This window comes from Micromonospora sp. NPDC049497 (assembly GCF_044465805.1).
In the GTDB taxonomy this organism is placed as follows: Bacteria; Actinomycetota; Actinomycetes; order Mycobacteriales; family Micromonosporaceae; genus Micromonospora.
The window spans coordinates 1-57,058 of the sequence record NZ_JBITMC010000028.1; the positions used below are offsets into that span (position 1 = coordinate 1).

Below are 57,058 nucleotides of genomic sequence, written 5' to 3' on the forward strand. Positions count from 1 at the left end.
CAGCTCGCGCAGCGCGTGGCGCAAGGGGTCGTCGGCGGTCAGGATCAGCGCTTTGACCAGGTTGACCGCGGCGGTGCGGGCGTCGCTGTGGTGGCCTTGTGGTTCGTCCGGTTCTCGCCGCCCCCTTTAGCGCCGGCAGCGTGCTGGTGGACTCGCACGATCGTCGAATCCACCGACACCAGCCAGTCGATGTCCCCGGCCGCGTCCGCGTCGCCCTGGACCCCGGCGAGCATCCGCTCGAACGTGCCATCGAGGGCCCACCTGCGGAAACGGGTGTAGATCGACTGCCAGGATCCGTATCGAGCGGGCACGTCCCGCCACGCCGCACCGGCCCGGATCTTCCACACGATCTCGTTGAGCACCCGCCGGTCATCGACCCGCGGCCGACCACCGGTCACGGCCGACGGCAGGTATCTCGACAGCGCTTCCCACTCGACGTCAGACAACTCATAGCGACGACCCACGCGCTACATCATCCGACACCAAGATCCTTTGAAGACACCGCCTAGCGGCTACCGGCTGACTCCGGCAGCGACACGTCGGCCTGGTGGAGCGACGGTGTACCAGTCCCTTCCTCGGCATCGCTGCTGGAGGCTCGGGCGTCGGCCAGCACTTCTGCGGGGACGTGCCGCTCGAGGAATCGTCGAGCCAGCCGAGTCGACGGATGGATGGCGATCGTGGCCACCAGGATGATGCCGGCGATCACCAGCCAGCCGGCAGCACCCCAGTTCAACGCGAGGAACGTGTACACCGCCGGCGCCCAAACCTTGCCCAGTGTGCCGCTCAGCTCGGCCGCGCCCTGGTAGGCGCCGCGCTGGCGCGGGTCCATCAGCTCGGCTTCGAAGGACCAGCTCGCCGCCGAGAGGTAGAGCTCAGCACCCGTCACAGTGACGTGGCCCAGCCAGACCAGAAAGATCGTCACCCAGCCGACGGTGTCGTGCGTCGCGAGCGTGATCAGGCAGGAGAGGACGAAGAAGGTTGAGGACAGCCGAATCGCCTTGAGCGCGGTCGGCAAGTCCCTGACGCCGCGGGAGGTGACCATCGGCAGGAAAATGCACATCACCGTGTTCGTGGCGAACAGGAAAGCTAGCACCACCCGCGGAGCGTCGGTCTGCTCGACCAGCCAGAGTGGAATGACGAGGTTCAGCAACACCTGGTTCGTCCAGAACACCCCACCGAAGAACGTGGTGAGCAGCCAACCGGGGTTACGCAGGGGACCCGGCCCGGGTATGCGCACCTTGCGGTCCTCTGGGCTGCGTTCATCGTGCGAAGCCCGCGGCAGCCGCGTGACCGCGGCCGCGTTGACCAGGAAGACCGCGGCGGTGAACCAGGGCAGTGCGTGCAGCACGTCGTTGGAGTGGAATGCGAGCGCGATTCCACCCATGACGGAGCCGAGGGTGAAGCCGAGGTTGAGCGCGGAGTACATGTAAGCGCGTGACTTCACCCGCTCGTCTGGTGGCAGCACATCGATCGTGTATGCCCCGAACGCGGCGCCGCCGAGCGCACCGATCACCTCCATGCAGACGGCCATGGTGACGTAGCCCTCGAAATCAGTGATGAACGGCCAGACGGCGAACATCGCCGCCTGCCCGGCGGCGCTGACCGCCCACATCTTCTTCGGTCCGTAGCGGTCGACCAGCTTGCCCATCGGTACGGCGGCAAGGAAGGCGGCGATGCCGGCGATCGTCAGGCCGAGACCGACCTGAGCAGCGGACAGCCCGACGATCTTGGTGAAGAACACCGCGGATCCGGTCATGAACGTGCCTTGGCCGAGCGCGAAGAGCAGCGACTGCACCGAGAGGCGGCCAGCCAGCGGCGACGGTGGGCGGGCACGGCTAAGGAGGGCTGAGAGCGTCACCTCGGGATTTTCTAGGGGCGGTACGACAGTTGTCGCGCCATTTACACGCCCCGACGGACCACCGCCGGCGACGGATCCCGCAACAGCGGAAGCACCTCCTGCGCAACAACCGCCTCGATTAGGCGCAGGCCCCGTACCGCCTGGGCACGGACCCGCCTCAACCAGGGTGCGCAAAGCCGCTTCAGCTTCGTCGGCACGCCCACCACGCTCCTGCGGAAAGCTCTGGGTCGGCTACTTCGACGAAGGTGTGTACGGCAACTTCGGTTGGGGTGGACCGGGGCCCGCACCGATCGGCGCGACCGGCATCGCCCGGTTCACCGAGACCCTGCACCCCGAGTGGCACTTCCCCACCGACGACCTCAGCCCGATCGACGACTGCTACGCGCTCAACGTCGGGCTGCCCGGCTGCACTGACGACGACAGTGTCGAGGGGCGTGCCCGCCAGTAGCTTGACCGTGATCTCGGCGTACCGCTCCCCCTGGCGTTTTCCACGTCCTGGTCGACCTGGAATCGGGGGCCGTCGGCCTCGTCGCGGGCCTTCTGCTCGCTCTGATACTGCTGAGCGCGAGCTGGTTCTCGGCCGCCCGCGCCTGCCTCTCCGCCGGGTCGGCCGACACCGGGCGCTCTCGGCCTGGCTCTTGGCGATCACCGCCCGCCATACCGCCACCCCAGCAGCCGCGACCGCGGCCCCTGCCGGTACCCAAGTCGACCGGTCTATGTTCATCGCCCAGCCCCACGCCGTGTCGCTACGGTCGTGCGGGCTACGCGACCGGCACAGCGGCTTTGTACCCTCGTAGGGGCCAAGGGTCAGGGCGTACCCCGCCGTCGGTAATGCGGTCGGTCAGATGGCCGATCAGGGTGCGACGACCGTGGCGGGCCATCCGTACTCTCACAGTCGTGTTGGCGCCCCCTCTTTGGCTCGCCGGGTGGCTGGCCACGGCCGAACTCGGAGACGTCGCGACGTGGATCTCCGCGATCGCGAACGTGGCAACTGTCGTTCTCGCCCTGGTCGCGTCCCTGGTCGGCCTCCGGATCTATCGCATTGAGTCCGGTCGCGACCAACGGGCCGAGGATGAGCGACGGGAGCGCGCCGCCGAGCAGAGGCGCCACCAAGCGGCCTCTGTGTCCGTCTGGTACGCGTTCGTCGTGGCGCCAGTACCCCCCAACATCATCAGGCAACGACCCCTGATGGCCTGGGCTGCCCAGATCCTCAATGCCTCCACCCTCCCCGTGTACGACGTGCGTCTCGTTTTTCACGGCACCGGCACGACGAAGGCATCCGAACTCGCAGCGGCGGCGGACCCAATCCGGGTCGTGCCTCCACACCAAGAGCCGGTCACTGTCGCAATGCCCCGCGCCCTGAGGACCAAAGTCCCGTACAGCGAGTCGGACAGCATCGAGGTGAGTTTGGAGTTCCGCGACGCGGCTGGAAGACGTTGGCTGCGCGACCGGAATGGTTTCCTGCTCGACGTGACGCCGATGGCGGCTACGCACCTATCTGCCGTCAAACAGTGACCCGACCGGCCCCACAAGCGCTCAAGGCGCTGGGCTGAGCCTCGCCGAAGTAGCCTTCCTCTCACCGAGCAGCAGCGGCACGTCGTACACCGGCATGTCCGGACGGGCCCGGGCGTAGCGGACCCTATGACGCCATCGCTGATGCTCGAACGCTGTGTCTGCCTCGATCCATCACCACGTGGGCTTGGCCTGCACGTACCGCGGCGGCTCCGGGCGGTCCAGGTGCCCCGACCAGGACGCGGGCAGGCAGCTTCGGCCACGGTGCACCACCGGGGCGCTGTGCCGCTGCACAGCCCGTGGCGGAGAAAGCATCCCGCCGAGATCTTCCCGATGGCTGGCGCTCAGCGGGTGGGTGCGGCCGGTGTACCGCAGCTTCCCGCGCCGGTCGAACCGGCCGAGCGGCACCGTGTCCGGGTTGCGGAGGACGACTTGCCGATATTCCGGTACGAGCGGCCCCTCCCCCACGGCCACGACTTCCCCAAGGGCGGGCACCAGGACGGGGTGAAGGTTTCTCGAAGCGCCCACCGCCGCCCACAGGCCCAGCCCGGCAAACTGGCCACCCCAGACGCTTCGGTGATCGAACATTTGTACGATGCGCTGGTGGAGAACGTGGCGGGACGCTGGTGGAACGGCATCTGGGGGCGCTTGGGCCGCCGGGATGTGTGGCTGACCCGTGAGGTCCGGTGGAAGGTCGTCGCCCGCGCTGGCGACAGCGAGAACGGCCGGGTGCTGCGCTGGGCGTTTGACACCGAGGCGGATGCCCTGGCGATGGTCAAGCGCCTTCTCGCCGCCGACGCGGGGGGCATCTGGCGCAAGCAAGACGGCGATGCCGCATCGTCCCCACCGCAGTAGCGGCGTGCGCCCGGCCGGCGGCACGTCCGGCGAACGCCGCCGGCCGGTCGGGGATGCAGGGGGTCAGGAGCTGCAGGTGTTGAGCATGCTTTGCAGCGCGGACTTTTCCGACGACTGCAGCCTCAGGCCCCAGCTGTACTTCACGGTGATCCACATCTTGCTGTAGGTGCACCGGTACGACGACAGCGGCGGCTGCCAGGTCGACGGGTCCTGGTCGCCCTTGGCCTGGTTGACGTTGTCGGTCACCGCGATCAGCTGGGGGCGGGTGAGGTCGTTGGCGAAGCTCTGTCGCCGGCTGGTGGTCCAGGAGTTGGCGCCGGAGCGCCAGGCTTCGGCCAGGGGTACGACGTGGTCGATGTCGACGTCGGAGGCGGCGTACCAGGTGGCCCCGTCGTACGGGCTGTACCAGCGGCCGGAGGTGGCCGCGCAGGAGCTGTCGACCACGACGGAGGTGCCGTCGCGCTTGAGGACCTGCTCGCGGGTGTTGCAGCTGCCGCTGATGGTGATCCAGTGCGGGAACAGGTCCCGTGAGTAGCCGGTGGTGGAGCCTTGGGTCGCGACGGTCAGGGCGTTGAGCTGGGACTGTGCTGTGGCCTTCGACGGGATGCCCGGCGGTGTGGCTGACGCCGGCTGCGCGCTGACGCCGAGCAACGACGCGCTGGCGGCGATGGCGAGGACGACTGCGGCGGTGTGACGTGTGGCGCGTGGGAAACGGGCAGAGAGTCGCGTCATCCGCATGGGGTGCCTCCTCGGCTTTGGTGGTGGACGGAAACCGTCTCTGACGATCATGTCCATCGAGGGGCATGTTTGTGAAGAGGTGAGGAAGCGGCTACGAAGATTCGAGCAGGCGCGGCTTCTCCGGGATGAACCCGGCGCCGAGACCCTCCCAGACGCGGGCCCTTCCGAGGCATTCGCATCGGCCGGCGAGGCGCCGGCACTGCCGAGGCAAGCTGTGGAGGGTCCTTGGCGCCTCTTCGTCGCGGTGGGGCATCGAGCATCTGGCATCTTCCAGCGGCCGCCCTGGCGGTTCCCTGACGATCAGGAAGGGAGGTGAGGGTCGTTCGCGCTTACTGTCCAGGGCGTGCGCTGCGGTGATCCCGGCGCGCCGGCGCGCCGGCACGGCCGTCACCGACTCGGTGCACCCGCCTTTCGCGCCGATGCTGGCGAAGTCCGTTGATACCGCGCCCGAAGCACCGGGCGTTGCCTACGAACCGAAGTGGGACGGCTGGCGAGCGTTAGCGTTCCGCCGCCCGAACGGGGTGTACCTGCAATCGAGGGCGGGCCGTGACCTCAGCTCCTACTTCCCGGACATCACCGAAGCGGTGAGCGAAGCCGTGCCAGCAGGGGCGGCCCTCGACGGTGAGCTCGTTGTGTGGGAAGGCGAGCGGACCAACTTCTCCCTGCTGCAACGACGGGTCACCGCCGGCGCACAGCTACCGGCACTGATCGGGCGTCATCCCGCGCACTACGTCGTCTTCGACCTCCTGCGCGCCCCGTCCGGCCGGCCGCTGCTGGACACGCCCCTGATGGAGCGACGTGCCCTGCTGGAGCAGCTGCTCGCTGACGCGCCGGCCCCGCTCACTCTGTCGCCACAGACCACCGACCTTGAGCGAGCCGTCGAGTGGTTGCACACCTGGACAGCCGCCGGCATCGAAGGACTCATGATCAAACGGCTCGACGGGCGGTACGAGCCCGGCCGACGCGGCTGGCAGAAACTCCGGGCCTACCGCACCACCGAAGCGATCATCGGCGGCGTCACCCCCACCATCGACAACCCGCAAACCCTCCTGCTCGGCCGCGTCGACCAGCACGGACGCCTCCGATACACCGGCCGCACCAGCCCCCTACGACCAGCGCAGCGCACCGGACTAGCCGCCCTTCTCACAGCCGACGACCCGACGTCAGAGGTGAAACACCCCTGGCCGCAACCCCTGCCCGCTGCCTGGTCCGGGCAACTCGAGCAGCCACAGCCACTCCCCTACGCCCGGGTCACCCCAACGGTCGTAGCCGAAATCGACGTCGACACCGCCTACGAGCAGCACCGGTGGCGACACCACGTCCGATACCTGCGCCCCCGGCTCGACCTCTCTGCCACCGACGTGCCCCCACTCGAGGATCACGGCTGACGGCACGCACCACCGCCGCAGCGCGCTGAGGCACTGCCGCCCGTACCGCCGGCGGCCTTTCTCGGACAGTCCCCAAACCCAAGCTGCCGACCCGCTCGGCAACGGATCATGACGTTGTCTTCCCGGCCGCCTCGGCCGCCGCCCGGCGGCGTGCCCGTGTTGACTGGCCCTCGGCCGGCGGCGCCTCGATCTCCCTCTCCGGCTTCGTCACCAGTAGCCCGGCCCGGCGCGCGTTGAGGCCCATCCCGGTATCCATGGTCACCAGCCGGACCGGTTGGCCGGCGAGGGTCTGCACCGCGACAGTCCGATCGATGATCTCTACGTCCGGGTCCGGAAGCGGCCGGTGCGCGGGATCGTCGTAGAACATCCGCAGCTGGACCGCGCCGCGGGGCATCTCCCCGCGCTCGGCCATCTCATTCCAGTTGTTGTCATTGGGGCGGATTATCACGGTGCCGTACGGGTCAGGCAGCAGCTTGTCGACAACGGCTAGCGTCACTGAGGCCCGATAGCGGGACTTCTGGTTCCCTGACTCCTTGAGCCGGTCGAACTCCCGGATCACCACCTCGGGAAGCACGAGCAGGACATCCTTGAACCCAACGCCGAGTTCTTCCGCCCACGGGATGCTCGCGATGACCGCCGCCGGGTCGTCGTCTTGAGCCCATGCGGGGTGGGACAGGAACACACTGCTGTCCACAACCGCCAGGGCCTTGCCCGTTACGGCCGTCCACGTTCCGATCTGCTCCCGCAGCGTCTCAAAAGCCGAGGTGAGCGCAGCCTGGCGTTCGGACATCTCGGCCTCGAGCAGCTGGAAGCCCTGCGGTGTACCCATCAGCACCGGATCGACAAGCCGGTAGAAGGCTGGCGTGAACAGGAGCTGGTCCAGGTCGGAACGGGCGATCTGACCACGCAACATCCGGCCGACGTCCAACGCCCACCGCACGTAGCCATCCTGCTTGCCGTAGTTGTTGCTGATCTCGATGGAGGCGGATCGGAGCAGTTCAAGGACGCGATCGCGGTCGACGCCAGGGGTGAGAGTGACGAGCATGCGGCAATCCTGGCAGGGCGGACCGGTCACGGACATCCGTTAACGGCCGCGGCGCACCTGCTGGGCGGCACGGCCGAGCATGATCGACCGAGGTTCCGTGTCGCACCGACTGAAGAACGGTGGCGTCGCTACTGAACCTCAGTGGCGGTAGCCAGTGATGGGCGGCCGCTGCTCAACAAGGACAGGTTGGGCCGCGGCGCAACCGCCAACCCGGCTGCCAGGTCCAACGGCCAAAAATGACGATTACGGGCGCAGTTGCTCGGGCCGGCGGAGGACCTGGTGCCCGTCAGGCCCGTCTACTGGGTCTGCTGGAGAGCGCCATCATGACCGCCGCGCGGGAGCACGGCGTGTGTCGGCCGGGTGGGTGCCGCACATGCCAGCAGGTCTGGTGCGGAATGGCGGCGCTCGTCGCCGACGCCGAGGTCACCCAGGCGCGGATCAACCGGGCGGGAGCGGCGGCGTGAGCGCCCCGGCCGCGCCGCTGGCGCTGCACAGCATGTCCACCGCCGAGTGGAACGACGCCCGAACCGTCCACGAGATCGCGGTGCGGCAGAGCTCGACGCTGCCGTGCTTCCACTGCCACAAGCAGCTACTCCAGCACCGCGGCGGCGCGGTCGTATCTGAGGTGCGGCTATCGGCCCCCTCCAGCCAAGATGTTCTGATGCCCGATCCTCACGCCCGGGTCGCCGCCGCCGTAACGGTCGTCGGCCGCCTCCACCAGCTCATGTTCGACGACCTCGACAACACCCGAGGCGGGTTCGGCTGGTGGCACGGTCACCTGGGCCAGGCGCACACCATCTTCGCGAGCGACTACCTGCTCCAGATCACCGGACAGATCGGGTCCTGCCTACGCACGGCCGCGTGGCACGAGCTGGAGTTCCGCGAGCAGGTGTTCGCCGACACCGAGTGGTACCGGCGCAACGCCACGTCAGGACCGAGCCCGATTGCGGAACGAGGCCCGGCGGAGCGACGGCGAGAACACCGCATCGACGCAGCGGTAGCCGGCTTCTTCACCTCCTGCGGTAGTGCGCTGGACGCGATCGCCGGCGCGGCGATCGGCGTACTCAGCCTGCGCACCGACCTGGTGACCGCGTCGTGGGGGTCGATGAAGAAGGCGTGTTCCGGAACGGACAAGGAGCGGGACAAGCTGCTCGCGCCCGCCGGCACCGAGGCCCAGGAAATGCAGGAGAAGGCGCTGAGGGCGATCCTCGACGTTGCCGAGCAGGACCCGCACGGGTGGCTGCCGTGGACGCTCAGCATGCGCAACACGCTGGTACATCGGGCGCACCGCTTCACCGTGCACCATCTCCACTGGACCGATCGGCGCCGGAACCAACTCGCGCACACGGTGCACCTGCCGAGGGACCCGCAGCTCACCGACATCGAGGCTTTCGCGATCGGCACCAAGGTCCACGACATGCTACTGCCGGAGCACGCCGGCGACACGATGGCCGGAGTTCTGGACCAGCTGGTGGCACTCGCCTCCACCGCTGGCGCCGAGCTTGAGGCCGTGTGGCAGCGGCGGCGCGGACAACCCGACCTGCTTCGGCAGGCGACCGAGCAGTGGCCGGAGCTGTACCCGAGGAAGCGCGACCTGTCCGGGTTCGCTGGCTTCGGTGGAACCACCGAGCTCGGGAAGGGTCCAAGCGCAAGCGAAGACAGCATGCACGTCAGCCCGCAGGCCGGGCGCCGGTTCGCGGCTGCACGGATCTTAGACGGGAACCAGGCGTTCTGGCAGGCTCAGTTCACGAAGGGGACGTGACCTGTCACCCGTCCTCGTCCAGCAGCAGGGGTACGTCGTACACCGCGACCGTCTACCGCCCCTGGAGCGGCCAGCGGCGCGAACGGATGCCGTCGGTGATTGTGACCGGCGGGGGGGGGTGTCCCTATGGGTTTGGTCAAGCAGGGACGGGGTTGGTTGGGCGTGGTTGGTAGGGCATCTTGTCGCGGAGCATGGCGAACAGGACGTCGCAGCGGCGGCGGGCGAGGCAGATGAGGGCGGCGTTGTGGCGTTTACCTTCGGCTCGTTTGCGGTCGTAGTAGGCGCGGCTGACAGGGTCTGCGAGGGCGGCGAACGCGGCGAGGAAGAAGGCGCGTTTGAGGTTCTTGTTGCCGCCGCGGGGTGGATGTTCGCCGCGGATGCTGCTGCCGGAGCGCCGGGTGACGGGGGCCAGTCCGGCGTAGGCGGCAAGGTGGCCAGGGGTGGGGAAGGCGGTGCCGTCGCCGACTTCGAGCAGGATCCGGGCTGCGGTCCTGACGCCGATGCCGGGCATCGAGGTCAGGACCTGGGCAAGAGGGTGAGCATCAAGGATCCTCTCGACCTCGCCAGCGACCTGGTCACGTTGTCGCAGGACATCGCGGAGGCTGTCAGCCAGGCGGGGCAGGATCGTCTCGGCTGCCTGGGTGCCCGGGACGGTGACGGTCTGCTCGTCGAGGGCGGTCATGATCTGCTCGACCAGGCGTTCGCCCATGCGTGGTGCATGGACGGCGGCGATCGAGACCAGCTTGCGGCGGCCGGCCTTGCGCAGCCCGACTGGGCCGCCGCAGCGGGACAGCAGCTCCAGGACCGCCTTGTGGTGGATCTTGGGGCCGAGGACTCGTTCCAGGGCGGGATGGATCTGCGTCAGCAAGCCACGGATCCGGTTGGACACGCGGGTGGCTTCGCCAGCGAGGTCGTCGTCGAAGCCGACGAGGACCTCCAGTTCGGCCAGGGTCTCGTCACCGACGTCGACCCGGCGCAGCGTGTGGGGCAGGGTGCGGGCGGCGTCAGCGATGACATAGGCATCCCGGGCGTCGGTCTTCGCGCTACCGGGGTGCAGGTCAGCGATGCGCCGCATCGCCAGGCCGGGCAGATAGGCCACCTGATGCCCGGCCGCCCGGGCGACCGCGACTGGCAGGGCGCCGATCGAGGCTGGCTGATCGACCACCACCAGGACCCGACCATGGCGGGCGAGTTTGTCGAACAGCTGCCGCAGCCGGGCCTCGGTGTTCGGCAACGCCGCGTCGTGCAGCCGCTTGCCGTCCGGGCTCAACCCGACCGCGTGGTGATCACCTTTGCCGACGTCCAAGCCGAGGTAGACGCCGTATCCGTCGTGCACCAGACCCGCCTCCACGCATCGCTTCGTGGCCCCGGCCGCTGGTCCAGGCGTCGGACTGCCGGCAGCCACGTTACGAAGAGACCTACCCCAACACGGGTGGCCGTGTCCCTATCAGCGGTCCACCGACGCCACCCGACCCGGCGACAACACCCCCCGGATCATCCGAACGACAGGGGCAGGAAGTCATACCGGGCCGGGCGACCGAGGGTCCCCGGCTGGGGACGATCAAAAAGGTAACGGGGGGGGGGACGTCGATCTTGGAGGAGTACGACCGAGGCCAGGTCCGCGTGCTGCCCGCGCCCTCGTGGCAGTCGAGGTGGAAGAGGCACCCACCTGCTCTCTCAGGTCGCGATGCGCTACTGCGGCTGGTCGGTCCAGGACCTGGATGCCTTCTGTGACGCCCTGCGCTACATCGACTTCGCGGGGGTTACGGGCTGGGCTCTGGTCATCCGCCAGTCTGACGAACCGTTCATAGCCGATCCGGCATGGGCGCAGGAGGTCGCCGACATCATCGCCCAGGTCTCGTACGAGCACCTGCTCATCGGCAACAGGTTCCTCGCTCTGTTGCACGCCACAGACCGCACCGTCAAGCTCGGCCGACTCGGTGGCCACGAACACCGGTGGCGCGAACCCCTCGGCAGGGATTCGTAGAAGTCCGGCACGAGACGGCGGACTTGAACCCTGAACCCCTCCGACCGTCTGTGGATCATCTCAGATCGTGCGGATCGGCGTCCTGGCCCCGGCGAGGTTGCTCGTTGCCTTACAGCGGTTGACGGCCCTTGTCGGCGTCAGTTGTGCCCGGCTTGTGCCCGATGATCTCGTCGAGCCCAGCCTGAAACAGGTTGGTACGGCGGCCCGACCGGGTGGGATGCTTGCTGCCGGCAGACCGGGGTCTGGAAGCGCCTGCCGAAGAAGGTTGGAGCATCAGGTGATACGTGACGATGTGAATCCCGAGACGGTCATACTCGCCGTTGCGAAGGCCATCGAGGCGACATTCGACCGTAGTTCCTGGCTCGAGCTGGCACTGTTGACCGATACCCGGGACGTTGTTCTGAGCCACCACCGGCTGCTCCGCAGCATGGACTGGGGTGACCCCGACTACTTCGGGAACATTGCCGAAGTAGTCCCTCAGGTGTTGGGCGAGGGTCGGCAACGACGAAGCCGAACAAGTGCTCGAACCAGCTTTCCGAACTTCAAGATCGTGGAGGACTTCCTCGACCTACCCAACTGGCTCCGTCGTTCCGTGCCAGACCTGTACGCGAAGCTGTATGGCGGTCCAGTGCCCGTGGATGCCCTCCAAGCCGCCGCCACCGAGCTAGGCATCACTGACGTGGATGAACATGCCGCCCGCATCCGGCGCGGCCTCCACGACGACCCGGCACAAGCGATCGGGTCGGCGAAGGAACTGTTGGAGACGGTGCTCAAGTCAATCCTCGGCCTGCACGGCACCGGCAGAGAGACCAGGCTCGATATTCCCGAGTTGCTGAAGAAGGCGAATGTCCAGCTGGGGCTGGATCCTGCGGGGGTCCGAGCTCGTGACCCCGGCGCCGAGCAGCGGCGGAAGGCGTTGGGAGCACTCAGTCAGTTAGTGGTCTCGACTGCTGAGCTGCGTAATGCTGGCTTCGGCACGGGCCATGGCGTCAGCCAGCGGCCGGAGCTGGACGTGGCAACCGCCCGGCTCGTGGTCGCCGCGGCCACTGCAGCAGCCACCTTCTACCTAGAAGCACACGCCGCAGACGACGACTAAAACGGGTAGCACTACCAGCTCTAAAACCTCCCTGGCTATCGGTGTGGATGAGCGCGGCGGCCGAGTCTCGATGATCCTGCCTCAGCGGCACGCCCTGCGCGCCCTCGTGACGCCTCGCTTACAAGCTCTGTGCGTCGCGTCCGCACACGTCCGGCAACGGCTGCACGCTCAGGGTTTCGTCTGTGCCAGCGCTCGTCAGTGCGCTGCGGGCTGAATTGATCAAAAGTTGGCTTGCCTCAACCTTACGGTCCTTCTAGCGGCGGTCGATTGCGGGAGACGGGAAGCCCCTCGCTCGAGGATGTTTCCGACGGGACACACTCGTGTCTGTTGGACCTGGTCCGACCGCACAAAGGGCACGTCGTTCTCAACTCGCCCCGCCGGGCCAATAAAAGAGAGAGCTTGTATTTGAACCATGCCTCGCAGCGTGCTGGCTCCCCGAACGGCTGAACCACGACCCAGCCAGTCCGCGTAGGCTGGTGCAGGTAAGAGACCCTGAACTCGGATGGCTTTACGCCGGCTGCAGCAGACAGTTTTTTCGCATGACGCAACAGGGGGTCAAGTTCGCTGTCGGGCGGGCCTACCTCGTTAGTCGACGAGGCATTGGCGCTCTCGACGACGTTGAACCTGTCCAGCTGCCCATTTGTGGACACATAGTCGAACCCTAGGTCTGCGGGCAGTCCGGGGGGAATGTCTGTCGCAAAGGCCCGGAGCCTGAGGCTTGCGGAGAAGTCGCGTCCAGGGAGGTCAAGGAGCGGGAGGTTGACGAGAAGGCCCTGGCCTTCCTCGTAAGTCTTCACAGCCCCACGAAACTCGGAAATAATTTTGGTGACCCTGACCAACGCGCCCGTGCCCGGTGCAACTGTGTCAACGGCAAGCGCAGCCGACTTCCATAGAATCGCCTGCACGGCGCTTACCATCGCAGATTCAATCAGGTGATCGGCGCGGTTTAAGTCGGAAAACCGAGGGACCTCCGAGGGGCTTGTTTCCTCGCGGGGCCGCCAACGTTCGACAGATTCCGGAAACACCACTTTGGGTTCCGGGATCAAGTTGCGGTGGCGAGTTTCCGACGGTTCCTCCGGCCCGATGTGGAGCGACGGGATTTCTTGGGGGACATCGGGGGATCCTGTTCGCTCTCGGGGTTTGTCTTCCCCGGCATCAGAAACTTCTCTCATGAGGAGATAGTCCTCTCTCGAGGGGCAGACATCTGTCGTGTTCCTGTCCCAACCCTTCAGCCTTCCGTCTCCGAGGCGGACACCGGTACTGGTAGGCCCGGGGTCGTCGAGTTCGCCGGCCATGTCAACCTGCTGGGTATCGTCCGCAGCATGACGTCGTGGTCCCCGACCGTCCGGTCAGGCTGGCCGTTGTCTGCTCGCTTGGCTGCTGGGAAAGCCGCGGATGCCTCACTCGCACGTCCTCCGATGCCAGGCCCCGCAAACCGCCATTGCCTGCCAGTCCACCAAGGGGCGCGATGATCTCGCCCAAGGGGGGTGAAGACGACGCACCCGAAGGGGGTCAGGGGCCAGGCGAGCAGATCACCGACGTCCGGGTGCAGAAGGCCCGTGCCGATCTCGAAGCGGCCCGCGTCCTGGTTTGACGCCCGCCGCCAGCGAAGTCATAGAAGACGGCCTACCACCTCACACGCTTTCGAGGTCTGCGACCTACCGTTCAGCCACTGCCGCCCGAATGCTCGACCGAGGTTAGAAACCTCCGGCCAGCAGCGGCGAACCATGACACACGCCGGTGAACGAGACCACGAATGAGACCACGGCATCGACCGAATCAGCCCCGGCCGCCTTACTCACTTCAGGTTGACGGCTGCGTCGCCGATCATTGCGGTGGTGAGCTTGACGCCGGTCGCCACCGGGAAGACCAACTGGTTCTTGTCGCTCATGCCCGGGTTGACCGTGCCCTGCGCCCAGGTCCATCCCTCGTAGAGACGGCCCTGTGCATCGGTCCCAGTCAGGTTGGCGTTGGTCTCCCCGAAGAACTCCGCGGCGGCCCTGCCGACGTTGGTATACGTAAGCTCAACGACGCAGGCGTCCTCGCTGCCCGCGATGTCCTGCTGGTCGCCGAGGCTCGTTCCGCTGGGCGAGGTCAGCTTCTCAACGGCGGCGCAGCGGAAGCCGATCACCTTGATGCGCCAGCCGTTCGTCTCGAACGCTTGGCCGACGCGGTAGGTCGGCATCCCCTGCTCACCCTCCTCGGGTGCCGCTGACGACAGCGACGGCGACTGACTCTCGACGGTCACGCTGGGAGTCCCACTGGGAGTCGCCGTCGGCTGCGACGCCGCGTCGTTCGTACCGTCGCACCCAACGAGCGCAACGAGACCGACGAACGCGATCATGCCGGCTCTCTTCATCAGAGGCTCCTTCTCGTCGCTGCCGACAAGAGCTGCGGACATCTGGATGCATTAATTGGTTGCCTGCACATTGGCAGGGTAAGGCCGACGGGCTTGAGTCCGAACCCCTCTGGCGGGCTGTGCATCGTCTCAAAACGGGCGGATCGCGTCCTGACCTGAGCGAGGCCTCTCGTTGCCTTACAAGCTGCCAGCCCTTATCAGTGCCAGATGCGCCCGGCCTGTGCCCGACGATCTTGCTATGCCATGGAGTGGTGCGAGCATCTTCGTCGTTACGTGATCGTTCCGTACGGCATCGGGTCGATATCCCTCGATGTCGATACCGCCGCTTGCTGCCTCGCCGCTGCCTCCAGCCTCGTCCTCGCCCTTGGCTGACGTCGTCCATCGTCGGTTGGCATCGCACGAGCAAACGGGCAAGATCGGCCCGTGCCTCACGAAGAACCCTTTCTCCGCTGCGAGGTGGTCGCATGGGTCAGCCAGGTTTCCCAGGCTGGGTGCGCGTCCGCATGGTCGACGCTGACGGGAAGTCGTGGTTCTTCGTCGACAAGATCCCCGTCTTCACCGGTGGTCAGCTAAACGCCGACACTCGTCTGCCAGCACCAGTTCGCGTGCGATGCAGCATCGTCGGCCAGGAAGAAGACGGTGCCCTAGTCATCTCCACCCAGCCGGATGGGGTCGAAGCAGAGGTTGGGCAGACGCTGTTCCGGGTGCGCGGGGACCAGCTGGACCGACACACTGTCTAGAGGGATGGCGGTTCACCGCCGACTGCGCCTACTAGCAGCGGAAATGGCGCTCTGCGACCAACGCTCGCCATGATCATTCCGCGAATAGTCCGGATTTCGTACTGACTCCTCGGCTACTGACTCCTCGGCGCCGACCCCGACCTATCCGTCCGCAACCGCCCCTTGGCAGTGACCTGCTGGTCGGTAGCTCGCGCCAAGAGGCACTTGGTGGCCGGCCGACGGAGTTGACATCGACTGCTACGACTGAACCAGTAACCTGGACCTTGAGCGCTAGGAAACTCGGGATGATCGTGCTCATCACCGCAATCGCCGGCGTCTTGGGCGTGATCGGATCGTTGCTCTTCAGTGGCTGGCAGACGCGACAGCTAATCGAGCAGAGCAAGCTACAGAATGCGGTAGCCGGCACTACGGGTGTTCAACAGCCCATGGAACTGCTGCACGGAGTACTACGCATGTTGTTCGAAGAGCCATCGCTCCGCCCGTACCTGTACGAACGCAAAGCTTGCCCGACGGCGGGGGACAAGCGGGCGCGGGTCCTGACCGTTGCGGAGATGTTCGGCGATGTCCTAGAGGTTGGCTTGCACAGCACGACAACCATCGCTTCAACCGACGCGCAGGAAGACTGGTTGGACTATGCGCGCTTCTTGCTCGGGCACAGCCCTGCGCTCGTTGAGGTCGTCGGTACACACCCCAAGTGGTATCCGGCTCTAGCCGCCATGCTGATGGAACCTGCGCTTCTCGGCTCCGCCGCCGCATCCTTGCCCTCGCAGGGCCGACCGGGTACCTGATTCAAGCCCACCAAAACACTCCGCCTTCCGTTTACAAGCTGCGTGCGGGACGCCCGTTCCCGTCTGGGAGCGGCCGTCAGCTCGAAGCAGCGTCCATCCCTGGTCCCGCTGGTGCGTCGGCGTCCGGTGCGGTTGCTGCCAGCGTTGCTGTCGGCAGCGGTCCCGCGGCCTACTCCCTGCGCGGGGCCTCTCCCTCACGCACACGTGGCATCGGCGCGATAGCCATCCCACCGGCAACACGCTTTCCAAGTCTGCTCGTCCCCGTACGCGCTTGACCGGGTCGGTTCGCTACCAATGCAACTCGACCAGTGGTTCGTCTACGGTCGCCCCCGCACGGTCACGAACGAGACGACAAGTGAGACGAAGAGCGAGGGTGGCGTCGCTGCTTGGCCTCGACGCTCATGGGAGGTCAGTTACCGCTGCCATCGATCCGCGACCGGCGCGAGCAAGTGCGACCCCCGTCGGGAGACCGGCTGGACCTGTCCGCCGGCTGCGCTCACAACTTTGCGACTGCGTCCTCGAACTTCTTCGCCTGCGACGGTTTCACCTTCCCGGTCAGCCGCACCAGGATCCGCCTGTCCGCCGGTCGATAGTGGTACTCGGTGCCGAGGATCTGAGCGCCCTTCAGGGCGTCCTGGATGTACGTCGATCGGGCGTCGGCGTCCCCTGCCGTCGCGAACACCTCGACCACCAGGCCGCGATCGATGCCGTACTTCTCGGCGTCCTTGTCACCTCCCGGCACGTCCGCTGAGGCACGGGAGGTGTACTGCCCAGGGCGACCGAGCTTGTCATTGGGATCAGTGTTCTCGTCCTGTTCGACGGTATTCGACAGCGGAAGCCCAGCAGCGGTGAGAGCCCCAACCACGTCCTTGGCGCCCATCGCCGGCTTCTCGCTGGGGCTCACGGGGGCGGCCGGCGTCGTGGCACTCGCAACCGCCGCCGGTCCTGCAGCGGCTTGAGGCTGGCTGTTGCCACAGCCTGCAGAGCGAGGGCCAGAGCAGCGACGGCGCTGGTTGTGGCGAGCTGGGAACGATACAACAGGACTCCTTACGTGACTTGCCACGCAGAAGCCGCGCGGCCTCGCCATGGTCCACAAATCGCGTTGGTCACGCCATCGTCCGCGCGGTCGATCATCTTTCGGCTAGTCGACCGACAATCGGTCCGGCTGATTTCCTGTCACAAGCGCAGATCGAGGAGTCCCTTGATGCTGAGGATTCTTTCCCAGCCGACTCCCCCACCCCGCCAAGCGGGCGCGTTAGAGGAGGCAGTATGCGGACACGAATCACCGACAATCTGCGCCTCAGCAACCTCGAACCCGCTCTTCTCGTGAGATTCCTCCGGCAGAGCCCTGACACCGCGCTCCAAGATTCAACGTGCGAAGGAGAACTGGCCGAGGCTCTCTCGAATTTGGCGGAGGCGGTGTTAATCCGCAGCGTAGTCGCTGACCGCTCTTGGGTTCTCTCTTTGGAAGAGTTTCGCGCGCTAGTGTGTTTAGCTACCGAGGCACAGGTAAAACACGAGTTGGAAGGGCAAGAGCTGATCGGATATCTCGTCGATGTTGTCATGGTCGGCAGCCTCTGAGACGGCACATCAAGTCATGCCGGCAAGATCCTCGGGCACAAGGCGGGCACAACTGACGCCGACAAGGGCTGTCAACCGCTGTAAGGCAACGCAAGAATTCGCGCAGGTCAGCGCGCCGATCTGCCCGCTTCGGCATGATCCCATGCAGCACGAGAGGGGTTCAGGGTTCCAGTCCCTAGCGACGCCACGTCGTGGTTTGGCGCAGCCGACCCCGTGACCGGGCCAGGAGTATCGAGATGACGAAGCCAGCTGGGCCAAACTGATGCCAACCGACTACCGTCGACCCGTGCTCGATCGCGCAACTGTCTTCGACGGATCCGGCCCGTTGGAGGACCCACTCAGCGACGAGGTGCTGCGGGCGGTGGAGGCGCAGCTTGGGCATCAGCTGCCCACCGCGTACGTCGACGTGTCCCGTCGACACAACGGTGGCTCGTTCGCCCGTGACGCCCATCCTGCACCCAGCCGAACATCCTGGGCCGAGGACCCCATTGGCGTGTACACACTCGCGGCGATCGGTCGAACTGCTCGGTTTAGCCTCTGCGGCGAGCTGGGCAGCGCGTTTTGGGTAGCGGAGTGGGGCTACCCCGACATCGGCGTCTACATCGCCGACTGCCCGTCGGCGGGTCACGACATGGTCGCCCTCGACTACCGCTCGCCTGGTGAGCCGGCCGTCGTGCACGTCGATCAAGAGTGGAACTACCAGATCACCGTCCTCGCCCCCGACTTCGAGACCTTCGTGGCAGGCCTCGTCGACGAATCCGAGTACGACGCGAACGCTTGACTCGCGCATTGCGAGTCAGTACCCCGGCGCTGGTCCACCGCCTGGTCCTCCTGCTCACCATCGTGTCCAGGTGCGCGGTCGTTCGCTGCTGCTCGCGGGCTTCGTTGCTCGGCGAACTTAACGATCTTCCGTCGCGGGTGCTTTTCCCTGCGGCCGTCCGTGTTCGTCCCGGACGACAGCGACCCGATGAGCGACCACAGGGCGTCGGTCAGCTCGCAGGGATAGCCACGGGGAGCAGACCGTCCCCGGCCCGCGTATCCGGTCCGCGAGGACCTGCTGTGGGCGGGGCCGGGGCCGGCCGGGCCCGCAGCGGGTGACCCGGATGCGGTCGAGGACCGTGGTGAACTGCCGGCTGTCGCCCCGGTGCCCCTGCCGGCGGGTTCGTGACAGGTGAACATCGCGGAGGCGACGATGTCAGCGCACCATGGGCGGGTGCCGGCGTGCGAGCTGACCACCTCGATGCCCTCCTCGGCGCGCCAAAAGGTGCACCACCTTAGTCAGTTCCTCAGAAGAGGTCCTGGTCGCCGCGCATCCTGCGGGCGAACAGCAGAGCTGGGCGCCGCAGCCACCGCCGCTGACCGGCGCCCCGCCAGGCCTGCCGGTACAGCCGGTTCAGGTAGGGCCCCGACCCTTCCACGTCCGGGGTGCACCGCTCCCACCGCTGGCCGGTCGCGTCCCAGCGGACGTGCCAGCCGAGCTCCTTACTCCCGCTGGGCCGGCCACTTCCCCGTCCAGAACGCGGGCCGCACTCGTGGCCAGCGGAGTTGACCAGCGCCAACAACGTGATGGTCATGCGCCGCAAGTCGATCGGCATCCGCCCCTCATGGCGGCCGCGGATTCGGGCGGCACGGGCTGGTCGGATCCGCCGGCGGCGCTGGGTCGAGTAGCTGTGTTCGGTCGCTTGTGTCGGCGACGCGTGAAAACTGACCCTCAGGCGGCGGGCGAATCTGGACCCCTCTTCCAGTATCGGGAGGGTGTTGAGCGTGGAGGACTGGGCGGAGATTCGTCGCCTGCATCGGTCTGAGGGGATGCCGATCAAGGCGATCGCTCGCAAGTTGGGTGTCGGCCGGAACACGGTGCGGCGGGCGTTGGCGGCGGAGGGGCCGCCTCGGTATTCGCGGCCGGTGAAGCCGTCGATCGTGGATGCGGTGGAGCCGCAGATCCGGGCGTTGTTGCAGCAGTGGCCGACGATGCCGGCGACGGTGATCGCCGAGCGGATCGGCTGGACGCGGTCGTTGACGGTGCTCAAGGACCGCGTGCGTCAGTTGCGGCCGTTGTTCACGCCGCCGGACCCGGCGCAGCGGACGGACTATCTGCCCGGTGAGCTGGCGCAGTGTGATCTGTGGTTCCCGCCGGCGGACGTGCCGTTGGGGTTCGGGCAGACCGGCCAACCGCCGGTGCTGGTCATGGTCTGCGGGTATTCGCGGTGGCTGTCGGCGGTCATGATCCCGTCCCGTCAGGCGCCGGATCTGCTGGTCGGGCAGTGGACGCTGATCTCCGGGTGGGGTCGGGTGCCGAAGGCTCTGGTGTGGGACAACGAACCCGCGGTCGGGCAGTGGCGGGCTGGGCGGCCGCAGCTGACCGAGGCGATGAACGCTTTCCGCGGCACTCTCGGGATCAAGGTGGTGCAGTGCCGGCCGGCGGACCCGGAGGCCAAGGGCCTCGTCGAGCGAGCCAACGGCTATCTGGAGACATCGTTTCTGCCCGGGCGCCAGTTCAGCTCACCAGCGGACTTCAACGCTCAGTTGACCGACTGGTTGGCCCGCGCCAACAACCGCCAGCATCGCAGGCTGGGATGCCGGCCTGCCGACCGGTGGGAGGCTGACCGGACAGCGATGCTGGCGCTGCCTCCGGTCGCCCCGGTGGTCGGCTGGCGGTTGGCAACCCGGCTGCCCCGCGACCATTACGTCCGGGTGGACGCCAACGACTACTCCGTGCATCCATCCGTCGTCGGCCGCCGCGTCGAGGTCACCGCCGACTGCAACCAGGTGCAGGTGTTCTGCGACGGCCGCCTGGTCGCCCGGCATGACCGCTGCTGGGCAGCGCACCAAACGATCACGGACCCGGCCCATCGCCAAGCCGCCGCTGACCTGCGCATCGCCGCCCAACGAACCCCGACGACCGCAGCCGACGCCCAAGTCGAACGCCGGGCCTTGAGCGACTACGACCGCCTGTTCGGCCTCGACGTCGAGGTGGCCGCCTGATGGCCACCAAAACCAGCCGCAACGTCGCCTCGGAGATCGCGTTCCTCACCCGCGCACTGAAGGCACCGTCCCTGGCCGCGTCGGTGGAACGCCTGGCGGAGCGGGCCCGGGCGGAGTCGTGGACGCATGAGGAGTTCCTGGCTGCCTGCCTGCAACGCGAAGTCGCCGCCCGGGAAGCCCACGGCGGTGAAGGACGCATCCGGGCAGCCCGCTTCCCGGCCCGCAAGAGCCTAGAGGAGTTCGACTTCGACCACCAACGCTCCCTGAAGCGGGAGACGATCGCCCACCTTGGCACCCTCGACTTCGTCGCGTCGAAAGAGAACGTCGTCTTCTTGGGCCCGCCCGGCACCGGGAAAACCCACCTGTCCATCGGCCTCGGCATCCGGGCCTGCCAGGCCGGGCACCGGGTCGCGTTCGCCACCGCCGCCCAATGGGTGTCCCGCCTCGCCGACGCCCACCACGCCGGCCGCCTCCAAGACGAACTGGTCAAGCTCGGCCGGATCCCACTGCTGATCGTCGACGAGGTCGGCTACATCCCCTTCGAAGCCGAAGCCGCGAACCTGTTCTTCCAACTCGTCTCCAACCGCTACGAACGAGCATCGCTGATCGTCACCAGCAACAAGCCCTTCGGCCGGTGGGGCGAAGTCTTCGGCGACGACGTCGTCGCCGCCGCCATGATCGACCGACTCGTCCACCACGCCGAGGTCATCTCCATGAAGGGCGACAGCTACCGACTCAAGGACCGCGACCTCGGCCGCGTTCCCGCAGCCACCAAGACCAACGACTAACAAGATCGAACCAGCAGAGGGGGTCCATTTTCAGCCGTCGAGCAGGGGTCCATTTTCGGGCGTCGTTGACAGCTTGGAGCCGCGTGCCCCCGGGGTTCCTCGCAAACGAGGACCGCATCCGGTCTTGCCCGACATCACCGTCCTGAATATCGTCCGTCCGATTGAGAGCGTTGCTAGTTTGCTGGTTTGCTCGGCGACGGCGGGGCGGTCACGATTGAGCACATGCCATTGCTGCGGAACCGCCGGCTCGAACAGCTCCTCGGTGGGCCGATCGACGAGACGCTGACCTATGCACAGGTCAAGGGGCTCAGTCCGGACACCACGGAAGGCCCCGACCTGGATTTCAAGCGCGACACCTACACAGGCAGCGACCGGGATCGGAAGGCGCTTTGCGGCGACGTCGCCGCGCTGGCCAACGCCAACGGCGGGCTCCTGATCCTCGGCATGGACGAGGACGACCAAGGCCGCGCCACCACCGACACTGGCGTCACCATCACCGACGACGAGCGGCGCCGGCTCCGCCAGACCGTCGTCGGCAACGTCCACCCGACGCCGACCTTCGACATCATCCCGGTCGAGGATCCCGACCGGCGCGGCACCGGCTTCCTGGTCATCTGGGTCGCTCGGTCGGCGACAGCACCGCATGCCTACGTCGCACAGAACAAGTCGCTGCTCTATCCCAAGCGGATCGGCACCGAGACCGTCTGGCTGTCCGAGGCAGAGGTGGCCGAGGCATACCGGGCGCGGTTCGCCGGACTCAAGGACCGCATCGATGAGGCTGTCCGCATCGAAGTCGACCTCCTCCAACGTCTCGCGACCGACGAGATGTTCCTGGTCGTCACCCTGGTCCCAGACCTGCCAGGCCGCTTCACCGTCGACAGCGCCGCTCTGAGCGCCTTTCAGCTGAGCAATGCCCGACAGCCGCCAGCCGCATTCGGGATGCGGGTACGTAGCTTCGTGCGGTCCACAGTGCGGCATCGCCGCCTGGTCGGTGCCGCCACCTCTGAAGCAAACAAGCCGTACTCGCGTGGGGCGTGCGAGCTGCACGAGAACGGGAGTGGCGTCTTCGCTACGGCAGTCGGTCCCCGGATGTCGGGACACCCGAACGGGCGTCACAACCTCGTGGACGGCCCGGCGCTCACCGTCGGCATCTGCGCGGCACTGCGATTTCTTGCCCGCCACGCACGCGACCGCGCGGCAGCTGGTGGCCTCGCCACCCTCCGAGCCACCCTCTGGCCGGTCACGTCCGCCTTCCCGGGCGGCCCGGTCCTCCCGGTCAAACTGGTCTCCAGCGTTGGGGACCCAAACGAGGAACTCGGAACCGACGCCCTGACCGAGCCGCCGGTGGCTGACATGGTCGCCGACATCGACGATCTATGCAACGACGGTCCGGCGCTGGTCGCGACGACGTACCGGCTCGCCAGCGAGCTGTTCCAGGCGTTCGGTGCCCCCGAGGTGCCTGCGATCACGCCGGACGGAGCCGTCCGCCTCAGCTTCTGGTACCGGGACCAGCAGCCCTATATCGCCGAGTGGGCCAAGGAAGCCGACGTCGAGCTGCGCAGGTAGTAGCTCAGCTGATCTCCACCTCATCTCGGGCCCGCATTCGGTCGGAGTCGTTGGCTGATAGGTGACGCCACCACAGCACGCCGGGACTCCTTCGACCGCAGGTACGTCACCCCGTGCACCAGGGCGTCCAGCCGGTCCGGGGAGTCCCCCGACTCCGGCGTCCAGGTCGTCAGCTGGTCCTCCAGCGCCGGGAACGTGCCGACGTGGTGCACCCGGGGCGGGTCGACCTCGTACCGGGCCGCGACTAGCTCGGCGCGCACCCGTTTTGACTACGGGCATGCACCACGTCAATCGGCGGGTCATCGCCGCCGATTAGGCCCTCCTTCTGCATGGCCATCCGGGCGTCGACCAGGATGCCCTGCAGCCAAGCCGACGAGCCCTCGTACACCGAAAGGTCAGCGTCGACGTCCAGGTAGCACTGCCAGATCCGGCGCGCGACCGCCAAGCCGCCGATCTTGCTCCGGTCCGCTAGCACGTAGTGCTCGCCGCCCTCGCCCCGCCCAACCGCGACGATGCCCGTCTCGTCGCTCGTCCTCGACAGCATGTCCGCCGGGCCAACCACACCACCGTTCGGACGAGCGGCGGCACGTCGTCCTTCTCCACCCGGCCGGCCTCAATCCACGCCGACCTCCACAGCGCGCGGTCGACGTCGGACACTGGAGCCACGGTTCCCCGCCACGCCCGGGTAACCAGCACCCGCCATTACCACCGAATGTGAGACAGAGCCGTTCGCTTTACAGCGCCGGACGACGGCGGTCTCGCCGGCCGGTCGCCAGCGCACTGGCGCGGCCAGCGGCGGGGCTGGGTCATCCGGGCCGGCGTAAGTGCCTTGGCGTGGCTGAAGTTACCCCTATCGACCGGACAACTTGGTCTACCCAGGCTGCAAATGCCGCTTGGCGGAGATCAACTACTGTCCGTGTCAAGCTGAATCCGGTAAGTTCCGCTCCATGAGTGGGGGCACCGAACGTAGCGCCGTCGCGCGCATCATCAGGGCGATACCTCCCGATCAGGAAAGCTCCGTGCCGGTTGACGGGTTGCCAGAGCCGGCGGCCGCGGGCGCGGTGGTGACCCTCTTAAGTGCCTTTGGCGCGCTGGCCATCACCACCGACCCGGCCACCGGCGCACTTCGGGTGAGGGCAGCCACCACGACGGCGGCGCTCTTTCTCAAAAGCCTCGCTGAGTACGTCGAGCAGAATTCCGCCGTCCTGCACAACTGGTCGCGGATCGGCACGTCCGAGCCACCGTACGACGAGCAGGAAATTCTTTCGGGTCCCCAATTCCTTTACTTCATGGAGCGGCGCCGGATGAGCGCCTTCTCCGACGCGGCACCATTGCGCTCCGTTCGCGTTTCTCAGGTGGTTGTGAAACGCGTCGGCCAGCTCAGCGGGCCGGAATATCTCGTGATGCACGACCCCGCCGCCCGGCAGTTTCAGCTGCCCGGCGGCCATGCGCGCGACGGCGATCAGGACGCGAGCGACGTCGCGGTCCGTGAACTTCAAGAGGAGCTGCCAGGGTTTGTCTTTGATTCCTCCATCGATCAGCTGATCGGACTCGGCATCATCGACATCACTGCGGTTTCCCGCAGCTACGGGGTCAGCACCCGATACCAGATCAGCTTCTTCCACTTGCAAAGTGGGCGCCGCTCGCTTCTGGCCGGGCCAGGCGGCCGCTGGCTGGCGGAGCGTGACCTACTCGACGCCGACGCGCGGGTTGAGGGCATGACGCTGAACCTGGCCGGGCTCCGGAAGCTAGACCAAACCGTCGCCGGGGGGATTGCTTGCCTGCCAGCCAGCCTGCCGCGCACGACCCGCAGCGCCCTGCCCGAGCTCGCCCGCCGCAAGCCGCTTGAGTTCTGGAGTTTCGTGGTTGGCGTCGTCGGCATAGTGCTCACCGTCGTCATCTACTTCATACAGGACTGACCGCGATGGGTTCACGTGACCAGGGGAGGCTGTGGGACCAGCTAGGAGATGGCCTCACAGACTTCGACCGTTGGCTGAAGACCCACGACGGCCACTACGAGCTGCGGCGCTGGATCTTCACCGGACGCAGCGGCTCCCTGGTGGGCGTCGTGATCCGGCACGAGAACCCCGACCCACCGCAGCAGCTCATCATGCGCGTCGGCGCGGGCGGCCCTGACGAGGTACGGCGCCTGCGAAACTCGTGGCGCCTTTCACCAACGCCGTACCGGGACGCGCACCTTGCCCAGTTAGAAGGGGAACCTATTGACCTCAGACACCGGCTGCTCGTCTTTCAGCAGATCGCAGGCGGCGACCTGACCACCAACCGGGCGCTGGCCGACGACATTGAAAGTGACGAGTTCGCGGAGACCTGTACAGGCATCACGAGGTCGATCGTCGCCGACTGGAACCCCGACTTCCCGCACCGTCCGGAGCCGAAAACCGCTGGGGCCTACCTGCGCGATCTGCTGGGCGATCGGCTCGAGGTAGGCAGCGAGCTGATGGAGTCGGCAGCGCGGGCGGGCATAGATCCCGACACGGAGTGGATTCTGAGCAGTCGCGGCAAGCGACAGCTGCCCAATCCGCTGCGCCTGGCCCTCGACGACGACCTGGCCGGCCCCCGGCAAGCGATGATCGTGCTCGGCCGGGCACATGGCGACCTCAACGTGAACAACGTCCTGCTACCCGCGGACCCGGCTGCTTATCGGCTGGTCGACCTCGGTGAATTCGACACCGCAGCGCCGCTCGCCCGCGATCCGATGCACCTCCTACTCTCGATCGCCGCAAAGTGGATCGCTACGGTCGACTGGTCGCTGGTGGGCCACGACCTCGCGCAGGCGATCGTTCCAATCCGGAATCATCAGCCACCGAGGGGAGTCGGCCGCTTCGCGAAGGTCAGCCGCGAGATGCACGGCGCTCTTCAGCGGTGGGCGGCCAGCAGCGGGATCGGAGATATTTGGGCCGAGCAGAGCTTGCTATCGCTGATCGCCGCAGCCCTGCGGTTCGCCGGGCGCAAGGTACCTGGCACCGATCATGAAGCAGCGCGACGGTGGTTCTTCTACCTGGCCGCCGTCGCCACGTCGGAGTTCCTCGACCTGTGGCTCGACGAGGGGGAGGCGCCCGCGAACGTCGTCCCGATCCGGCCGGGCCTGATTACGACGCCACCCGTAAGGGCAGTACCGGACAACGACGCCACCACCTTCCTTCGGGCGCTGCGGGACGAGGTCACCATGCACAAGCCCGACCCTGACACGGAGCTGAGCATGGTGAGCAGCACATCAATGCTGCGCGCCATACTCGGGCAAATCCCGGCAGCACGGCCGCCCCTGACGGGCGAAATCGTCACGATGGCCGAAGACTTGCGGCGCGAACTGACGGCGGCGACACGGACGGGGGCCACCTATGCCGATCGCGAGCACGCCCTGAAGGTTCACGGCTGGCTGAGGGAGTTGCTGGCGACGCCACTCTGACCGGCCAAGAGGAGGCACGGTGACCGCGTTCGCGACCGCGCTCGCCGCGCTGGACTCTTTGAGGAACGCGGCCTCAGGTCCCGGGGCTCTCGCCGGATTATCCAAGCCCAAGTTCAAGTCGATTTTCGGTGCCGTCGACCGAGCGCTGGAATCGGCAGTCAAGGCAGCCGACGGGAGCGACAAGCGCACACTGGTCGGACTCCGGCGCCAGTTCAAAAGGGCCGGCGGGCAGGTGGAGATGCACATGGACGTGCGATACGAGAACCACCGGGACCGCATTGAGGGGTGGGGACAGTACTGGGCCGATCTCGACGGGCAGATGTACGACCTCGGCATTCTGCTGGAGCGACTGCACCAATCGGCATCGGCAATCGGCGCCCGGGCAACCCCACGTCCGATCGTTGTTCGAATCACCCTGCCCGAGGACGAGCCGGGAGAGCAAACGGCCGACGGCGCTTGAGGCGCGGTCGGGAACAACGAAACCAAATCAGGCTTAAGGGCGCGTGGATGTCGCCCCTGATCTCGGTCGAGCCGCAACTACGACGTCGGAGGCGATGCGGTTGTGATCTCGGCTTGTATGGTCTGCAACTTCGTAGACCAAGGCTCACCCGTGTGCCGCATGGACGAGAGCCGAGCCTGGAGGTGGCGCCGAGTACGACGATGACTCCGTCGACGAAGCCATACGGCCTGCTTAGAGCTCCTAACTCTTTGAGCGTTGGAGTCGGCGCCAGCAGATGATGGCGCAGGCAAGGGTGAGGAACGCTTCGTGGATGTCGTCGCGGATCTCCCAGCGGATGCGGAGGCGGCGGAACCAGCGCAGCAGTGCGATGGTCTGCTCGACGACCCAGCGTCGGGTGCCGAGTCCGGAGCCGCGGCCGACGCCGCGTCGGGCGATGACCGGGGTGATCCCCCTGGCCCGCAGGTCCCGGCGGTAGCAGTCGTAGTCGTAGCCCCGGTCGGCGTAGAGCCGCTGTGGTCGTTGCCGTGGTCTGCCTCGGGTGCCCTTGATCCGGGGGATCTTGTCGACCAGGGGCAGTAGCTGGGTGACGTCATGGCGGTTGCCGCCGGTCAGACTCGCGGCGAGGGGGATGCCGCCCGCGTCGGTGATGACGTGGTGCTTCGAGCCTGGCTTGCGGCGGTCGACCGGGCTCGGACCGGTTTTGGGCCGCCCTTGAGCGCCCGGATGTGCGAGCCGTCGATCACCGCCCGAGACATGTCGAGTTGGTCGGCGGCTCGCAGTCTGCCCAGGAGCACCTCATGCAGTCGTTGCCAGACGCCGGCGTCGTTCCAATCCCGCAACCGGCGCCAGCAGGTCATTCCTGACCCGAAGCCGAGCTCTTGGGGCAGGTACTCCCAGGGATCGCGGTGTAGAGCACGAACAGGATCGCGCACAACACCTTGCGGTCATCCAGCGGCTTACGGCCCGGGAACCGGTGCCTGCGTGGTGGTCGGGGTGGCAGCAGCGGTGCGATCTCGGCCCAGAGCTCGTCCGAGACGATCCACGGCGGCTGCTCACCCCTCCTCACGTTCAGACAGAACGATCCTCACGTCCCAAGGACACGCCCAACATCATTTCGTTAGGAGCTCTAAGGACGGCTACCTCAGCCCCGACGAGTACCACACCGCCTGGTACGAATCCCTCGGATAGAGCAGACCCGGCTCACACCACCCCGACGCCAACCGACGCCTGGTAACCACCGCTCCCGACAAGTGAGGGGAACTCAACCCGTGCCCAGAACGGGTCGACCCCGAGCATTCGAGCCTCCGGTAGCCAGCTGACGGTATGCAGCCGGAGTGGCGACGCCCGGAGTCGCGTCTGCCGGGATGTCGGGCCACCACGCCAACTCGACTGGACGGCCAAAGAACAGCTGTTGGAGCGATGAAGCATCTCGCTAAACGGCACCCTCGACCGAGACCGCGCAGGGCCCTGCGCGTGTTCGAGTAGGTATCGCCGCACCGGTTCGGTGACGACTTGGGCGAAGGTCGCGTCCTGCAGGGCTCGCACTACAGCCCGCAGCACCGGTAGGACTACTAGCAAGAACAGCCCCACGGCGGCCGCGAGCGACAACCATGGCAGCGGCCAGCGCGGGCTGCGGCGATCACGCGCCTCGTCCCACATGCAAGCCAGCACGACGCGGACCATGATGGGCCCAGTTGGCATGTTGGTCCACACCGAACACCGCATGTCAATCGCCTAAAGCGCGGCGGCTTCCAACCGACATGACGAAGAACTGTCGATGCCTGGCGGTACAAGTAGCGGCACCCTCACGAGCGACAATAAAGGCGGTGAGGAACTGGGGTTCCGTACCGACTGAACGGGGTGGTTTTACGAGCAAGGCAGGTACGCGCGAGCTGCAGCTTCAGCAGCTACTGAAGCAGATCGGCCCGTGCAACAGCGGCATCCTGGTGTCCGCTGCCCAGCAGCGGTGGCCCGGCGCGCCGGCTTCCCGCGTTCAGACCGTCGTGTCCAAGGCCATCTCCGCCGGTCTGATCCACGACCACGGTGGTGTGCTCTCGGCTGCCAATGACTCCACGCCCGCCGACCAGCCGACGACGGCGAGACGACGGCCCGGTCCGCTACGCGCCGTGATCGTTGACGTGGAGGCCGTCGTCCGGGCCAGTGCAGACCACCCACACGGTGACCGCCGGATCTTCCAGATTGGCGCGGTACGCCTATCCGCTGACCCGAAATGGTGCGCTGACCAACCGGCGTTCGCCTCCTGGGTCAGGCTCTCGGACCCACAGTGGGAGCAGCAGCTACGGTCGGCTCACGTCCGTGAGCAATACGCGCAGAACGCGGTCGACCCAGAACAAGCGCTGGATGGGCTGCGCCGGTACATCGACGACTCTGACGTCCTGGTCGCCTACAACGGCGCCGGTGCCGACTTCCCGATGCTGGACGAAGCGGCGACCCTGGCTGGGCAGCCGCTGTTGCACGGCCCCCGGCGGGTAGACGCGCTTTACCTGGCGTACACGGTTTGGCCGCACGCCGGTTCCCATCGTCTCGCCGAGCTTGCCGACGAAGTCGGCGTCGACCGGTCCGGGCTCAGTTGGCATGACGCTTCCGACGATGCCGAGCTGACCGCACGGCTGCTGCGGCAGGCGGCTGTGGCGGTGCAGGGCTGGGACGCCGACGTCCGTGAACTGCTGTGCGCGGTCGGTGCCGGCAGCGTGGCCTGGGAGCTGCTCACGTCGCTACTGCCCGGTCCGATACCGCGCCCGTCCGTCGATGACGTGACGGTGGCGCAGGTCCTCGCTGATGCCCTGGCCGACCTCGATGCGACGGGGGGATATCAGCCGGTGCGGCGTGGCCGGCTCCGGCCGGTACTGCGGCTGCCGGACACCGTCCGCGGGCCAGGCGGGGACGTCGACCCGCACGCGCTGGCGCAGGCGGCGACGACCGGAACGGTGGAGCGGCGGGCAGCGCAGCAGCAGATGGCGGCGTTGCTGACCGGGCAGATCCGCGCCAGCCGGGATGCGTTGTGTGAAGCACCGACCGGCACCGGAAAAAGCTTCGCGGTGCTGGCGGTCGCTTTGCAGTGGCTGGACGGCGACCCACGGCGCCGCGCTGTAATCGCGACGTACACCAAGGCGTTGCAGACGCAATTGGGTGCCGACATCGACCGGCTCGCTGGCGTAATCGAGGGTTTGGAACAGGCAGCGGACCTGGTCAAGGGTGCCGCGAACCGGTTGTCGTTGCGTGCCCTGGTCGCTTCGCTCACCGACGCTGCCGCCGCTGCGCAGACCCGGCCGGGCCGGGGCCGGGCCGGGCGACCCCGGTTCGCCGCACAGACCGGGTTCCGTGAGCTGCTGGTCTACCTGACCCGGCGGCTGATCACCGCGGCCACCGCACCGCAGGGGTGGCTGGCGCGTAGCGCGGACCCGGTGGACGCGCCGATGTTCCTGGCCGAGTACTTCAGCTCAGCCTACGGGCCGGTGCTCGGGTCGTGGCTGCGCAGTGTCAGCCAGGACGGCGACGACTACGCCCGCGGATCGGGTTCGCCGCTGGCGGCGATGACGGACTCGGTGGCTGAGGCGCTGGCCGGGCATCGTCTGGTGATTGCGAACCATGCGCTGCTGATGAGCCGGCCGGACGTGTTCGATGACGGCACGCTGCTGATCGTCGACGAGGCGCATGCGCTCGAGCAGGCAGTTACCGGCGCTGGCAGCGCGGTCGTGGAGTACCGGCTTCTGGAAAATCTCGTTGCGGAGCTGCGCCGCTGGGCCGACGAGCAGACGGACGTGCCGCCGCGGCTGCACGCGGCGGTCGCCGAGCTGGAGGGGCACCTCGACACGGAGATTCTGCCGCGGGCGGGACAGGCGGTGTTCGACGCCGCGGGTGGGGAGCCCGGCAGCCGTGCCGCAACGCTGGCCAGCCCGTTCGGTGGGCTGGGCGGTGACCGGCCGGCCCGGCAGCTGCTGTCGCGGCTGAACACCATCGCGCTCGTCGCGGAACAGGTGCACCGGCAGGTGGTCACGCATCTGCAGACACCGCAGATGCAGTCGGTGTCGTGGTGGGAGAAGGAACGGGCCGGGTCGCTAGCCGCCCGGGTCGCGCAGCTTACCGACGCGGCCGGGCGCATCGTGGCCGATGCCCGCAGCATCCTCGACCCGGATAGTGACCGGGATCTGGGAGCCGAAGGTGGTCCCGGCGCCGCAGTCAGGCTGGACAGTGACGCCGACGATGGTGAGGTCGCCGGTGCCGTCGGCGCTGACGAGGAGGACCTCGGCGCCGGCGAGGAGGACCTCGGCGGTGACGGGCTGTTCCCGCTGCCGGGCCCCGACCTGGGTAACCGGGTGGTGTACGCGGTTGAGCATGACTTGGCCGGAGTCAGCGTCTCCGCGCGCCGGTACGGGTTTTCGCTCGCGTCCGCTCCGATTGACCTGTCCCGTGACCTGCAGTGGCTGGAGGTTCGGCAGCGGTTCGCCCGGATCTTCTACGTGTCGGCGACGCTGCAGGTGGCAGGCCGCTGGGACTACATCCGCAAACGGCTTGGTCTCGGTCCGTCCGTTGACGCGCACACGTTGCCGGGACCGTTCGATTTGGCCGAGCAGGCACGGCTGGTCTGCTTTACCGATTTCCCGAGCTGGGCCGAACAAACCGACGGTGCGATCCGCACCGTGGCGCATCAGCTGGCCGGCTACGCGCGCGAGGTCATTCGTCCCGATCCGCAGGCGGCGCAGCAGCAGGCCTTCACCGGTGGTGCGCTGGTGCTGACCACGGCGACGAAGGCAGCGGCCGCGATAACCGTGCGTTTGGAGGAACAGGCGGTCGGGGTGCCGGTGACGTCGGCGCCGTTGCTGGGCAACGCGCGGGCCGCGCGGGCGTTCACCGACACCGGCGGGTTCTGCGTCGCGACCCGCGGCATGTGGCAGGGCGTCGACTTCCCGGCCGACCGGCTGTCGCTGGTGTGGATCAACAAGCTGCCGTTCGCGCCATTCGCCGACCCGGTCATCGCCGCTCGGCGGGCCTCTGTCGCCCGCCGAGCCGAGCTGGCCGGCCTTGCGGACCCGGACCGGGTCGCGACCGAGTTGTACTACCTGCCGCTGGCGGCGATGGATTTGCGGCAGGCGGTGGGCCGGCTGATCCGGTCGCGTAAGCACGGCGGTGTGGTCGTGATCAGTGACCGGAGACTCGCCGGGCGTACCGCGCTGCGCCGTGCCTACCGGCGGGTGTTCCTGGAGTCCCTCGAGCCGGGCTTGCTGGTCGCTGACCCGGACACCGGCGAAGCTGCGAGCGGCAATCTGACGACGATGGCCGACGGGTGGGCCAGGATCTGGCGATTCCTCGGCAACAACGGCTTGGTCACCGCCGATCGGGTCGACGAACTGTGCAAGCCGGACGCGCTCACGGAGCACACGCTGCTGCCGGCTACCCGCAAGATCCGGCAGGCGCAGCTGACCCCTGAGCAGGAGGCCGTCGCACGCGCCGATGGCACGCTGGGACGGCTGTTGGCCGACCGGTGCGCTTCGATCGGTGGTTACCTTCGGTTCTCCGAAACGCCGCTGGCATTGAAGCCACAGCAGGAGCAGGTGATCGAGGCGGTCGCCGACGGTAAGGATGTGCTGGCGCTGCTGCCGACCGGGTTCGGTAAGTCGTACACGTTCCAGCTGCCGGCGCTGGCGTTGCCGGGTGTCACCGTGGTCGTGTCGCCGCTGATCGCGTTGATGGCGGACCAAGCCCTCGAACTGAACGCCACCGTCGGTGGGGCGGTCCGGGCCCTGGTCGGGCCGATGGCCGAGTCGAACAGCCGGCGTGGAAAGACCGAGGTCGCCGAACAGCTCACCGGCACCGGCGATCACGGCATCAAGCTCGTCTACGTGTCCCCGGAACGGCTCGGGAACCGCCGCTTCCAGGAGCTGCTGCGCGCCGCCGCCGCGACTGGGATTCTGCGGCGGGTCGCCGTTGACGAGGCGCACACGTTCGTGCAGTGGGGCGACGACTTCCGGCCCAGCTTCCGCCGCGCCGCCCGGCTGCTCGCCGAGTTGCGGTCCCGGCACGGGGTGCGGGTCACCGCGGTGACCGCGACCGCGAACCGGGCGGTCCGGGAAGGGCTACGGACGGGCCTGTTCGGCCTGCCCGCCACCCCGGCACCCGGTGAGGTGCTGGTGACAGTCGCAGCGGACCCGCTACGGCCGGAGCTGGCGATCTACCGGCGGGCGATGAAAACGGCTGGCCCGAACGCGGTAGCCGGGCTAACCGAGGCGATCGCCGCAGCGTGTAACGAGCACGCCATCTTCTACTGCCTGACGGTCAAGGAGGTCGACGCGGTTTACGCACACCTGCGCGAGTTCGTCGGTGACGGCGCGCAGCGGGTCCGCCGCTTCCACGGCCGGTTGTCCGAGGCGGAGAAGGCGGCGGTGCTCACCGAGTTCCGCGACGCCCCGACCAAGCATGAGGACGGATACGCCCCGCTGCTGATCGTGGCGACCAGTGCGTTCGGGCTGGGCGTCAACCGCGGCGACATCCGCTGCGTGTTCGTGGTATCCCCGCCGACCGACCTGGCAGCGTTGTACCAACAGCTCGGTCGGGCCGGCCGGGACCAGGCTGGCCGGCCGCCGGGCGAGGTGACCACACCCTCGGCCGGGCTGGCGCTAGGCTCCAGCCGCGGGTTCCGGACCGTCGCGTGGATGGCCGCGCAAGGGCTGCCGGCGGCAACCTTGCGCACCGTCGGGCAGGCGGTGCTGACCGCGGCCCGTACCGGCGGCGTCCTGGACCCCGACCGGGTCGCCGACGGCTGCATAGCCTCCGACCTGGCCGCCAGCAGGCTGACCCGTGACGACGCCCGCCGGCCGGGTACGGTGTCGCAGTACCGGGCGGCGGTCGTGCGAGCCCTCGCGGTCCTCGCCGAAACCGGGGCAGTCGACGACAACGGGGACTTTCCCGCGACGGTGACGATCACCCCGCTCGACGATCCGGCCGGCTGCGACGACCACACCCTCACCGCCGCTGCCGTCGCAGTGGCTGCACTAGCGGGCGCGGCGCCGGGCCGGCACCGGATGTCCGACGTCCACGCTGCCCTGACCGAGCAGGTTCGGGGGTACCGGCTCGTCGCCGACGACCCGGCCCAGACATGGGCCGTCCTGGCGACGCTGCACGACCTCGGCGTCGTCGACGTGTCCCAGGCCGGAAACAACCGGACCCTGATCGCGGTCGGGGCGCGGGGCAGCGGCACGCTGCCGGCCGACTACCTGCACCGGATGACCGGTCACCGTGCCCGCCTCACCGACGACCTGCGGGAGCTGCGGGCCTGGTACGACGCCGGTGTGTGCGCCAACACGGGATTCGCCGGCTACTTCTCCCTGACCAGTGCGGTGGTGCTCCCCGATGGTGTCTGCTCCACCGCGGCCTGCCGCTGCTCCACCTGCTGGTCGACCAGCGACGATCCGGCGCCGATACCGGCATTGCTCGACGCGTTGAACACGCCCCGGCCGCGGCCCGCCGCGCGCCGGGACGCGGCACCGTACCGGGAAGCGGTCCAGCGGTACGTGCGGTCGCTGCTGTGGGACAACTACCGCGGCTTGACCGTCGGCATGATCCACCGAGTTCTTCACGGCGACGAGACGTATCTCGCCACCGATGGCCGGCGCCGGCCGCTGTGGCCGCGGCTGCTGTACCACCGGCTGCGTGGCGTCGACCCCGGGATACAGGCCAGCCACGTGCAGGAAGCCGTCACCGACCTGGTCGGCTGCGGCGAGATCGCCGGTGACGGCCGGGTGTGGCGGCTACGCCGGTACACCGAACGTGACGCCGCCCGCGCCCAGGCGGCCGGGAGGGGGGCCCGATGACCACGGTCGGCACCACAGTGTGGCGCCCGTTCCACGACGAGCCGCTGTTCGTGCCAGAACTGCTGCATGGTCCCGGCGCCGTCCCGGGCCGGCTATGGGACCAGATCATCGGCTTCCTCACCCGGGTCGCCGAGGTCCGGCGGGCGCCGCTGCACACCTGCACCGCGTTCAACGCACTGCATTTCGGCTTCGATCTCGACACCCACGGCTACCGCGCCGAGGTCCTCGCCCCGGATTTGTTTGTCCAAGTCTGCGCGGAACAGCAGCAGCGGCCCGTGCTGCCAGTCGGCACGTTCCTTCACATCGACCGCGGGGGACGCCGGTCGCTGCTGGCCGAGGTCGTCGCCCGCTACGGCGCTGACTCCGCCGTCGACGACGACGGATGGGCACCCGCGTCGCTGTCCGGTGGCCCACCTGGGCAGGAAGAACCCGGCGGCGCCCGTACGGGCGTCGAACGCATCATCCTGGACGTCGAGGCGTTCGGGGCCCCACTCACCACCGCCGAGTACATCGAACTGGACCGGCTGCGCCGCCGCGGATCGGTGCTCGACGCCCGCGGCCACCTGACCGGACCGGTGCACTATCCGGCCGGGACCGGCGGCCGCGACGACGTGGCCCTGTACGCCGCCCACCTGCTCGGCCCAGGTCGGCCGTTGCTGCTCGGCGGACCGCTCGGAGGTTTGCTCACCGACCCTGGCGATGAGCAGGTCCTCACCGCCGCCGTACACCAAGCGCTCGACACCATCGACCGCCTGCTCGACGCTGCCGGTGCGCTGCGCCGCTGGCACGGGTACACCATCAACCAGGACCGGTTCGAACGGCGCCGCCGTGATGGCTGGCCGGGCTTGGGCGCCGTAGACGTCGACGACGTCATCGCGACCCTTCGCCGCGCTGGCCCGCAGCCGCGCTACACCGGCGTGTGGCCGCTGCTGGCTTCCCGCACCAATGTCGACAGCGCCGATGCAGACCCGCTCGAGCTCGCTGGCGCCGCCGACGTGGTCGTGCACACGAACCTGGTCGCGGCGGACCTGGCTACGGCGGCAACCGACGGTCTCCTGCCCGGCGGTGTGCACCTGCGCGTCGACGATGTCTGGCAGGCCGGTGGCCTGTGGCGCTCGGCGCGGGAACCGGTGCCGTCGGCGGTGCTGGCCACCGATCCGCGTACCCCGCTCGGCCTCGGCCATCAGCCCGGTGTCCCGGACGGTCCCGAACCGACCCAGCCCGGATCCGGGCCCTCCTCCGGCGGTCGACAGCCCGCACCGTCGGACCCGCCGGCCGCACACGGTGTTCCCGCCGGCGAGGAGGACGTCGCTGCCGAGCAGGACACGCCGGGTGAGGCGGACGCCTCGGCCGAGGAGCAGGGCGAGGACCTGTCCGGTCTCGTCGTCGTCCGCGACAGCCTGGTGGTGTACACCATTGCGCTACGCGAGAGTCACTGGGACGCAGGCGAACTGCCTCTAGCTGGGCAGGGGGCGGACGTCCTCGCCGACGGGCCACTGATCATGCAGCTGCACCACGACGGTGAACCCCTCCAAGACACCGAACAGATCCAGCAGATCAGCCGTGACGGCACCGTCCTGACCGGTATCAGCTGGCCGTGGAGTTTCTACCCCGGCATCAAGGTCACCGTGGCGATCGCCCGTAACGCCACCCGGATCAGCGCCACCACCACCCTGCTCGACCATCCCCTGCCGTACGGCGACCAATACCGGTGGGACGCCAACGCCGCCATACTCGCCGCCGCGATCGGTGCCGAGCAGCCACCAGCCGAACCGGCCGCCCCGCCGGAGCACCAGACGCCGCTCCCGGCCGGAACGCCGGAACGGTACCGCGGGGTTCCCCAACTGCGACGGCTGATCATCGCCGCGCTGCGGCGCCACGGCACGCTCGGCGCGTTCGGGGCCCGCCGGCTCACCGGGCCGCAGCTGCTCGCCGCGCTATTCGGGCCCGACCTGGTCGCTCCGCCGCTGATGTGGGAGGTCATCTACACCTGCGACCGGCTCGTCGACGCCGGCAAGCTGACCAAGGAACCCGGCACCGGCAGCCCTGACCGGCCCGCAAGCGGCGGACCCGACGTGTTCGTATGGTGGCCCGACGACAACGCCCGGCGCGGCGCTCACCAGCACACCGCCCGAGCCGACGTCCTCGCCGGCCGGATCCGCGAGCACTGGGTGCCCCCGTTCCTGCGGCTGTTGCCGACGGGTCACGAGGCCAGCGACGCCGCCCGCAACGCCTACGCCGAGTGGGTCCTGAAGGTGTACGGCCCGGACGCTGACACCACCCTGCCGGCCGGTTACACGTTCGTCCGCGGCCAGCTCCGCGGCTCCGGCGAGTTCGCCGGTCTGCTGCACCTCGCGGCAAACCCGCATCACCACCCTGCCTGACCCCTGCACCACCGCTCACCCGAGCAAAGAACCATGGAAAGTGAGACCCTCCGCGATGGCTTCACCGTCACGACGCCGCCGGCGCCGGCACCCGCGTACCTGTGCCCACCATTGCACCCACGTCAGCCCGGAACTGGCTGGGGCCCGCGATGAAGCGATCGCAGCACTAATCGGCGAGCTCGACGAGCTCGGCGACCCGATCGGGGCCGCGCTCGAATGCCTCAGCGGCGAGCAGTTCGCCAGCCTAGTCTGGCAAGTGCCTCCACCCGGCCGGACCGATTTCCTGACCGACCTGGGAGTTCCGCCCGCGCGGCGGCCCACCGCCACAGCGGCCCGCATGGGACTGGGAAAGCTTCGGCAATGGCCGAAACTCAAGCGCGACAAGGCAGCCCGCTTCCTCACCCACCGCGTCGCCGACCGTCTCGACGCCGAGTGGCACAAGGCCGGCGGAGACGAGCAGCAGCGCGAGAACGCGCTGCGGGACACTCTGACCGGCGACCCTAGCCAGATCAACTCCGTGCGGCTGGCTCTGATCTGCCACGGCCCGACGTCCTGGGGCATGACGGCTGCGCTGCGGATCGGCTTGGATTCCGCAGTAGGCCACCCGGACTGGCCGCGGCCGGCCGTGGACAACATCGCCGCGGCGTGCCGCCGTCTGGAGAACGTGTGGGCGCAGGTCGCTGCCGCTCACGCCCAGCCGGTCACCGACGACGAGCCACACGACGTCGAAGAGCTGCACGATGACGAGGAAACCGGTGAAGACGCCGTCGACGACCAGAGCGACGGTGACGCCGAACCCGGCGTAACAGCGCCGCCCCTGCCGGACAGGAAACCGACCACCGAAGGGCCCGCCACCGTGTCCAGTGAAACCGGCAACCCCGTCTGCGTACCGGGCACCGGCACAGTCGGCAACGGACACGACCCGGCCGCCGCAGCAGCGGATTTGCTGAACCTTCAGGCGCAGGCCCAACAGGCCGCGACGGCACTCACGGAAGTCCTTCACCGCGGCGGGATCCCGCACCGGCGGTACCTGGACCCGGTTGCCGCGTTCATCGACGCCGCCGACCAGCTGCGTGACCTGCTCGACGGACCGGACCAGGCCATACCCACTGAGGCGACCGTCGAGTACCTGCTCACTGCACTGTCAGCCATCGGCGAACTCCACGGTCAGCGGGCAAGAATCGCCAGCATCGCCCGGCTTACCGGCCCGGACAGCGAACGTGACCGGATCGCCTCGGCCGTCACGCTGGCCTCCGAACTGCAGCAGACGCCGGTATGGGGGCCGCAGCAGCATGATCACGCCACCGGGCTGCTGGCACTGCTGGACCTGATCGGCGCGGCCGCCGCCAAGGATATGCAGGCGCTGCCCGCCGCCCTCGCCAGCATCGAGCAGCACCTGCCGGACAACATCGCCTCCCTCCGGCTGCCTGCTGTCGGCGGCCAGCTGCAGATAACTGACAGCACCGCCTCTGCCGCGGACCCCGCAGCCGAGGACGAGCGCACCTCCAAACCGGCAGCGGCTACCGAAGACCCCGCGCCCGTACAGGAACCGGTCAGCACCGCCGCGCCGGCTCCGGTGGCCATCCCCGACACGCCGCAGCAGCCGACGCTGCCGGCCGCCGCGGCCACACCAATGCCGTCCACCACTGACATCCCCACCACCACCACCGAGGGCACACCCGTCATCGGGTACAAGCCCGCCGCGGCGGGCACATCCTCCGTCGAGGACGAACCTGCCGAGCAGGACACGCCCGCCGACAATGCTGCAGGACGCGACCTCGTCCGGCAGCTGCTCGGCGCCGGCCGGCTGAGCTTGGCGTACCACGCCGCCGCGGCCTGCGGCGACCGCCGACGCGCCGACGCGCTGCGCATCCTGGCCCTCGCCGACGCCGTCCGCAGCGAAACCTCCCCGACTGCCGGCGCACTGCGCACCGCACTGGAAGCCGAACAGGGCAGCCCGGCGTCCGCCGACACCGCCGTACAGATCCTGCTGCTGGCCGGGACCGTCCGCGCCTGCCTGGTCACCGCCGACGCCGGAGCCGGTCGAAGCGCCCAGACGATCGCCGAGTCCCTGCGCCAGCTTCCGGCCGTGGCCGCGATCACCGACACGATCGGGACCGCGACGGCGAAACGCCGCCTGTACAGCCCTGACGTGCTCGCCGCTCTCGCACCTATCGCCGGCGCCGACAACGACATCGCCATGACCGTCGAGGCCGCCCAATCCGACATCAACCGGCCCCGCAGCCTGGACTTCGTCCGGGCCAGCCAGATCGTCGACATGTGGTGGGCGCCGAACGGCGTCATCGGGCGGATCCTCGCGATTGCCGCCGCCGACCACCGTTCAGAGATCGAGACGGCCGCCGAGCAGCTGCGCCTGTTCGCCAAGCGGCACTACCTGGACGACCTGCTCAACCGAGAGGACGCCCAGCTGCGCTCCGGTAGCAGCCGCCCACTGCAGGGCCAGCAGCGGCGCAAGCTCAAGGAGATGGCAGACCGTTCGGTGACGGTCGTCCGCGCCTGGGTCGATGCGGTCCGCGCGAACCAGGCCACCGCTCACGGTCCCGTGCCCGCCGACCTGGCCAAGCTGCGCCTCGACGTCCTGGCACAATGGCCAGCAGCCGAACACGAACTGCAGAACCTGACTGCGGCAGCCGCAGAAACGCCGTGGATGCTGCAGGCCGAGGCCGCACAGGCGTGCCTGACGAGCATGCGAAGCAGCGTCGGCATGCTCGACGGTCACAAGCCGACCGGTCCCGACCGGGACCCTGACCTGGTCCTTCACCAGGACCTGCTGCGCTGCGCGGCACTGCCGTTCACCGCCGACGGCGTGCCCGCCCGCACGGTCACCATCGACGACATCCACACCGCGCTCGACACGAGCTGGGAGAACGGATTCACGCAGCGGCTGGCCGGTGAGGACTACGTCACGGCCGCTCTAATCATCGACGCGGTCACCGACCCGGCCCAGACCCGGGACATGCATGATCGCCTCGCGACTGCGGCCACGCAGACCTTCGACGAACTGACGACCCTGCACCGCGACGTGTCCAGCGACGTGGCCCGCGCCAGCCGGCTCGGCCAGCTCGACGAGAACGCGAGCACCGCCATCAACAGCGTCCTGGCCGCCGCCAACCTCAGCCGAATCAGCGGCCCGCCGCAGAACCACAACCTCAGCGAATTCCGCAGCCGGCTGCTCGACGTCCAATCACGACTACCGCAACACCTGCACGAGGCACAGGAGGCCCTGCGGAAACGAGCCGACAACGAAGTCCCGGCCAGCCCCGACCGGCAGAGCCGGCTGACCTCGATCTACGCCCGCATCGACGCCGGCGACCTAGCCACCGCCGAGGAGTACCTGCTCGCCGCAGTTCACGGGGAGGCACCGCCGACAGCCGAGCCGTCCAACGACCTGCACCGGTTCCTGCAACTCACCACCCAGGCGGCCAGCGGTATCACCGCCAGCATGGTCCTCGCGGTCCGCCACGGCAAACCGCACCCGTCCCTGGGAGTGAACAGCCTGTCCGCCGCGCAGCGGGCCACCGCCGACACGCTGCAGATGTGGCTGGACATGCGCGACATCCGGCACAACAACGTGCAGAAGAGCACCCTGATGGCAGCACTACGGCTGGCCGGTATCGAGTTCGCCAGCATGCAGCCGCTGCGAGAACTGACGGCCAGCTCCCGCCGCGCCTGGTGGGACCTGACCGGGGTACGCCGCATCGGAGAGACACCCGGCGTGCCGCAGTTCAGCCCGTCCGCCGGGGAACGTCAGCGCATCATGCTCTGCTGGGGAGAGCCAGACGTGCGAGCCATGTTCGGCTGGATCACCCAGGACCCCGGCACCGACCACCCGGTCATCGTGCTGCTGTTCGCCGCGATGACCGCCGACCAGCGCACCGAGTTGGCACTGATGTGCGCGCAGCGGGGAGAAAAGCCGGTCATCGTCATCGACGACATCGCCATGCTGCACCTGGCGTTGCACGGCAGCGGCCAGTTCATGGCCACCGCACGGACCCTGCTGCCGTTCGCGGCGACCAACCCGTACGCCCCGGACGGGCTGGCGGCACTGCCGTCGGAGATGTTCTTCGGCCGCCGTTCCGAACGCAGCGACATCATCGACCCGAACGGCGCGAACCTGCTCTACGGCGGCCGGCAGCTCGGCAAGACGGCGCTGTTGCAGGACGCCGCTCGCGCGTTCGCCCGAGTTCCGGAGCACCAGCCGATCTACGTGACTCTGCACAACGTCATCGGCACCAAGGTCAACCCGCTGACGCTGTGGGACAAAGTGTCCGAGAAGCTGACCGAACTTAAGATCGTCCCGCCGCGTAAAACTCGCGACCCGATCAAGAACGTCACCACCGCGATCGCCGCCTGGCTGGGTGAGAACCCGACCCGGCGGATGCTGCTGCTCATCGACGAATGCGACGGATTCTTCGACGCTGACGCCGAACTCGGTTTCGAGCACGTCACGAACCTGCGTAACCTGCGCGACGAGACCGGCCGCCGGTGCAAGCCGGTGTTCGCCGGCCTCCACCAGGTGCAACGGTTCGCTCACCTGCCGAACCAGCCGCTGGCCGGCGCCCACCTCGGCGAGCAGATCGCGATCGGCCCGCTCAGCCCGGAACCGGCGTACCAGCTGCTGTTCACTCCCATGGAAGCCCTCGGGATCCGGTTCGAGTCCGACGAGCTGATCCACCGAATCCTCGCCTACTGCAACTACCAACCGAAGCTGCTGCAACTGGTCGGCAAGGCCCTCGTCTCGTCAGCGCTGGCACGCCGCCGCACCGGCCCCTACTACTCCATTGACGAGCAGTTGCTCGACCACGTCCTCGGCTCCGAGTCCCTGCAGCAGCGGGTCCGGCAGACCGTCCGCCTCACCCTCGACCTGGACTCGCGGTACAAACTCATCGCCTTGGTCGTCGCGTACGCCGCGCTCGAGCACGGCGCCGACTACACCATGACGACCTCGCAGCTGCGTGAGGAGTGCCAGGGCTGGTGGCCGGCCGGGTTCGCCGGACAGGGCCCCGGCGAGTTCCGGTCCCTGCTGGACGAGATGCGCGACCTCGGCGTCCTGGCCGTCACCGCCGGCACCCGGTGGCGGCTGCGTTCAACGAACGTGCTGCGGCTGCTCGGCTCGACCAACGAGATCTGGGAAGAGCTCTGCAGCTCGCAGTGGCGGACCACCGTCACGAAGCTGTCCACCGAAGAGGCACGCGGTCACCTGGATGACGGGCTCATCTCCCCGTGCACCGAGCAGCAGCTGTCTCGAATCGTCAGCCGTACCTCCGGCAGCGCCGTACGGGTGATCGCCGGCACCCACGCCACCGGTGTCAACCGGGTGCGTGACCTGCTGGAGCACTCCCGGAAAGGATTCGGTGCGCGGTTCGACCTGTCGGTGACGACCAGCCCTCAGACGTACGGGAAGGCGCTGCGCAGCGGTGAGGCCGGAGGCCGGCATCACGTCGTCCTGAGTCAACTGCTCACCGCGAAATCCGACACCCTCGTCGACACCGTCGTCAAAGCGATGCAGATCCAGCCCACCGCTGGCGCGACCCGCACAGTGGCAGTTCTCGTCGACGTCAACGCCCCCGGTGTCCTCGACGTGTTGACCGGCCCCAGCTTCGCCGTAAGCAACGACGACATGATCACCCTACGCAGGGCCACCGACATCGGCCTGCGAGGGTGGCTGTCGGACAACGAACTCATGAAGGCGTTCACCGACGCGACCAGCCAGGCTGAACTCATGGCCGCAACCGGCGGCTGGCCGTTGCTGCTGGACCTGGCCGCCGACAAAGCCCGTGAGCACACCAGCACCCGCAAGGTGTGCGCCCAGGTCACCGCATACCTGTCAACTGTCGAAGGGGCCGCCGATTTCGTCGAAGCGACGGGACTGCGAACCGACTCCGACGCGGGCGATGCGTTCCAGGGCCTGATCGACTATGCCGGCCCCGTCACGTCCGAGGAACTGGTCGAACTGTGCGCGGTGACGGGATCCGACCCGAAACGCACCGCCCGGATCCTGCAGCTCCTCGACGTGATCGATCAGAGCGACGTCGATGGGCGGTGGACGCCAGAACCGGTGGTGGCCCGAAGCTGGCGACACCTTCACGCGCTCGCGTAGCCACCCTGCCGTCAGGGACGCACCTCGGGTGGCCGTGGATTGCACATCCCGGCCACCCATCGCGGCTTGTCCAACAGGCCCTCGAGTCGATCTGAACCGACCCGGGGTGTTTGAGAGACCGGGGAACCTCGCTTGTCCCCACCCGCGGGCCCGTCGAACCGCTCGACGTAGCGACGCAGCATCTACAGCGCTTGACGCGGAATCAAGAGACCACAATGCCGCTTCAATCCAAAATGCAGATGAAGCGGCAGGTCAGAGTAGTTCCACAGCCAGTGGAACGGCAGCCGACGGTCCGCGCCGTTACCCGCCAACAAAGATCATCCGTTACCGGATGTTACCGCCGCTACCGGAGAAGATCTTCATCTCCCCAGGTCAACCGGTCGGGACGGCCGGATTCGAACCGACGACCCCTTGTTACCAACCGTAGCCCCCCCGACCTTGTCATTGACTGTCAAAAATAGGCGCTGAGCTGCACAGACACGATCAAGCAATGATCGCTTCTTGTCACTGGTTGTCAACCTCAGGCGGGGGTTTTCGGGGGGTAAACGGGGGCAGGCCGACAGGACGGCTCTGGTTCCCACCGCGCCCCACTCCCCACCATGGGGACCGCCCGTCACCGAGAGAATGACGTGCTCCTACCCATCGCGACCCGCCTACCGCAAGCATGGGGGTTCGTGTCGGTGGGGCCACACGACCCATTGCCCCACCGCCGATGACACTCAGGGCAACTCTGAGGCTTGCGCAAGTCTAGCTGCGACGCTGGGCCTGTTCGGATGCGCCAAAAGGCCTGCAGCATGAAGGGCATGCTCAGGACGTTGCCGGTTGGATCGCTGTCTCAGACTCGAACCTGCGGCTGATGCCAGCGCCCGCCCCGTTGACCTCTTGCGGACTGGATGCAGCCTGACGTCCATGCGGCGGCCTTGGGATTGGAAGAAGATCAGGGATGGCTGGTCAAGAGGCGGCTTCGAGGGCGGCCTCGTACGTCGATGAACGAGACCACAACTGAGACCAGCAGCCCACGCCGCCGGTCCCTGACTGCGCTTCACGCAGCCGAGGGTATGCGCTCCGAGCGGCGCCCGGTGACCCGTGACCGCCACCCGTCAGGATCGGGAATTCTCCGCCGGATGTGCGCTCCCCGGTTCGGCAGCCGGTGGTTCCACCCGTGGCGCCCGGTGGACACGCCATGTAACCATCGAGACACCCGTTGTCGACTCGGAGGTCACGATGAGGTCCTCGACTCCCCGCTGGCCGGATGACGAGCGTAAGGACGGGGAGGAGGAGGGCGACGATCTCGGTGCGCTGGCAGCCTGGTTCCCCGCACCGCACGAGCCGCGCGATCGGGAGACCTGGCGGGTACGGCCCCATCTGCTGCCCGTCACGATGGAGGTGCTGTCGCCGGTCCACGGGGAGGTGCAGGTACGGGGGTTCGCGCGCTTCTTTTCCGCGCACACTATCCACGCGCATCGGTCGACGGTGGTCGTCGGCAGCCAGTGCAGTCTTCAACAGACTGACCACTACCACTTCCACCGCGTCACCATCTCGCTCGACCAGCTCATCCAGCCGGGGAAGGCGCGGGAGGCACTGAACCGCCTCCTCGCGTCTCCGGGCGCGTGGGGCGCGGTCGGCGCCTTTCAGCGCGCCCTGAGTGGACTGCTCGCCACGGAAGACCCCGGAAAACCCATCCACGTGACTGTGGGCGTGCGGGAAGGCACCTTCATCAGCGCGACCGGTTCCGATGTCGTCAGCGGTACGCAGGCGGAGGTGCGGCGGTCCCTGCGTTTCGTCAGCGAGGAGACGGTGATCGACGGCGTGCGCCTACTGGCCGAGAGCCCCGATCTGGTGCGTGGGCTGGTCCGTCATCTGACCGATCCGCACCAGGTCAGCGGGGATCAGATGACGCGCGCCTTCCTGTCCGCAGCCGGCCGGATCGACGACCTGGACCTGGTCCGGCAGTCCGCCGACTTCCGCCGGGCCGAAACTCGCCTGCTCGATTTCCTAGGGGTGACCTTCGTCGACCGGGCGTCGAGCGTCATGATCGGCGTGGACAACGACGTGGAGCACCGCGTCCGGGTCCATCGCCCGGGCGTCGCGTTCGGGGAGCTGGCAGACTCCCTCGACACGTTGCGTGAATACGCCGAGCAACGCTTGACGCCGGACGTCGGTCACGACGGCCTCACCACTCCCGACAGGTTCACGCGGATCGAGCCGACCGAGCTTCCGGGTGAGCACCGCAAAAGTATGGGCGGACGGGACATCCCGCCACCAGCCGTGAATCCGGACTGGGGGCGGCGCGGTCCGGACCTACCAGGACTGTTCTGAGGTGTACGGCAGACCGGACGAGCCTCGAGGATCTGGGAGCGAGTATGCGCGGTTGGACCATCCCGCTGATGACGACGACGGCGCTCGTGTCGGCTGGCGTGTTCCTCGGCACCCGGGAGCTCGGAATCGCCGACCAATACGCCAGCGTGGGCAGCTTCCTCGTGGCCCTGGTCAGCCTCGCCGTCAGCATCCGGGCCCTGACCAGAGGTGTGGCCCGGCATCCGGCGGACGAGAACCCTCCCCGCGCGGCCGCGTGGCGCGCGTTCATCCTGAACCTCCTCAACCGCACCGTCGTCAACGAGCCGCACGCCCCCGTCTACATCGACTCGCCCTCACCACCACCTCGGCGCGGCAACAAGCCCAGAGGCAGGCGCGGGGCCCCGCGCTCGAGCCGCAAGAAGCGGCAGTGACGCATGAATCGGTCCCCGACACCACCTGCCGTCAGGGGTCCTCGCCGTGCCCCGCCTCCTCGCGGGCCGGCTGCGGACGCTCTGCCAGAGCGGCGGCGAGGAAGGTGTTGCGGCGTGCGATGAGGCGTCGCAGGTACGGCCGCAGGTTTAGCCTGGCCACGAGACCATTAAACGGTCCCGTCGGCGCGGTGAAGTCGATGACGTAGCGCATGACCGTCCCCGAGGACCCGGCTGGATCCGGGGTGAAGCGGTGCTCGTGGCGCCATCGGCCGAACGGGCCGCTGACTTGCTCGCGGTGAAGCCGCGCGGCCGCCGGTAGTCGGTGATCCGGACGGTCATCCGCCAGGGCAGGTCGAGGTGCCGGGCTTCCCAGGTTGACGCTGGCCATGAGCGTCCTCGCCGAGCAACTACCCCGCCGAGCGGGTGCGCAAGCACCACCGGGAGGTCGTCAAGATCGTGCGGTTCGCGACCTGGTGGGACCACTGGAACGCGACCTACCAGCAGCGCTGGTGGATGCGGTGGCGCCGGGTGGCCGGTGCGGCAACTCGTCGACCAGCACGAGGTAGAGGCGACCGCGGTGGTGGACCTCCAGCGGCACTGGACGTACCCGCGTGCCGCGCTGCCCGTGCCGGAACTCGGGGAGGCTGTCCGGGTGACGCTGTACGAGCCGGTCGCCGTGCCCGACCCGCCGGTCGTCACCCGGTTCCTGCGCGAGTAGCGCGCCCGCCCTCACGTCAAGACCTCCGGCGAGACGCCGCCGTGAACGCTCGGGACGGTCCCTGCATACGGGACCGTCCCGAGCGCGTCTGCGGGCCCGGAGAGGTCGCCCGCCGACGCGGTATACTTGAACCATCGGTGGCGCTGCGCCACCCGTTTCTCCTGTCGCCCGTGGCCCACGCCCCAGCGCGACGTCGAGAGACAAGGGCTCGCGAGGCTCGACGCAGACCAGAACCACCATTGACGGGTACTCCTATCGCACCCGGCGGTGGCGGCGTGGGGAGCTACCTCCGGGAGACATGGAACCGTCATGAGCAACAAAAATCCAAAGGCCACGCGGCTCGCCGCCGCGTACCGGCTCCGGTACACCGAGGCGCTGGGCGTGATGCGCCAAGACTCCGACCTCGCCGAGCAAATGGCCGACGATCTGAACATCTCGATCGCGGAGGCGAACCGCCGGATCGAAGGCCAGTACGCCGAGGCCCGGCGCCGCGCCGACGAAGAACGGGTGTCCTTCCGCGCCGCCCTCGCCGACGTCCGGTCCGGGCAGGCCCTCCAGAACCAGTTCGCCAGCTTAGCCGCGGCCTTGCCGAGTGTGGAGGATCTGCTACGCCGGGAGCTGGTGTCGGTCTGCGACAGGCTGGTCGACGAGCCGGTGCACCGCGACGGCGACGACTACTTCGAGGTCCACGGCCTCAACTTCGACGATGTGCACGTGCCCTACTACGTCGACCAGGTCGAGATCGACGAGGCCATGCCGGACCTCGACTCGCTTGACTGGGACGAGGCCGAGGAGCTGGACGACACGACCTACCTCGGCACCGTCAGAGTGCACGCGGACGTCAGCTTCACCGGGTTCATGCACCGCGGCGAGGCCTACTCCCATGAGGGCGAGATTACGATCCTGCAGGCCGACTGGAACGAGCGCACCTCCCGGGTGTCGTTCCAGAGGTCGGTGGTCCTGGAGTTCGAGGCGCGGATCGAGATCGGTGCCGAGTCGGCCGAGCTGGAGTTCGTCTCGGCGATCACCGACGAGCACGCGGCCGACGCCGCGGCGTAGCCGGCGCGGAAACGACGAAAGAGGCCGCCGCCTCCGCCCGCCCGAAGGCAGGTGGAGGCGGCGGCCTGGTTGCGTGCGGGGTTATCAGGACCGGTTGTTGACGGTCGTGCGTACGCCGTCGTCCGTCGTGACCGCGTCGCACCTCAGCGGCACCGCGGTCGGCATCTGGGTCAGCGACGGATCGTCGAGCAGGATTGTCGCGGTGCCGTCAACCGACCAGCCATTGTCCGTCTCCGACACATCGTGGATCTCCACCCCGGTCACGCTGACCAGCACACAGGTGCCACCTGGTCGTTGCATTGCCGCACCAAATAGGATCGATCGATGGAATGCTCGTTCTCGGAGTTCTCCTATGGATACGCGGCGATCCGCGAGGCGGAGTCGGAGCTGGCGCAGGTATACCGATCGCGCGGGGCTCCAATCCTGACCTCCCTGGTGGCAGAGGAGCAGCTCGGATGGGACGCCCAGATCCCATTCGTGGAGTATGCACTTTTCCTGCAGTTCAAGCGGGCCCAGTACGTGAGCCGCCGGCATCCGGCGTCACCTACGTGGTCGCATTGCTAGTTCGGGCTGCCATTGGCATCGATCAGCTAGTGACGAAAGGTATCGATCCAATTCCATTGCGTCAACTTCCGGCCGTGCCGCGACCCCAGATCTGCCGGATGAGCGAGGTGGCCAGCGAGCTTTCCTCCCCCTGTGACCCGCCGACGGCCCAGCCGTCGCCGGCCGCCCGGTCCCGACCGGATCGGTACGGGTGGCAGGTACCCGCTGACCGACCCGGGCCCACCGGTGCGAAGTACCCGACTCAGGGGCACGATCCGGCCCCTGAGTCGGTACGGTTCGTGCACCGAAAATCTTCTCAGAGAAAGGGCACGTGCGCGGTTGGACACCGTTGACTTCCGGAACTGGTGCACCGTCGGGGTGCCCGTGTCCATCGGCAGCCACCACGCTGGCCTGATCGAGTCGTTCGACGACGCCACCGGTGTTGCCACCCTGGCCGCCGCACTGCCCGGCGCGTATGCCGAATCCGCGTCGCTCGCGCTGATCGCCCGCCGGCTCGGCAAGGACGGGGTGGCCAAGTTCCTCAGCAACAAGCTGCCGACCAAGCCCGCTGCACGGTCCGGGGACATGGGTGAAATCCTCGCGACGGCGTACCTGCACGAAGAGCACGGATGGGTGGTCGGCCCGAGCCGGCTCATCCAACGCGACCACCAGCAGTGGGCGATGCGCGGCGACGACGTGCTGGGCGCGAAGCTCGACGCCGCGGGCAAGGCCGTGATCATCAAGGCAGAGGCCAAGAGCCGCGTCATCCTCGCTAAGGGCACCGTCACGGGGGCCCGTAAGGGTTTGGCGCGGGAGAAGGAGATGCCGTCGGCGCACTCGCTCACCCAGTTCGCCGAGCGGCTGCTGCCGACAGCCGATGCTGAGGTCGGCGAAGCTGTGCTGATGCTGCTGCTGCTCGACGAACTCCGCGCCGACCGGGTCAGCCACCTGATGTTCCTGTTCACCAGCAACGATCCCAGCAAGCACGTGACCGCTGACCTGCAGGCGTACACCGGCGCCGTCGCGCAGCTGACCATCACGCTGCGGGTCCATGGACACAAAAAGTTCATCACCGACGCCTACGAGCTGGTGATCACCGATGGTGCGTGAGGCGCAACGCCTGGCACGGCTGTTGACGACCGCAACCGACGCCGGCTTCCGCGGCCGGCTCCTGGCCCGCGGCCAGGCCCAATCGATGATCCGCCGCGGCGGTGTCCTGCCGCCGGACGCACCTACGTTCAGTGCCTTCCTCGACGCTGACCTGCTCAACTACGGCTATGCGCTGCTTTCGACCAGCCTCGGCTTGCTGGAGGTGGCCGAGGACGACACGACGGGCCAGATAACCCTCACCCGGGAAGGGTTCATCCAAAGCTCGTACGCCATCGAGGCCGCCACCCGCAACGCGGCCCCTGCACCGGACCTGGTCTTCCACGACCTCGTGGCCGGCGCCGCTAGTCACCTCGCCGGCTACGCTGCCCGCGCGTACTCGCTGATCCAATCAAGCCGCGCGTCGGGCCGGCTCACGCCGATGGAACACACTCTTGCGGATCTGCTCATGCGCGACCTGGGCGCCATCGACCAGCGGACCCGGCAGCTGCGGTCGTCACCTGAGGTCTCCGATGAGGCCATGCTGGCCGCCTTCACCGCACCCGACAACGACCTGAACGACCTGGACGACGCATCGGACCAGGTAGGTCCCGTAGTGCTACTGCTCAGCGAGAATTACCTTTCAGCGGTCTCGGCCGCCCTGTTCGCCATCGAGATCGGCAGCCGCGCCCTGCTCGACGCTGCGCTGCAAGACCTGCAGCTTGGGGAACAGGCGTCCTCGGACGTCAGCGCTCCCGGGCCTTGGTGGATCTACCGCCTGAGCCGGCACCTGCTACGTGGGCTGTTTGACACCAGCTTGCAGACCACGATTCCACAGCCCACGCTGCCCGGGATCGATGCTGGCCACGCCGGACGGTGGCGCGAGCTGCGCGACACGTTCGTCGCGTCGCTGCTGGCCCGCGAGCGCGCCGAGATCGACCTGTGGCCTTCGCAGCTGCATGTTGCCCACCGGATTTTTCGGGACTCGCGGGATCTCGTCGTCGCGCTGCCGACCAGCGCCGGCAAGACCCGCATCGCCGAACTGGCGATCCTGGCGTGCCTCGCTCAAGGCCGTCGGACGGTGTACGTCACCCCGTTACGTGCCCTGTCCGCGCAGACCGAGAATGTCCTGACCCGGACCTTCGCCCCGCTGGGCATCCGGGTCTCATCGCTGTACGGCAGCATGGGCACCAGCGACGTCGATGAGGACACCCTGCGGTCCGGTGAGGTCGTCGTCGCCACCCCGGAGAAGCTGGACTTCGCGCTGCGATCCGACCCGTCCGTGCTCGACGACGTCGGCCTGATCGTGTTGGACGAGGGACACATGATCGGTGCCTCCGAGCGGGAGGTCCGCTACGAGGCCCAGATCCAGCGGCTGTTGCGCCGTGCCGACGCCGCGACCCGGCGCATCCTCTGCCTCTCGGCGGTTTTTCCCTCCGGCAACGACCTCGACGACTTCGTCGCCTGGATCACCGACGACGAGCCGGACGGCCTGCATCGCGAGGGCTGGCGCCCGACCGGGCAGCGGTTCGGGCTCGTCGAGTGGCGCGGCGACCACGCCAGGTTGACGATCACTCTCGGCCCGGAACAGTCGTTCATTCCTCGCTACTTCGAGGCCAAGAAACCACGCCCACCGCGCCGCAAGCTGTTCCCTGCCGACCAGGGTGAGCACATCATCGCCACGGGATGGCGGCTGGTCGAGGAAGGCCAGACCGTCCTGGTCTTCTGCCCGCAGCGCAACTGGGTCGAACCTTACGCCCCAAAGATCATCGATCTGTACGGCCGTGGTCTGATCCCGTCCGTGCTGCCGGCCGGCGTCGATCTCAGCGACGCGCTAACCGTCGGCGCCGAGTGGTTCGGCCCCGACCATCCCATCCTGCGCTGTCTTGAGCTCGGCGTGGCGATCCACCACGGAGCGCTGCCGGGGCCGTTCCGGCGCGAGGTGGAACGGCTCCTGCAACGCGGCAGTTTGAAGGTCACCATCGCTTCGCCGACGCTGGCCCAAGGGCTGAACCTGTCCGCCTCGGCCGTGCTCTTTCACAGTCTGCACCGCAGCGGGGAGCTGCTCAAGGGTTCCGAGTTCGCCAACGTGATCGGGCGGGCTGGCCGGGCTTTCGTCGACACCGAAGGTCTCGTCCTCTACCCGATTTTCAAGACCGGTGCCTGGCGGCGCCGGGAATGGCTCGAGCTGACCCAGGGCGACGGTGGCCGGCCGCTGCAGTCCGGGCTCATCGGCGTCGGTGTCGCCTTGGTCCGGCAGTTGCTCGCCACCTACGGGCTGACCTCGGTCGAACCGGTCCTCGTCTACCTCACCGGCGGCCCGGACTGGTCGCTGCCCGTGCTGTCCGCTGGCACCGCTGACCAGCGGGCCGCCGCGGCGGCGGGCTGGCGGTCGAACCTCGCGCTGCTCGACATCGGCATCCTGAGCATCGTCGGTGACGGCGACCAAGACCTCGTCACGGACGCGGCGACGCAGTTTCTCACCGATGCGCTGCGCGACTCACTGTTCGAGCGTCAGCTGCGCCGCTACGACGACACCGCACAGGCCGTCCTGCGCGAAGTCGTCTTCAGCCGCACCCGGCACCTGTGGCGCACGTCGACGGCCTCGCAGCGCCGCGGCTGGTATCTAGCCGGATTAGGCGCGCAAGCAGGCTCCGAGCTCGCGCAGGTGTCCGGGCACATCGTCGCGTTGGCCGGCCAGGCCGAAACCGCACTGCTCGGCGGCGACCACGAGCAAGCCGGCGATCTGATTATCCAGATCGCCGATGTCGTGTTCGCCGTGCCGTCGTTCGCACCGGAGAACCCGCTCGGCAATCGCGACACGGTGCTGCGGCACTGGGTTCACGGGCTGGCCCTCAGTGAGGTGCCGGGTGACCGGGTCCAGATCGCGCAGTTCATCGAAGCCGACGTCATCTACCGGCTGGTCTGGGGCATGGAGGCAGCCCGCGTCTACGAGACCGCCCAGGACAATTCCGACGCCACCGCCCTGCTGGGCACCGTGGTCACCACGATCGAGACTGGAACCTTCCACCAGCCGGCCTCGATTCTCATCCGGTCGGGATTCGACTATCGCCTCGCTGCCATATCAGCGGTGACCAGCACCGGCGCCACCTTCGACACGGTAACCGGCATGCATCACTGGATCGACAACCTCGACCCCGCCCACGCGCTGAGCCCGCAGTGGCCGACACCCGAGGCGCGGTCGGCGTGGGAGGCGTTCGCGAACCCCACACGAACCCGCCGCGCACGCCAGTGGCGCCGGCAGACCGTGGTCGTACCGGACGTCGCCTGGCACTCAACGGCACCGGATCCCGATACCTGGCTACGGGTGACAGACGCCGGAAAAGACAAGATCGAGATCTGGTCGACCGGCTTCGACCTGCTAGGCGAAGCAACTATTCCGCTCGCCTCGCCGCGGCACGGGGTGTTGCGCGGTCGGCGGCTGCCAGCCGGTACCGGGATCGTCCTGCACTATCACGGCCCGGAAGTGCTTCTTCCGCAGGTGAGTACCCGACTTCGCCCGTGACGCCGCGCCAGAACGGACGATGGAAGCGAAAGGATCTTGCTGGGGAATACTGGAAGATAGTGGAACCTGATGCTATCCTTCCCCGCATGGCTGAAACGATGGATGAACTCGAAGACCTGATCTCAGGTCTGCGAGCACGAATCCGTCGCGCACTGTCCACTGGGCAGCGCGTCGAGGTTCCTGCACTTCGTGCCGAACTGCGCGCGGCCGAGCAGCGATGGGACGAAGCCCTACAAGGTATCGAAGCACCGGACGACCAGGTACATGCACCGCTTATCCCATTGCCATCCAGCGTGTCGCTACTCCCCATGCGCGAGCAGGTTCATCAGGTGCTCACCTTGCTGGGCGTGCCAGCTGCACCGAAGCTGATCGTGGCGGTGCATGAAGCGTTCTACGCCGGAGACTTGGTCAGCGCGAAACTGACCAGTCTTCGGCGGGATGAGGAGAGGTCATTCCGCTCGGCACCCTTCGCGCGCCCGTACTACCTGTGCAGTGCGCTCGCGGCAGACCAGTTGGTCAGCGTGCGCGGTTTACTGGCCGTTTCTACATGGTCCTTAGATCGTCGGATGGTCGGCCCACTGTCGCCGCGTGTTGATTTCCTTTCAGGAGCGATCAGGCTGGCTGAGCACGTCGAGCGGACCGGTGACCCCGGGCCGCAGGCGAGCAGGCTTTTGTGGCGGTTCGCGACCAACATCCCGGGCGCGGCGGAATCCTTTGACGCGGCGAAGCCGGCGGCGATCATCTCAGCAGCGCGGGCCGAACTCGAAGTCCACGACGACTCCGACCGTGCACAACGCAAGGCTGCTGCCGACACAGCACGCCGTCGACTCGACGACGTTCAGCAGCTGTTCGGTACTTCACCGCTCAGAGCGGTACGCAGCGCTACCTAGCACCTTCCCCGATATCGGCGGCCCGGTACCGCGAAGACCGGACCCGTCTCTGCAGAGGACAGGATGACCGTCGTCGACGACCGTCTCAATGCCATCCGTGGTGCGGCGCCGCGAAAGCCGCACAACGCCCGCTCTCTTGCTGCCCTCGCCGCCAATCCCGGCTGCCGGCGTCGCACTCTCATGGATGCCGCTGGCGTGGACAAGGCTGCAGTTGCCGATCGGCTCGGCCACCGGATGACCGTCGGCCAGATGTCGAGCATCGCGCTGGCCCGGGGTAAGAGCTTCGAGGCGCAAGTTAAGGCCGAGGGAGGCAACGACCTCCTGCGTCTGCTGCGGCAGCACATCGATCTGCCGACCGTGCAGGCGCACTACCACGATCTCAACCCGGCCGACGACGACGACCGGATCAGTGCCCGGCTCCGGCGGTCCCGCAGCGCTCTGGTGGAGGCGGCACGTGCTCCGGACCCGGTCGGGACGATGTTCGATCACCCGATCCTGCAGTTGACTATGAACGGCGTCCGGGTGCACATCGAGCCCGACCTGATCGCCTTCAAGTTCGGTGACCGTTTCCACATCGTCGAGATCAAGTCCTTCCCGATCGTGGACGGCACGGCAGACTCAGGAAAGGTCGCCGCCGCGGCGCAGCAGTCGGCGGTCTACGTGCTGGCGATGCGGGAGATGCTGCAGACCGCCGGACTCTCCCCAGAACTGGTCTCCCACGAGGTGATCCTCGTGTGCCCCAAGGACTTCAGCAACCAGCCGGTAGCTGAGCTGATCGACGTGCGCAAGCAGCTCGCATCGCTGCGGCGCCACCTGGCCCGCATGGAGTCGATCGACGACCTTCTGCTTCTGCTGCCCGCATCGCTGACCTTCGACCTGCTGCCGGACCGAGACGGCCAGCCGACACGCAACCCCGAGGAACTCGCCGCGGACCTCACCCGAGTCGCCGCGCGTTACTCCCCGGACTGCCTGGAGAGCTGCGAACTGGCTGGCGTGTGCCGGGCGGAAGCGGACGGCACCGTTCCGGTGCTCGGCCGGGTAATTCGCGAGGAATTGGGCGGCATCGACTCCATCGCCGAGGTCGTCGGACTGGCCACCGGCAGCCGGCAACCCGACGACAGCCAGCGACAGACCGCCCGCCTGCTGCGCGCGGCCTATCAGATGCGACAGCAGGCACTGGAGTCACGGCGATGACCATGATGACGTCACTGGCCCGGGCGCTGGCCGCCGATGCGCAGACCCCACAGCGCCTGACCATGTATCGCCACCTGCACATCTCCGACCACCCGATCGTGATGGTGCCGATCACTCTCGCGGGCGAGACGAACGCCCCCCTGGCGGTGATGGTCGGCACCGACCCCGCACGGCCAGAAGTGATCGTCACGCGCCAGCCGCGTGAGCGCGCTGAACGGCTGCGCTTCGCGGAACGGCTCGCCGGACACCTGCTCTACCCGATCGCCTCGATGGCGGCGATCACCCAGCGGCTCGAAAGCCGTGGAGCAGAACTATCGGTACGGGCCACCGAGGCACCACAGATCTGGGTCCCGAACCCGGCCGGCGTCGACTACGTCCGGCTCCTCGGGCGGATGACGCGGTTCCGGTCCATCGAAGGCCGCTGGGCTGTCGCCCCGTCCGTACGGCAACTGGGTATCTGGCTGACCTGGCTCGCGGAACAGGCCGAGTTCGCGGACTCCTGCGTGCTAGTGCCGGCCACCCGGGCGCTGAGCGGGGTATGGGCGACTGGACAGAGCGATGTCGAGGACGGCAATCTCGCCGCGCTGATGGCTTGGCTTGCGCCGCCGCCGGGAATGGCGATCGCCGACGCGGTGCGCCGTGCCGAGGATCCGGCCCTTTGCCCGCCGGCGGGTCCGGCGACCGATCCCACCTTCGACCGGCTGTTCCTGCAGCCCACTCTCAGAGATCTTGCGGCGGCGTCGACGGAACCCGCCAGACGGCAGGTCCTCAGCCGGTTGACCAGCATGCTCCTGGAGCAGATGAGACCGACCTGGAATCTGGTGTGGCATGCCATCGAACTGCTTCGGCAGGAGCCGCCAGCGCCGCGTGTGGCGCGTCGATGGGAACGGCAGCGCGATCGCTTCACCGCCTTCCACTACTACGTGACCAACGGCGGTAACCCGCAGGCCAAGCGGGACAACGCGGTACGCGGCGCACAACGTCTCGCCGAAATGGAACAACGGCTGGCCAGCTTTAACGCCGAGCGCGCCTACGACGACCCGCTCGTGATCGCCGACCACCGGCTCGCTGGCGAGGCCTTCGCCGGCACGGTCGTCGCGAGCGACGCCACGCGCCGGGTACGCGCAACACAGAAGCTCGTGCCACGCCCGCTGGTCACCGTCACCACCGCCGACCCGGTCCGTCTCGAAGAGGGACAACAAGTGCACGACCCGAGCCGCAACGGCCAGCGGGCACTGATCACCCGCATCGAGGAAACCACCGACGGCTGGATCATCACACTCGAACTACAGGACAAGATGGGCCGCGGACGGACCCCGGCACCAGGCTCCGTTCCAGCCAGCGGCGACGAGGCGGTCTACCTTGCACTCGCCGACACCTTCGTGCGCCGCAGACGGGCCTGGCCCACCCGCGACGACATCCCGTGGACCCACGGCGGGCCCCCGCCGGAGTACGTTCCCGCACCGGAGGACGCGGTGGAGGAATGGTCATGACCTCACCTCAGCAACTCGCCGAAGCCCGAACCGCCGAGATCATCACAGACTTCACCAGTACCCAGCAGCCGGGCGTCGTCGTCGATTCACCGCCCGGAGCAGGTAAGTCCACCCTCGTTGTCCGGGTCGCCGCGGCGCTCGCCGAAGCCGGCGAGCCGATTATGGTAGTCGCGCAGACCAACGCGCAGGTCGATGACCTCACCAGGAACATCGCCGAACGGCTCCCGCACCTGCTGATCGGCCGGCTCACCCGCGAGGACTACGGCCCACCCACCTGGGTCCAGCTGCCGAACGTGCAGATCGGCAGCCGTCTGGACACGCTCGGAGACTGCCGGGTCGTGGTCGGAACCGCAGCGAAATGGAGCCGAGCGGAGACAGCAGGGAAGCTTCCCTGGGCGATCGTGGACGAGGCATATCAGATGCGCTCCGACATGCTCCTGCTCATCGCAGCCCTGTTTAAGTGAGCGTTTGAGAAGTGGGTTGGTTCGGCGGCGTGTCGTGTTGGAGGTAAGGGAAGGCCCTCGGTAGGTCCGGTGGTGTCGAGCCAACCG

42 protein-coding genes and 2 pseudogenes are annotated in these 57,058 nt (G+C 67.9%); 30 read left to right on the top strand and 14 right to left on the bottom strand.

Annotated features, from left to right (window positions below):
* Positions 1–44: 44 nt before the first annotated feature.
* Positions 45–464, bottom strand: a complete 420-nt coding sequence (locus ACIBR0_RS26730; protein ID WP_396720163.1) for an IS5 family transposase — start codon at positions 462–464, stop codon at positions 45–47.
* A 41-nt stretch (positions 465–505) separates the two neighbouring features.
* Positions 506–1,858, bottom strand: a complete 1,353-nt coding sequence (locus ACIBR0_RS26735; protein ID WP_396720165.1) for an MFS transporter — start codon at positions 1,856–1,858, stop codon at positions 506–508.
* 166 nt (positions 1,859–2,024) lie between these two features.
* Between ACIBR0_RS26735 and ACIBR0_RS26740 the strand changes: the two genes are divergently transcribed.
* The 3 genes from ACIBR0_RS26740 (at position 2,025) to ACIBR0_RS26750 (ending at position 4,225) form a co-directional block, all read left to right on the top strand.
* On the top strand, positions 2,025–2,306 hold the full coding sequence (locus tag ACIBR0_RS26740; protein ID WP_396720167.1) for a hypothetical protein: 282 nt from the start codon (positions 2,025–2,027) through the stop codon (positions 2,304–2,306).
* A gap of 449 nt (positions 2,307–2,755) precedes the next feature.
* Positions 2,756–3,373, top strand: a complete 618-nt coding sequence (locus ACIBR0_RS26745; protein WP_396720169.1) for a hypothetical protein — start codon at positions 2,756–2,758, stop codon at positions 3,371–3,373.
* A gap of 279 nt (positions 3,374–3,652) precedes the next feature.
* Positions 3,653–4,225: a hypothetical protein gene (locus tag ACIBR0_RS26750; protein ID WP_396720171.1), complete on the top strand. Its 573-nt coding sequence runs from the start codon at positions 3,653–3,655 to the stop codon at positions 4,223–4,225.
* A 63-nt stretch (positions 4,226–4,288) separates the two neighbouring features.
* Here the strand turns inward: ACIBR0_RS26750 and ACIBR0_RS26755 are convergent, their stop codons facing one another.
* A complete protein-coding gene (locus tag ACIBR0_RS26755) occupies positions 4,289–4,963 on the bottom strand; it encodes an HNH endonuclease family protein (protein WP_396720173.1) in 675 nt (224 codons plus the stop codon).
* A gap of 353 nt (positions 4,964–5,316) precedes the next feature.
* Between ACIBR0_RS26755 and ACIBR0_RS26760 the strand changes: the two genes are divergently transcribed.
* Entirely contained in the window at positions 5,317–6,351 is a 1,035-nt protein-coding gene (locus ACIBR0_RS26760) for an ATP-dependent DNA ligase (RefSeq protein WP_396720175.1), read from the top strand.
* Between the two features lie 106 nt (positions 6,352–6,457).
* Here ACIBR0_RS26760 and ACIBR0_RS26765 read toward each other — a convergent pair whose 3' ends face one another.
* On the bottom strand, positions 6,458–7,396 hold the full coding sequence (locus ACIBR0_RS26765; protein ID WP_396720177.1) for a PIN domain-containing protein: 939 nt from the start codon (positions 7,394–7,396) through the stop codon (positions 6,458–6,460).
* A gap of 496 nt (positions 7,397–7,892) precedes the next feature.
* Here ACIBR0_RS26765 and ACIBR0_RS26770 point away from each other — a divergent pair, with 496 nt between their 5' ends.
* Positions 7,893–9,158: a hypothetical protein gene (locus ACIBR0_RS26770; protein ID WP_396720179.1), complete on the top strand. Its 1,266-nt coding sequence runs from the start codon at positions 7,893–7,895 to the stop codon at positions 9,156–9,158.
* Positions 9,159–9,294: 136 nt separating this feature from the next.
* Here the strand turns inward: ACIBR0_RS26770 and ACIBR0_RS26775 are convergent, their stop codons facing one another.
* Positions 9,295–10,494 (bottom strand): IS110 family transposase, encoded by a 1,200-nt coding sequence (locus ACIBR0_RS26775; protein WP_396720245.1) that lies wholly within the window; start codon positions 10,492–10,494, stop codon positions 9,295–9,297.
* Positions 10,495–10,845: 351 nt separating this feature from the next.
* Here ACIBR0_RS26775 and ACIBR0_RS26780 point away from each other — a divergent pair, with 351 nt between their 5' ends.
* Together ACIBR0_RS26780 and ACIBR0_RS26785 are read left to right on the top strand one after the other, a co-directional pair.
* Positions 10,846–11,145 (top strand): hypothetical protein, encoded by a 300-nt coding sequence (locus ACIBR0_RS26780; RefSeq protein WP_396720181.1) that lies wholly within the window; start codon positions 10,846–10,848, stop codon positions 11,143–11,145.
* A gap of 67 nt (positions 11,146–11,212) precedes the next feature.
* Positions 11,213–12,241 (top strand): abortive infection family protein, encoded by a 1,029-nt coding sequence (locus ACIBR0_RS26785; RefSeq protein WP_396720183.1) that lies wholly within the window; start codon positions 11,213–11,215, stop codon positions 12,239–12,241.
* 1,798 nt (positions 12,242–14,039) lie between these two features.
* Here the strand turns inward: ACIBR0_RS26785 and ACIBR0_RS26790 are convergent.
* Positions 14,040–14,600: a hypothetical protein gene (locus tag ACIBR0_RS26790; protein WP_396720185.1), complete on the bottom strand. Its 561-nt coding sequence runs from the start codon at positions 14,598–14,600 to the stop codon at positions 14,040–14,042.
* A gap of 464 nt (positions 14,601–15,064) precedes the next feature.
* On the opposite strand from ACIBR0_RS26790, the gene ACIBR0_RS26795 reads away from it, so the two are divergent.
* Both ACIBR0_RS26795 and ACIBR0_RS26800 read left to right on the top strand, forming a co-directional pair.
* Positions 15,065–15,340, top strand: coding sequence for a hypothetical protein (locus ACIBR0_RS26795; RefSeq protein WP_396720187.1), 276 nt, complete (start codon positions 15,065–15,067; stop codon positions 15,338–15,340).
* A 284-nt stretch (positions 15,341–15,624) separates the two neighbouring features.
* Positions 15,625–16,128 carry a hypothetical protein gene (locus tag ACIBR0_RS26800; RefSeq protein ID WP_396720189.1) on the top strand — a complete coding sequence of 168 codons (504 nt, stop codon included), beginning with the start codon at positions 15,625–15,627 and terminating at the stop codon, positions 16,126–16,128.
* Positions 16,129–16,624: 496 nt separating this feature from the next.
* Here the strand turns inward: ACIBR0_RS26800 and ACIBR0_RS26805 are convergent, their stop codons facing one another.
* The gene (locus tag ACIBR0_RS26805) at positions 16,625–17,008 is read right to left on the bottom strand and encodes a hypothetical protein (RefSeq protein WP_396720191.1); all 384 of its coding nucleotides are present in this window, start codon (positions 17,006–17,008) and stop codon (positions 16,625–16,627) included.
* Between the two features lie 389 nt (positions 17,009–17,397).
* Here ACIBR0_RS26805 and ACIBR0_RS26810 point away from each other — a divergent pair, with 389 nt between their 5' ends.
* Together ACIBR0_RS26810 and ACIBR0_RS26815 are read left to right on the top strand one after the other, a co-directional pair.
* The gene (locus ACIBR0_RS26810; RefSeq protein ID WP_396720193.1) at positions 17,398–17,709 is read left to right on the top strand and encodes a hypothetical protein; all 312 of its coding nucleotides are present in this window, start codon (positions 17,398–17,400) and stop codon (positions 17,707–17,709) included.
* Between the two features lie 262 nt (positions 17,710–17,971).
* Positions 17,972–18,490, top strand: a complete 519-nt coding sequence (locus ACIBR0_RS26815; protein ID WP_396720195.1) for an SMI1/KNR4 family protein — start codon at positions 17,972–17,974, stop codon at positions 18,488–18,490.
* Positions 18,491–18,995: 505 nt separating this feature from the next.
* Here the strand turns inward: ACIBR0_RS26815 and ACIBR0_RS26820 are convergent.
* A complete protein-coding gene (locus ACIBR0_RS26820; protein ID WP_396720197.1) occupies positions 18,996–19,283 on the bottom strand; it encodes a hypothetical protein in 288 nt (95 codons plus the stop codon).
* Positions 19,284–19,464: 181 nt separating this feature from the next.
* On the opposite strand from ACIBR0_RS26820, the gene istA reads away from it, so the two are divergent.
* From istA to ACIBR0_RS26835, 3 genes are all read left to right on the top strand, one after another.
* Positions 19,465–20,694, top strand: coding sequence for an IS21 family transposase (istA, locus tag ACIBR0_RS26825; protein WP_396720199.1), 1,230 nt, complete (start codon positions 19,465–19,467; stop codon positions 20,692–20,694).
* Positions 20,694–21,482: an IS21-like element helper ATPase IstB gene (gene istB, locus ACIBR0_RS26830; RefSeq protein ID WP_396720201.1), complete on the top strand. Its 789-nt coding sequence runs from the start codon at positions 20,694–20,696 to the stop codon at positions 21,480–21,482. Before istA ends, istB begins: the two co-directional genes overlap by 1 nt.
* 222 nt (positions 21,483–21,704) lie before the next feature.
* Positions 21,705–23,048, top strand: a complete 1,344-nt coding sequence (locus ACIBR0_RS26835; protein ID WP_396720203.1) for a helix-turn-helix domain-containing protein — start codon at positions 21,705–21,707, stop codon at positions 23,046–23,048.
* Between the two features lie 20 nt (positions 23,049–23,068).
* Here ACIBR0_RS26835 and ACIBR0_RS26840 read toward each other — a convergent pair whose 3' ends face one another.
* Entirely contained in the window at positions 23,069–23,308 is a 240-nt protein-coding gene (locus ACIBR0_RS26840; RefSeq protein WP_396720205.1) for a hypothetical protein, read from the bottom strand.
* Positions 23,293–23,592 carry a hypothetical protein gene (locus tag ACIBR0_RS26845; protein ID WP_396720207.1) on the bottom strand — a complete coding sequence of 100 codons (300 nt, stop codon included), beginning with the start codon at positions 23,590–23,592 and terminating at the stop codon, positions 23,293–23,295. Before ACIBR0_RS26845 ends, ACIBR0_RS26840 begins: the two co-directional genes overlap by 16 nt.
* A gap of 403 nt (positions 23,593–23,995) precedes the next feature.
* Between ACIBR0_RS26845 and ACIBR0_RS26850 the strand changes: the two genes are divergently transcribed.
* From ACIBR0_RS26850 to ACIBR0_RS26860, 3 genes are read left to right on the top strand one after another with little or no spacing between them, the layout of a single operon-like run.
* Positions 23,996–24,967, top strand: a complete 972-nt coding sequence (locus ACIBR0_RS26850; protein WP_396720209.1) for an NUDIX domain-containing protein — start codon at positions 23,996–23,998, stop codon at positions 24,965–24,967.
* Positions 24,968–24,972: 5 nt separating this feature from the next.
* Positions 24,973–26,475: a hypothetical protein gene (locus ACIBR0_RS26855; RefSeq protein WP_396720211.1), complete on the top strand. Its 1,503-nt coding sequence runs from the start codon at positions 24,973–24,975 to the stop codon at positions 26,473–26,475.
* Positions 26,476–26,494: 19 nt separating this feature from the next.
* The gene (locus ACIBR0_RS26860; RefSeq protein WP_396720213.1) at positions 26,495–26,935 is read left to right on the top strand and encodes a hypothetical protein; all 441 of its coding nucleotides are present in this window, start codon (positions 26,495–26,497) and stop codon (positions 26,933–26,935) included.
* Positions 26,936–27,175: 240 nt separating this feature from the next.
* On the opposite strand, the pseudogene ACIBR0_RS26865 reads toward ACIBR0_RS26860, so the two are convergent.
* Together ACIBR0_RS26865 and ACIBR0_RS26870 are read right to left on the bottom strand one after the other, a co-directional pair.
* A pseudogene (locus ACIBR0_RS26865) lies at positions 27,176–27,604 on the bottom strand (IS5 family transposase); the annotation flags it as partial.
* Positions 27,544–28,001 (bottom strand): annotated as a pseudogene (locus ACIBR0_RS26870) (transposase). The pseudogenes ACIBR0_RS26870 and ACIBR0_RS26865, both read right to left, overlap by 61 nt.
* Positions 28,002–28,761: 760 nt before the next feature.
* Between ACIBR0_RS26870 and ACIBR0_RS26875 the strand changes: the two are divergent.
* The 5 genes from ACIBR0_RS26875 to ACIBR0_RS26895 all read left to right on the top strand — a co-directional run bounded on the left by ACIBR0_RS26875 (position 28,762) and on the right by ACIBR0_RS26895 (position 45,998).
* Entirely contained in the window at positions 28,762–34,764 is a 6,003-nt protein-coding gene (locus ACIBR0_RS26875) for a DEAD/DEAH box helicase (protein WP_396720215.1), read from the top strand.
* Positions 34,761–37,148 carry a hypothetical protein gene (locus ACIBR0_RS26880; protein ID WP_396720217.1) on the top strand — a complete coding sequence of 796 codons (2,388 nt, stop codon included), beginning with the start codon at positions 34,761–34,763 and terminating at the stop codon, positions 37,146–37,148. Before ACIBR0_RS26875 ends, ACIBR0_RS26880 begins: the two co-directional genes overlap by 4 nt.
* A gap of 40 nt (positions 37,149–37,188) precedes the next feature.
* A complete protein-coding gene (locus ACIBR0_RS26885; protein WP_396720219.1) occupies positions 37,189–43,269 on the top strand; it encodes a hypothetical protein in 6,081 nt (2,026 codons plus the stop codon).
* A 1,224-nt stretch (positions 43,270–44,493) separates the two neighbouring features.
* Entirely contained in the window at positions 44,494–45,588 is a 1,095-nt protein-coding gene (locus ACIBR0_RS26890; protein ID WP_396720221.1) for a hypothetical protein, read from the top strand.
* A 68-nt stretch (positions 45,589–45,656) separates the two neighbouring features.
* A complete protein-coding gene (locus ACIBR0_RS26895; RefSeq protein WP_396720223.1) occupies positions 45,657–45,998 on the top strand; it encodes a hypothetical protein in 342 nt (113 codons plus the stop codon).
* 31 nt (positions 45,999–46,029) lie between these two features.
* On the opposite strand, the gene ACIBR0_RS26900 is transcribed toward ACIBR0_RS26895, so the two are convergent.
* Positions 46,030–46,386, bottom strand: coding sequence for a hypothetical protein (locus tag ACIBR0_RS26900; RefSeq protein ID WP_396720225.1), 357 nt, complete (start codon positions 46,384–46,386; stop codon positions 46,030–46,032).
* Positions 46,387–46,533: 147 nt separating this feature from the next.
* Between ACIBR0_RS26900 and ACIBR0_RS26905 the strand changes: the two genes are divergently transcribed.
* Positions 46,534–46,716, top strand: a complete 183-nt coding sequence (locus ACIBR0_RS26905) for a hypothetical protein (RefSeq protein ID WP_396720227.1) — start codon at positions 46,534–46,536, stop codon at positions 46,714–46,716.
* A gap of 309 nt (positions 46,717–47,025) precedes the next feature.
* Positions 47,026–47,775: a hypothetical protein gene (locus tag ACIBR0_RS26910; protein WP_396720229.1), complete on the top strand. Its 750-nt coding sequence runs from the start codon at positions 47,026–47,028 to the stop codon at positions 47,773–47,775.
* A gap of 84 nt (positions 47,776–47,859) precedes the next feature.
* Here the strand turns inward: ACIBR0_RS26910 and ACIBR0_RS26915 are convergent, their stop codons facing one another.
* Positions 47,860–48,075: a hypothetical protein gene (locus ACIBR0_RS26915; RefSeq protein WP_396720231.1), complete on the bottom strand. Its 216-nt coding sequence runs from the start codon at positions 48,073–48,075 to the stop codon at positions 47,860–47,862.
* A 627-nt stretch (positions 48,076–48,702) separates the two neighbouring features.
* On the opposite strand from ACIBR0_RS26915, the gene ACIBR0_RS26920 reads away from it, so the two are divergent.
* From ACIBR0_RS26920 to ACIBR0_RS26945, 6 genes are all read left to right on the top strand, one after another.
* Entirely contained in the window at positions 48,703–49,428 is a 726-nt protein-coding gene (locus tag ACIBR0_RS26920; protein ID WP_396720233.1) for a hypothetical protein, read from the top strand.
* On the top strand, positions 49,418–52,930 hold the full coding sequence (locus tag ACIBR0_RS26925) for a DEAD/DEAH box helicase (protein ID WP_396720235.1): 3,513 nt from the start codon (positions 49,418–49,420) through the stop codon (positions 52,928–52,930). Before ACIBR0_RS26920 ends, ACIBR0_RS26925 begins: the two co-directional genes overlap by 11 nt.
* A gap of 86 nt (positions 52,931–53,016) precedes the next feature.
* Complete coding sequence (locus tag ACIBR0_RS26930; RefSeq protein WP_396720237.1) at positions 53,017–53,820, top strand: hypothetical protein; 804 nt, start codon at positions 53,017–53,019, stop codon at positions 53,818–53,820.
* Positions 53,821–53,883: 63 nt separating this feature from the next.
* Positions 53,884–55,014, top strand: coding sequence for a hypothetical protein (locus ACIBR0_RS26935; protein WP_396720239.1), 1,131 nt, complete (start codon positions 53,884–53,886; stop codon positions 55,012–55,014).
* Positions 55,011–56,507, top strand: coding sequence for a hypothetical protein (locus ACIBR0_RS26940; RefSeq protein WP_396720241.1), 1,497 nt, complete (start codon positions 55,011–55,013; stop codon positions 56,505–56,507). Before ACIBR0_RS26935 ends, ACIBR0_RS26940 begins: the two co-directional genes overlap by 4 nt.
* The gene (locus tag ACIBR0_RS26945; protein ID WP_396720243.1) at positions 56,504–56,971 is read left to right on the top strand and encodes an AAA domain-containing protein; all 468 of its coding nucleotides are present in this window, start codon (positions 56,504–56,506) and stop codon (positions 56,969–56,971) included. The genes ACIBR0_RS26940 and ACIBR0_RS26945 overlap by 4 nt, the downstream gene beginning before the upstream one ends.
* The last annotated feature ends 87 nt before the right edge of the window (positions 56,972–57,058 follow it).

Coding starts and splice junctions, on each gene's coding strand:
- ACIBR0_RS26890 (WP_396720221.1), top strand. CDS start 44,494: ATGAGGTCCTCGACTCCCCGCTGGCCGGATGACGAGCGTAAGGACGGG.
- ACIBR0_RS26935 (WP_396720239.1), top strand. CDS start 53,884: ATGACCGTCGTCGACGACCGTCTCAATGCCATCCGTGGTGCGGCGCCG.
- ACIBR0_RS26810 (WP_396720193.1), top strand. CDS start 17,398: ATGCGGACACGAATCACCGACAATCTGCGCCTCAGCAACCTCGAACCC.
- ACIBR0_RS26900 (WP_396720225.1), bottom strand. CDS start 46,386: ATGGCCAGCGTCAACCTGGGAAGCCCGGCACCTCGACCTGCCCTGGCG.
- ACIBR0_RS26790 (WP_396720185.1), bottom strand. CDS start 14,600: ATGAAGAGAGCCGGCATGATCGCGTTCGTCGGTCTCGTTGCGCTCGTT.
- ACIBR0_RS26770 (WP_396720179.1), top strand. CDS start 7,893: ATGTCCACCGCCGAGTGGAACGACGCCCGAACCGTCCACGAGATCGCG.
- ACIBR0_RS26795 (WP_396720187.1), top strand. CDS start 15,065: ATGGGTCAGCCAGGTTTCCCAGGCTGGGTGCGCGTCCGCATGGTCGAC.
- ACIBR0_RS26835 (WP_396720203.1), top strand. CDS start 21,705: ATGCCATTGCTGCGGAACCGCCGGCTCGAACAGCTCCTCGGTGGGCCG.
- istB (WP_396720201.1), top strand. CDS start 20,694: ATGGCCACCAAAACCAGCCGCAACGTCGCCTCGGAGATCGCGTTCCTC.
- ACIBR0_RS26815 (WP_396720195.1), top strand. CDS start 17,972: ATGCCAACCGACTACCGTCGACCCGTGCTCGATCGCGCAACTGTCTTC.
- ACIBR0_RS26820 (WP_396720197.1), bottom strand. CDS start 19,283: ATGACCATCACGTTGTTGGCGCTGGTCAACTCCGCTGGCCACGAGTGC.
- ACIBR0_RS26765 (WP_396720177.1), bottom strand. CDS start 7,396: ATGCTCGTCACTCTCACCCCTGGCGTCGACCGCGATCGCGTCCTTGAA.
- ACIBR0_RS26755 (WP_396720173.1), bottom strand. CDS start 4,963: ATGCGGATGACGCGACTCTCTGCCCGTTTCCCACGCGCCACACGTCAC.
- ACIBR0_RS26845 (WP_396720207.1), bottom strand. CDS start 23,592: ATGCTGTCGAGGACGAGCGACGAGACGGGCATCGTCGCGGTTGGGCGG.
- ACIBR0_RS26855 (WP_396720211.1), top strand. CDS start 24,973: ATGGGTTCACGTGACCAGGGGAGGCTGTGGGACCAGCTAGGAGATGGC.
- ACIBR0_RS26915 (WP_396720231.1), bottom strand. CDS start 48,075: ATGCAACGACCAGGTGGCACCTGTGTGCTGGTCAGCGTGACCGGGGTG.
- ACIBR0_RS26940 (WP_396720241.1), top strand. CDS start 55,011: ATGACCATGATGACGTCACTGGCCCGGGCGCTGGCCGCCGATGCGCAG.
- ACIBR0_RS26880 (WP_396720217.1), top strand. CDS start 34,761: ATGACCACGGTCGGCACCACAGTGTGGCGCCCGTTCCACGACGAGCCG.
- ACIBR0_RS26930 (WP_396720237.1), top strand. CDS start 53,017: ATGGCTGAAACGATGGATGAACTCGAAGACCTGATCTCAGGTCTGCGA.
- ACIBR0_RS26800 (WP_396720189.1), top strand. CDS start 15,625: ATGATCGTGCTCATCACCGCAATCGCCGGCGTCTTGGGCGTGATCGGA.
- ACIBR0_RS26850 (WP_396720209.1), top strand. CDS start 23,996: ATGAGTGGGGGCACCGAACGTAGCGCCGTCGCGCGCATCATCAGGGCG.
- ACIBR0_RS26895 (WP_396720223.1), top strand. CDS start 45,657: ATGACGACGACGGCGCTCGTGTCGGCTGGCGTGTTCCTCGGCACCCGG.
- ACIBR0_RS26910 (WP_396720229.1), top strand. CDS start 47,026: ATGAGCAACAAAAATCCAAAGGCCACGCGGCTCGCCGCCGCGTACCGG.
- ACIBR0_RS26780 (WP_396720181.1), top strand. CDS start 10,846: ATGCGCTACTGCGGCTGGTCGGTCCAGGACCTGGATGCCTTCTGTGAC.
- ACIBR0_RS26805 (WP_396720191.1), bottom strand. CDS start 17,008: ATGGGCGCCAAGGACGTGGTTGGGGCTCTCACCGCTGCTGGGCTTCCG.
- ACIBR0_RS26945 (WP_396720243.1), top strand. CDS start 56,504: ATGACCTCACCTCAGCAACTCGCCGAAGCCCGAACCGCCGAGATCATC.
- ACIBR0_RS26925 (WP_396720235.1), top strand. CDS start 49,418: ATGGTGCGTGAGGCGCAACGCCTGGCACGGCTGTTGACGACCGCAACC.